The sequence below is a fragment of the Shewanella sp. Arc9-LZ genome (genome assembly GCF_010092445.1).
Taxonomy (GTDB): domain Bacteria; phylum Pseudomonadota; class Gammaproteobacteria; order Enterobacterales; family Shewanellaceae; genus Shewanella.
Genome location: NZ_CP048031.1, coordinates 3,344,939 through 3,402,609, shown reverse-complemented (window position 1 = coordinate 3,402,609; position 57,671 = coordinate 3,344,939). Strand labels below are relative to the sequence as shown.

General features: G+C 41.4%; 50 protein-coding genes and 14 tRNA genes (2 of these 64 running past the window's edge). 28 read left to right on the top strand and 36 right to left on the bottom strand.

Annotated elements, in window-relative coordinates; translation table 11 throughout:
• Positions 1–239: the 5' portion of a 1,4-dihydroxy-2-naphthoate polyprenyltransferase gene (locus tag GUY17_RS14590; protein ID WP_101086550.1), read on the bottom strand. The gene continues 655 nt to the left of window position 1, outside the view; 239 of the gene's 894 nt are visible here — the first part of the coding sequence; the start codon lies at positions 237–239; its stop codon lies off the left edge, out of view.
• Positions 240–446: 207 nt separating this feature from the next.
• Here GUY17_RS14590 and tesB point away from each other — a divergent pair, with 207 nt between their 5' ends.
• The 3 genes from tesB to GUY17_RS14575 all read left to right on the top strand — a co-directional run bounded on the left by tesB (position 447) and on the right by GUY17_RS14575 (position 3,056).
• A complete protein-coding gene (gene tesB, locus GUY17_RS14585) occupies positions 447–1,307 on the top strand; it encodes an acyl-CoA thioesterase II (protein ID WP_011638171.1) in 861 nt (286 codons plus the stop codon).
• A 9-nt stretch (positions 1,308–1,316) separates the two neighbouring features.
• The gene (locus tag GUY17_RS14580) at positions 1,317–1,718 is read left to right on the top strand and encodes a YbaY family lipoprotein (protein ID WP_162023559.1); all 402 of its coding nucleotides are present in this window, start codon (positions 1,317–1,319) and stop codon (positions 1,716–1,718) included.
• Positions 1,719–1,820: 102 nt separating this feature from the next.
• Positions 1,821–3,056, top strand: a complete 1,236-nt coding sequence (locus GUY17_RS14575) for an MFS transporter (RefSeq protein WP_162023558.1) — start codon at positions 1,821–1,823, stop codon at positions 3,054–3,056.
• Here the strand turns inward: GUY17_RS14575 and GUY17_RS14570 are convergent.
• The 14 genes from GUY17_RS14570 to gltX all read right to left on the bottom strand — a co-directional run bounded on the left by GUY17_RS14570 (position 3,053) and on the right by gltX (position 13,081).
• The gene (locus GUY17_RS14570; RefSeq protein ID WP_101086553.1) at positions 3,053–4,426 is read right to left on the bottom strand and encodes a sigma-54 dependent transcriptional regulator; all 1,374 of its coding nucleotides are present in this window, start codon (positions 4,424–4,426) and stop codon (positions 3,053–3,055) included. The genes GUY17_RS14575 and GUY17_RS14570 overlap by 4 nt on opposite strands.
• A 2-nt stretch (positions 4,427–4,428) precedes the next feature.
• Positions 4,429–6,225, bottom strand: a complete 1,797-nt coding sequence (locus GUY17_RS14565) for an ATP-binding protein (RefSeq protein ID WP_162023557.1) — start codon at positions 6,223–6,225, stop codon at positions 4,429–4,431.
• A 100-nt stretch (positions 6,226–6,325) separates the two neighbouring features.
• A complete protein-coding gene (locus tag GUY17_RS14560; RefSeq protein WP_101086555.1) occupies positions 6,326–7,723 on the bottom strand; it encodes a TRAP transporter large permease in 1,398 nt (465 codons plus the stop codon).
• Complete coding sequence (locus tag GUY17_RS14555; RefSeq protein WP_162023556.1) at positions 7,723–8,379, bottom strand: TRAP transporter small permease; 657 nt, start codon at positions 8,377–8,379, stop codon at positions 7,723–7,725. The genes GUY17_RS14560 and GUY17_RS14555 overlap by 1 nt, the downstream gene beginning before the upstream one ends.
• Before the next feature lie 66 nt (positions 8,380–8,445).
• On the bottom strand, positions 8,446–9,465 hold the full coding sequence (locus GUY17_RS14550) for a TRAP transporter substrate-binding protein (protein WP_162023555.1): 1,020 nt from the start codon (positions 9,463–9,465) through the stop codon (positions 8,446–8,448).
• Between the two features lie 401 nt (positions 9,466–9,866).
• Positions 9,867–9,942: transfer RNA gene (locus GUY17_RS14545), tRNA-Ala, on the bottom strand.
• A 36-nt stretch (positions 9,943–9,978) separates the two neighbouring features.
• Positions 9,979–10,054, bottom strand: a tRNA-Glu gene (locus GUY17_RS14540).
• Positions 10,055–10,172: 118 nt separating this feature from the next.
• Positions 10,173–10,248, bottom strand: a tRNA-Glu gene (locus GUY17_RS14535).
• A 297-nt stretch (positions 10,249–10,545) separates the two neighbouring features.
• Positions 10,546–10,621, bottom strand: a tRNA-Glu gene (locus GUY17_RS14530).
• A 118-nt stretch (positions 10,622–10,739) separates the two neighbouring features.
• A tRNA-Glu gene (locus tag GUY17_RS14525) sits at positions 10,740–10,815 on the bottom strand.
• 311 nt (positions 10,816–11,126) lie between these two features.
• Positions 11,127–11,202 (bottom strand) — tRNA-Glu (locus GUY17_RS14520).
• Positions 11,203–11,320: 118 nt separating this feature from the next.
• Positions 11,321–11,396: transfer RNA gene (locus GUY17_RS14515), tRNA-Glu, on the bottom strand.
• 97 nt (positions 11,397–11,493) lie between these two features.
• Positions 11,494–11,569 (bottom strand) — tRNA-Ala (locus GUY17_RS14510).
• A 102-nt stretch (positions 11,570–11,671) separates the two neighbouring features.
• Positions 11,672–13,081: a glutamate--tRNA ligase gene (gene gltX, locus GUY17_RS14505; RefSeq protein WP_162023554.1), complete on the bottom strand. Its 1,410-nt coding sequence runs from the start codon at positions 13,079–13,081 to the stop codon at positions 11,672–11,674.
• A 256-nt stretch (positions 13,082–13,337) separates the two neighbouring features.
• On the opposite strand from gltX, the gene GUY17_RS14500 reads away from it, so the two are divergent.
• The 6 genes from GUY17_RS14500 (at position 13,338) to GUY17_RS14475 (ending at position 13,966) form a co-directional block, all read left to right on the top strand.
• Positions 13,338–13,413 (top strand) — tRNA-Val (locus GUY17_RS14500).
• A gap of 39 nt (positions 13,414–13,452) precedes the next feature.
• Positions 13,453–13,528: transfer RNA gene (locus GUY17_RS14495), tRNA-Val, on the top strand.
• Between the two features lie 32 nt (positions 13,529–13,560).
• A tRNA-Val gene (locus GUY17_RS14490) sits at positions 13,561–13,636 on the top strand.
• A 41-nt stretch (positions 13,637–13,677) separates the two neighbouring features.
• Positions 13,678–13,753 (top strand) — tRNA-Val (locus tag GUY17_RS14485).
• Between the two features lie 27 nt (positions 13,754–13,780).
• A tRNA-Val gene (locus GUY17_RS14480) sits at positions 13,781–13,856 on the top strand.
• 34 nt (positions 13,857–13,890) lie between these two features.
• Positions 13,891–13,966, top strand: a tRNA-Val gene (locus GUY17_RS14475).
• 222 nt (positions 13,967–14,188) lie between these two features.
• Here the strand turns inward: GUY17_RS14475 and GUY17_RS14470 are convergent.
• Positions 14,189–16,018, bottom strand: a complete 1,830-nt coding sequence (locus GUY17_RS14470) for an ABC transporter ATP-binding protein (protein ID WP_162023553.1) — start codon at positions 16,016–16,018, stop codon at positions 14,189–14,191.
• 212 nt (positions 16,019–16,230) lie between these two features.
• On the opposite strand from GUY17_RS14470, the gene GUY17_RS14465 reads away from it, so the two are divergent.
• From GUY17_RS14465 to sstT, 6 genes are all read left to right on the top strand, one after another.
• Positions 16,231–17,766 carry an AlkA N-terminal domain-containing protein gene (locus tag GUY17_RS14465; protein ID WP_162023552.1) on the top strand — a complete coding sequence of 512 codons (1,536 nt, stop codon included), beginning with the start codon at positions 16,231–16,233 and terminating at the stop codon, positions 17,764–17,766.
• A gap of 4 nt (positions 17,767–17,770) precedes the next feature.
• Positions 17,771–18,322: a methylated-DNA--[protein]-cysteine S-methyltransferase gene (locus GUY17_RS14460; RefSeq protein WP_162023551.1), complete on the top strand. Its 552-nt coding sequence runs from the start codon at positions 17,771–17,773 to the stop codon at positions 18,320–18,322.
• 72 nt (positions 18,323–18,394) lie between these two features.
• A complete protein-coding gene (locus GUY17_RS14455) occupies positions 18,395–19,681 on the top strand; it encodes a DEAD/DEAH box helicase (RefSeq protein ID WP_162023550.1) in 1,287 nt (428 codons plus the stop codon).
• 11 nt (positions 19,682–19,692) lie between these two features.
• Positions 19,693–20,172 carry a dual specificity protein phosphatase family protein gene (locus GUY17_RS14450; protein WP_101086564.1) on the top strand — a complete coding sequence of 160 codons (480 nt, stop codon included), beginning with the start codon at positions 19,693–19,695 and terminating at the stop codon, positions 20,170–20,172.
• Positions 20,173–20,678: 506 nt separating this feature from the next.
• Positions 20,679–21,572: a chemotaxis protein CheV gene (locus GUY17_RS14445; protein ID WP_162023549.1), complete on the top strand. Its 894-nt coding sequence runs from the start codon at positions 20,679–20,681 to the stop codon at positions 21,570–21,572.
• Between the two features lie 500 nt (positions 21,573–22,072).
• The gene (sstT, locus tag GUY17_RS14440) at positions 22,073–23,305 is read left to right on the top strand and encodes a serine/threonine transporter SstT (protein WP_101086565.1); all 1,233 of its coding nucleotides are present in this window, start codon (positions 22,073–22,075) and stop codon (positions 23,303–23,305) included.
• Between the two features lie 287 nt (positions 23,306–23,592).
• Here the strand turns inward: sstT and GUY17_RS14435 are convergent, their stop codons facing one another.
• From GUY17_RS14435 to GUY17_RS14425, 3 genes are all read right to left on the bottom strand, one after another.
• Complete coding sequence (locus tag GUY17_RS14435; RefSeq protein ID WP_101086566.1) at positions 23,593–24,246, bottom strand: pseudouridine synthase; 654 nt, start codon at positions 24,244–24,246, stop codon at positions 23,593–23,595.
• A 151-nt stretch (positions 24,247–24,397) separates the two neighbouring features.
• A complete protein-coding gene (locus GUY17_RS14430) occupies positions 24,398–24,979 on the bottom strand; it encodes a protein disulfide oxidoreductase (RefSeq protein ID WP_162023548.1) in 582 nt (193 codons plus the stop codon).
• A gap of 29 nt (positions 24,980–25,008) precedes the next feature.
• Complete coding sequence (locus GUY17_RS14425; RefSeq protein WP_011638153.1) at positions 25,009–25,605, bottom strand: ACP phosphodiesterase; 597 nt, start codon at positions 25,603–25,605, stop codon at positions 25,009–25,011.
• Between the two features lie 194 nt (positions 25,606–25,799).
• Between GUY17_RS14425 and GUY17_RS14420 the strand changes: the two genes are divergently transcribed.
• From GUY17_RS14420 to secF, 6 genes are all read left to right on the top strand, one after another.
• A complete protein-coding gene (locus GUY17_RS14420; protein WP_162023547.1) occupies positions 25,800–25,988 on the top strand; it encodes a hypothetical protein in 189 nt (62 codons plus the stop codon).
• Positions 25,989–26,056: 68 nt separating this feature from the next.
• Positions 26,057–27,097 carry a tRNA preQ1(34) S-adenosylmethionine ribosyltransferase-isomerase QueA gene (queA, locus tag GUY17_RS14415; protein ID WP_162023546.1) on the top strand — a complete coding sequence of 347 codons (1,041 nt, stop codon included), beginning with the start codon at positions 26,057–26,059 and terminating at the stop codon, positions 27,095–27,097.
• Positions 27,098–27,239: 142 nt separating this feature from the next.
• The gene (gene tgt, locus GUY17_RS14410; RefSeq protein ID WP_011638151.1) at positions 27,240–28,364 is read left to right on the top strand and encodes a tRNA guanosine(34) transglycosylase Tgt; all 1,125 of its coding nucleotides are present in this window, start codon (positions 27,240–27,242) and stop codon (positions 28,362–28,364) included.
• 25 nt (positions 28,365–28,389) lie between these two features.
• A complete protein-coding gene (yajC, locus tag GUY17_RS14405) occupies positions 28,390–28,722 on the top strand; it encodes a preprotein translocase subunit YajC (protein WP_011638150.1) in 333 nt (110 codons plus the stop codon).
• A gap of 18 nt (positions 28,723–28,740) precedes the next feature.
• A complete protein-coding gene (gene secD, locus GUY17_RS14400) occupies positions 28,741–30,591 on the top strand; it encodes a protein translocase subunit SecD (RefSeq protein ID WP_162023545.1) in 1,851 nt (616 codons plus the stop codon).
• Positions 30,592–30,605: 14 nt separating this feature from the next.
• Entirely contained in the window at positions 30,606–31,553 is a 948-nt protein-coding gene (gene secF, locus GUY17_RS14395; RefSeq protein ID WP_101086571.1) for a protein translocase subunit SecF, read from the top strand.
• A gap of 56 nt (positions 31,554–31,609) precedes the next feature.
• On the opposite strand, the gene GUY17_RS14390 is transcribed toward secF, so the two are convergent.
• Positions 31,610–31,828, bottom strand: a complete 219-nt coding sequence (locus GUY17_RS14390; protein ID WP_162023544.1) for a hypothetical protein — start codon at positions 31,826–31,828, stop codon at positions 31,610–31,612.
• Complete coding sequence (locus GUY17_RS14385) at positions 31,821–32,222, bottom strand: DUF3224 domain-containing protein (RefSeq protein ID WP_101086573.1); 402 nt, start codon at positions 32,220–32,222, stop codon at positions 31,821–31,823. Before GUY17_RS14385 ends, GUY17_RS14390 begins: the two co-directional genes overlap by 8 nt.
• A gap of 165 nt (positions 32,223–32,387) precedes the next feature.
• Here GUY17_RS14385 and GUY17_RS14380 point away from each other — a divergent pair, with 165 nt between their 5' ends.
• From GUY17_RS14380 to GUY17_RS14360, 5 genes are all read left to right on the top strand, one after another.
• Positions 32,388–32,708, top strand: a complete 321-nt coding sequence (locus GUY17_RS14380; RefSeq protein WP_101086574.1) for a DUF2007 domain-containing protein — start codon at positions 32,388–32,390, stop codon at positions 32,706–32,708.
• A 385-nt stretch (positions 32,709–33,093) separates the two neighbouring features.
• Positions 33,094–33,453 (top strand): rhodanese-like domain-containing protein, encoded by a 360-nt coding sequence (locus GUY17_RS14375; RefSeq protein WP_162023543.1) that lies wholly within the window; start codon positions 33,094–33,096, stop codon positions 33,451–33,453.
• Between the two features lie 8 nt (positions 33,454–33,461).
• Positions 33,462–34,373, top strand: a complete 912-nt coding sequence (locus GUY17_RS14370) for a bifunctional precorrin-2 dehydrogenase/sirohydrochlorin ferrochelatase (protein WP_162023542.1) — start codon at positions 33,462–33,464, stop codon at positions 34,371–34,373.
• Between the two features lie 78 nt (positions 34,374–34,451).
• On the top strand, positions 34,452–34,988 hold the full coding sequence (locus GUY17_RS14365; RefSeq protein ID WP_101086577.1) for a YaeQ family protein: 537 nt from the start codon (positions 34,452–34,454) through the stop codon (positions 34,986–34,988).
• A 247-nt stretch (positions 34,989–35,235) separates the two neighbouring features.
• Positions 35,236–35,838 carry a CBS domain-containing protein gene (locus GUY17_RS14360; RefSeq protein WP_242445127.1) on the top strand — a complete coding sequence of 201 codons (603 nt, stop codon included), beginning with the start codon at positions 35,236–35,238 and terminating at the stop codon, positions 35,836–35,838.
• 97 nt (positions 35,839–35,935) lie between these two features.
• Here the strand turns inward: GUY17_RS14360 and GUY17_RS14355 are convergent, their stop codons facing one another.
• The 15 genes from GUY17_RS14355 to GUY17_RS14285 all read right to left on the bottom strand — a co-directional run bounded on the left by GUY17_RS14355 (position 35,936) and on the right by GUY17_RS14285 (position 55,910).
• Positions 35,936–38,380 (bottom strand): S8 family serine peptidase, encoded by a 2,445-nt coding sequence (locus tag GUY17_RS14355; protein WP_162023541.1) that lies wholly within the window; start codon positions 38,378–38,380, stop codon positions 35,936–35,938.
• A 474-nt stretch (positions 38,381–38,854) separates the two neighbouring features.
• Complete coding sequence (locus tag GUY17_RS14350) at positions 38,855–39,187, bottom strand: rhodanese-like domain-containing protein (RefSeq protein WP_254439933.1); 333 nt, start codon at positions 39,185–39,187, stop codon at positions 38,855–38,857.
• Between the two features lie 58 nt (positions 39,188–39,245).
• Positions 39,246–39,458 carry a DUF2892 domain-containing protein gene (locus GUY17_RS14345; RefSeq protein ID WP_101086581.1) on the bottom strand — a complete coding sequence of 71 codons (213 nt, stop codon included), beginning with the start codon at positions 39,456–39,458 and terminating at the stop codon, positions 39,246–39,248.
• 45 nt (positions 39,459–39,503) lie between these two features.
• A complete protein-coding gene (locus GUY17_RS14340; protein ID WP_162023540.1) occupies positions 39,504–42,764 on the bottom strand; it encodes an efflux RND transporter permease subunit in 3,261 nt (1,086 codons plus the stop codon).
• A 5-nt stretch (positions 42,765–42,769) separates the two neighbouring features.
• Entirely contained in the window at positions 42,770–43,831 is a 1,062-nt protein-coding gene (locus GUY17_RS14335; RefSeq protein WP_162023539.1) for an efflux RND transporter periplasmic adaptor subunit, read from the bottom strand.
• 200 nt (positions 43,832–44,031) lie between these two features.
• Complete coding sequence (locus GUY17_RS14330; RefSeq protein ID WP_101086584.1) at positions 44,032–45,315, bottom strand: OmpP1/FadL family transporter; 1,284 nt, start codon at positions 45,313–45,315, stop codon at positions 44,032–44,034.
• Positions 45,316–45,721: 406 nt separating this feature from the next.
• Entirely contained in the window at positions 45,722–47,182 is a 1,461-nt protein-coding gene (gene putP, locus GUY17_RS14325) for a sodium/proline symporter PutP (RefSeq protein WP_162023538.1), read from the bottom strand.
• 134 nt (positions 47,183–47,316) lie between these two features.
• A complete protein-coding gene (locus tag GUY17_RS14320) occupies positions 47,317–48,024 on the bottom strand; it encodes a DUF3379 domain-containing protein (protein WP_101086586.1) in 708 nt (235 codons plus the stop codon).
• Positions 48,017–48,580, bottom strand: coding sequence for a sigma-70 family RNA polymerase sigma factor (locus tag GUY17_RS14315; protein ID WP_011638133.1), 564 nt, complete (start codon positions 48,578–48,580; stop codon positions 48,017–48,019). Before GUY17_RS14315 ends, GUY17_RS14320 begins: the two co-directional genes overlap by 8 nt.
• A gap of 101 nt (positions 48,581–48,681) precedes the next feature.
• On the bottom strand, positions 48,682–50,316 hold the full coding sequence (locus GUY17_RS14310) for a BatD family protein (protein WP_162023537.1): 1,635 nt from the start codon (positions 50,314–50,316) through the stop codon (positions 48,682–48,684).
• Positions 50,310–52,415: a VWA domain-containing protein gene (locus tag GUY17_RS14305; RefSeq protein ID WP_162023536.1), complete on the bottom strand. Its 2,106-nt coding sequence runs from the start codon at positions 52,413–52,415 to the stop codon at positions 50,310–50,312. The genes GUY17_RS14310 and GUY17_RS14305 overlap by 7 nt, the downstream gene beginning before the upstream one ends.
• The gene (locus GUY17_RS14300) at positions 52,415–53,434 is read right to left on the bottom strand and encodes a VWA domain-containing protein (protein ID WP_101086589.1); all 1,020 of its coding nucleotides are present in this window, start codon (positions 53,432–53,434) and stop codon (positions 52,415–52,417) included. Before GUY17_RS14300 ends, GUY17_RS14305 begins: the two co-directional genes overlap by 1 nt.
• The gene (locus GUY17_RS14295; RefSeq protein WP_162023535.1) at positions 53,428–53,976 is read right to left on the bottom strand and encodes a DUF4381 domain-containing protein; all 549 of its coding nucleotides are present in this window, start codon (positions 53,974–53,976) and stop codon (positions 53,428–53,430) included. Before GUY17_RS14295 ends, GUY17_RS14300 begins: the two co-directional genes overlap by 7 nt.
• The gene (locus GUY17_RS14290; RefSeq protein ID WP_162023534.1) at positions 53,977–54,912 is read right to left on the bottom strand and encodes a DUF58 domain-containing protein; all 936 of its coding nucleotides are present in this window, start codon (positions 54,910–54,912) and stop codon (positions 53,977–53,979) included.
• Between the two features lie 41 nt (positions 54,913–54,953).
• A complete protein-coding gene (locus GUY17_RS14285; RefSeq protein ID WP_059744447.1) occupies positions 54,954–55,910 on the bottom strand; it encodes a MoxR family ATPase in 957 nt (318 codons plus the stop codon).
• Positions 55,911–56,158: 248 nt separating this feature from the next.
• Between GUY17_RS14285 and fadI the strand changes: the two genes are divergently transcribed.
• The gene (fadI, locus tag GUY17_RS14280; protein WP_059744448.1) at positions 56,159–57,469 is read left to right on the top strand and encodes an acetyl-CoA C-acyltransferase FadI; all 1,311 of its coding nucleotides are present in this window, start codon (positions 56,159–56,161) and stop codon (positions 57,467–57,469) included.
• A 5-nt stretch (positions 57,470–57,474) separates the two neighbouring features.
• On the top strand, positions 57,475–57,671 hold the beginning of the coding sequence (fadJ, locus tag GUY17_RS14275; protein WP_101087200.1) for a fatty acid oxidation complex subunit alpha FadJ. Its footprint extends 1,930 nt past the window's final position; the window shows 197 of its 2,127 coding nt (coding positions 1–197); it begins with the start codon at positions 57,475–57,477; the stop codon falls past the right edge of the window.

Genomic DNA, 57,671 nt, shown 5'->3' with positions numbered 1-57,671 from the left:
CTTATTGGACCGATCCGCTCTTCGGTGTCGATACCATTCTTAAAGTCAAAGTAGTCATTAGCGAGATTAACTGAAATTTGCAATAATACTGCACATAGCATTGAGGTAAAGGCGATGAGTAAGCTAAATTGTTCGAGCCCAATCGCGAGCATATTTCCGATTAATAATGGACCGATAGCCGCCGGTAACGTGCGAGGACGGATAGCCATAAACCATGATTGCATTGAGCTAGGTTGCATAATATTGTGAGACGCACTGTTGATTAGTCATGTCTAATAGCATACCAAATATTCAATTAAGCTGCAGATATGAATATTTGCGTTGCATCACTATTTCGTGATTTGTCACGAGATGACTTAAATTCAACAATTACCATAGAATAAGCTAGAAAACATCAGCTTAACTAAGGTAACCTTAACGTTAATCCAAGTTGTAGAGAAGGTGTTATGAGTCAGGTATTAAACGATTTATTGTCATTGTTGTCACTTGAGAAAATTGAGTTAGGTCTGTTTCGCGGCCAGAGTCAAGATTTAGGCTTCGGACACGTGTTTGGTGGCCAGGTGATGGGACAAGCGTTAAGTGCTGCAAAACAAACGGTTAGTGAAGACCGTCATGTACATTCTTTACATTCATACTTTTTACGTGCGGGTGATGAAAAATTACCGATTATTTACGATGTTGAAAATATGCGTGATGGAGGAAGTTTTAGTGCGCGTAGAGTGAAAGCGATTCAGAAAGGTCGACCTATTTTTTATATGACTTGTTCGTTCCAAACGGTTGAAGAAGGCTTTAATCATCAAGATGTCATGCCCGATGTGCCAGGACCTGAAGGTTTATTGAATCAGCAAGAACTTGCAGTGACTATGCGTGATAAAGTACCAGCGAAAATGCTCGAAAAATTTATGGCAGACTCTCCGATTGAAATGCGTTTAGTTAACCCGGTTCATCCTATCGCCCCTAACACAACAGAGGCAAAAGGGTATGTATGGCTACGTGCCAATGGGCAAGTACCATCGGACCACAGTATTCAAGAGTATTTACTCGCTTACGCATCGGATTTTAATTTTTTAGCCACAGCAACTCAGCCCCATGGTGTGTCTTTTTTAACTCCAGGTATGCGCATGGCCACTATTGATCATGCCATGTGGTTTCATCGCCCATTTAATATGGGAGAATGGCTCTTGTACTGTATTGATAGTCCCAATGCAGGCGGTGGACGTGGATTTGTGAAAGGGCAGTTTTTTGATCAGCAAGGACGTCTTGTGGCTTCTGCCACACAGGAAGGTTTAATCAGAATGACCAAGTAGGATGCTAACATGTTAATAATTAAGAAAGGGATACAATTCGCGGTTGTCACTTTGATTGCCATAATGCTCAATGGTTGTGTGACGATTGAGCCTGAAAAACCAGTCATTGTAAATGGCTATGCAGGTTATGCAGAGAAAATTGCCTTGCCACAAGGGTGTAAAATTAACATAGCATTAATTGATTTTAATACTCCGGGTGCGATTATCTCTCAAAAAAACTTTGATATAGCCAGAGCACCCGTTCCATTTAAATTCACCTTACCTGCTGAGTTAGTCAAAAGCGGTGTTGATTACGGTGTTGTGGCAATGATCACTTATCAAGGTAATGCTATTTTTCAAACGTATGATAAGTTCCGTGTGATCAGTAACGGTCAATTTACCACTCAAGTGTTAATGAAACGCGTTAAATAGCCACTTCGTAATCTAGTTCACAAACTCTTATGCCCGTCATTGATCTATTTATTTGGCGGGTAATAATCTGTTTTCTACCCTAATGTGCTGTTTAGGTTGTTTATGACAGAGTTATCTCAGACTTATCGCTCGCATGCGCAAACTCGTTTAATTTGGGCTTTGTGCATCGCTTCTATGGTGATTTACATTAATTTGTACACAGTACAAGGCATGCTGCCGTCTATTGCGGAACATTTTGATGTGTCTGGCGCACAAGCTACTTTGGTGTTATCTGTTACCAGTTTCACCTTAGCTTTTTCATTGCTTTTTTATGCAGTTTTATCTGACAGGATAGGACGGTTGGCTCCTATTGTGGTGAGTTTATGGCTGCTCGCAGGGTCGAATATTTTATTAGTGTTTGCCCAAACATTCGATGACTTATTATGGGTGCGCTTACTACAGGGCATTTTGTTGGCCGCTGTGCCCGCGATTTCGATGGCCTATTTTAAAGAACAATTAGCTCCCTCTTTTATGCTCAAAGCTGCTGCCGTATACATTATGGCCAACAGTATGGGCGGTATCGCAGGACGAATTTTTGGCGGGTTAATGGCACAAAATTTGTCGTGGCAGTCGTCAATGGGGTTGGTGTTTTTGGTCACGTTAATGGGGGTGGCATTGGTAACGTATTTATTGCCGCGTAAAGAAATTAAATCCCCAGTGGTTAAGCAAAAAGTCTCTTTGCGACATAAGGTAAAGCAAGATATAGATGGCTTTATGTTCCATTTGTCTGACTCGCAGATGCGCCTCGCTTATGCCATTGGTGGCTTAGCATTTATGATGATGGTCAATCAGTTTAGCTTTATTCAATTGCATATTATGGCTGAACCATATGGTTTGAGTCGCTTTAATGCGACCTTGATTTTTCTCTGTTATTCAAGTGGTACATTTGCTTCTTATTTGTCGGCAAAATGGATTATGCGCTATGGCTCGATGCCATTATTTAGAGTGGCTTTATGCTTAATGGTCGCTGGCACGTTGTTGACTTTGGTGGATACATTGACTGCCATTGTGGTGGGTTTTCTGATCAGTGCTTGCGGATTTTTCTTAACTCACAGCTGTTGTAATTCGTTTGTTGCTATCCGTGCCACCAGTCATCGCGCTAAGGCAACGTCGCTCTATTTATGTTGCTATTATCTTGGCGCATCCCTGGGCGGACCTTATTTAATGATGTTTTGGCACGAAGCTGAATGGAATGGAGTGGTTGCGGGGTCTATGAGCCTTTTGGCGCTGCTTTTCGTGGCTGTCTGGCGTTTAGGGATACATCAACAACAGGTTATTGATGTTCCCGTACCCGATTAACTCTCGATAAATTGTTTACGGTCTAGTTCAAACTTACGCATTTTGTCGTACAAGGTTTTACGGGGTAATTCGAGTTGTTCCATGGTTAATTTGATGCTGCCTTTGTTGTGGCTTAATGCTTCTTCAATTAACATTCTCTCAAAGAACTCCACTCTTTGCTGAAGCGACATGCTGGTGTGCATAGTGGTGTGGTTATCTAAATTACCAGCAAAAGCGGCTTCTGCACCAAGTAACACATAACGTTCTGCTAAATTACGTAACTCGCGTACATTACCAGGCCAGTCGTGAGAGGTTAGCACCATCGTTTGCTGGGGATTTAATGCTATGAGTGCTTTATGGTAACGAGCCGAAGCAATTCTGGCAAAATGTAAAAACAGCAATGGAATGTCTTCTCGGCGATCTCGTAGTGGAGGAATTACAATGGTCACTAGGTTAAGACGATACAATAAATCTTGTCTGAATTTCCCTTCTTCGCACAGTTGCTGCAAGTTTAATTTTGTTGCCGCAATAACCCTGATGTCCAAATTAATCGGCGTATTTGATCCTAATCGTTCGACTTTACGATCTTCCAATACACGCAATAATTTAACCTGTAAGGCCATAGGAGTGCTTTCTATTTCATCTAGAAGTAGCGTGCCACCATTAGCATATTCAAACTTACCGATGCGGCGTTTGTCTATGCCAGTGAAAGCGCCAGATTCTGCACCAAAGAGTTCACTTTCAATGAGATTTTCAGGGATTGCACCACAATTAATGGCGACAAAATTAGCTTTGTTACGATAACTATGGTCATGCAGATATCGGGCGACAAGCTCTTTACCTGCACCGGTTTCACCTTCAATCATGATATCTGCAGGTGTGTCGAGCACTTGGTCAATAAGATGGCGCATTTTCATCACACCAGGACTACTGCCTAAAATACGTGGACCAGGTGCTATATGCGATTCAAGTTCGCGTTTAAGTTTACGGTTTTCTAGTGTTAGCGCACGCTTATCTAACGCGCGTTTAGTCACATCGAGTATATGTTCGTTGTTAAATGGTTTTTCGATAAAGTCGTAAGCACCTTTCTTGAGTGCGTCTACCGCCATAGCAATGTCACCAAAACCCGTTAATAGTACTACAGGTAAGTCACTGTCTTGTTGTTTCAGTTGTTGCAATAAACTCAAACCATCGAGTTGCGGCATATTAACATCAGAAATTACTATGCCAGGCCAGTTAGCGGTAATATGGCTGGAGATAGCTTGCGGATTCGTAATCGCCAACGCGTTGATATTCTCTAGTTTGAATAACTGCTGTAACACGATACCGATATGAGGTTCATCATCAACAATAATAACTTGATAATTATTGATGTCTTGAATTTGAGTCACGTTTACACTTCCTCACGTAAATAAAGTGGCAAAATAATATGGAAAATAGCCCCACCGTGTATGGCATTCTCGACAGTAATAGAACCTTGCATAGATTCGATAATTCGCTGCGAGATGGACAATCCTAAGCCTAGTCCTTGGCGCTCACTGGTGGTGTAGTAAGGTTCAAAAATTTTATTCATTTGGCTTTCTCTCACGCCTGGGCCACTGTCTTGAATGCTTATATTGACCTTGCTGTCGCAATAGACTTCGATTTGTAATTGTCGCTCTGTAGATTGCTGCATTGCGACGATAGCATTACTAATAAGGTTAACCAGTACTTGTTGTAATCTGACGCTGTCGCCCCATATTTGGCATTTGCCCGTTAATAATTTCAGCGACAATTTAACACCTTGTTTGTCCATTTCAGGTTGAACAATGGTAAGTGCTTGCTCAATTGATTGATTAATTTCGGTGGCGTTGTCTTTTCCCTGAGATTTACGTGTAAAGCTTTTAAACTGACCAATAATATCTGCAAGCCTATCGGTTAGCTCTATCATGATTTTGATATTGCTGCTGGCATCTTCAATCATATTACGGCCAATGAAGGTTTGAGTGTTTTGTGCGTAACTGCGCAGTGCTGCCAGCGGTTGATTGAGCTCGTGGTTAATGCTGGCTGACAGGCTACCTATGACCGTAAGCTTTGCCGCTTGGATTAGTTCGTCTTGAGTGTCTTTTAATTGGGTGTTGGCTTGTTCAAGATCCAATGTACGCTCTTTTACTCGTTGTTCGAGTAGATTTTGAGCTTGGTGCATTCTGCGTAAATTTTTACGGCGCTCAATGCTGTAAAGTATAAAAAGTGTTAATAATAAATAGAGTGTGGCCGCCAATAGCATTATTGGCGGTAACGATTCATATAAGGGCTTCATTGGAGTAAGAATATGAACGTTCCAATTAGCATTGGGCATCAATTGGTGACGTTCAAGGTATTTTGCGTGGCCTTCAGATGATGATATTTTATATACCTGTTTAGTATCGGAATTGCCGAGCATAAAAAGAGGGCTTACACTAAGCTCACCAATGGGCCGGTTGGCATAGCGTTTTGATGAATTTAGAGCAAAACGTTTAGCCTGTGTCAGTGGTGTTAATGAATTAAATCGCCAACTATTAATGCTTGAAAGAAACACTATATTGTCTGGATCGCTGATCATAAACTCATATTGGCTTGCGATGGCAATACCACTACTTTGTTGTTCAATCAAACTTATATCAACTTTTACAACCACTACACCCAATACCACGCCTCTATGATATACCGGATTAGCAAAGTAGAATCCGCGCTTATTTGATGAGGTACCAACTGCATAATATCGTCCAGACTTCCCTGATATCGCATCGATAAAGTAAGGCCTAAATGAATAATCATGATTAATAAAAGAGTTTGGTACATCCCAATTACTGGCGGCAATAGCCACGCCAAGCGCATCGGTGAGGTAAATGTCTGACGACTCAGTGACTTGCTGTAATTCAGATAAATAAGCGTTGAGCTTTTCGATTGTTTGAGGATTGCGTTGATCAAGTAACCCTTGTTCTAAGATGGGGTTTTGTGCAAGTACTGCAGGAATATTTTCGTAGTGTGAAAGGGCGTTATCAATAAAAATTACCAGTTCATTAATTTGCTTTTCAGATTGCTCAGCAATGGACGTTGTGCCTTGTTCAAGTAAATACCAATATGTAACTCTAAGGGTCAGTAATAACCCGATAATGAGCATCATGCTCATTACAACATTTCGTTTTTTGGTAGTCGAGAATGAAAGCATGCATATTCCCAATCGATAATGATTATGATGATTATTGAGCATAAGTAAAAAAACGAGCCTTAATAAATTAAGGCTCGTCTATAATACGCGAATTATCAAGTTAATAGCCGTTTAATTTGTCTATGTATTCGGGTAAAAATAGAGAAATTTGTGGAATATAGGTAATCAACATCAAGAAACCGAGTAACAACACTAACCAAGGAAGGCACGATTGAATTACCCACCCCATACTTTTTCCTGTTATCCCTGCGGTGACAAACAGATTGAGCCCTACAGGCGGTGTGAGCATGCCTATCTCCATATTGACCACCATAATGATGCCTAAGTGAATTGGATCGATACCTAACTGGGTTGCGATAGGGAATAAGATTGGCGCCATAATCAACAGAATAGCTGAAGGCTCCATAAAGTTACCCGCAGCTAATAACAGTAAGTTGACGATAATCAAAAAGCCCCATGCGGGTAATCCAAATCCGACAATCGTTTCGGCGATAATGTGCGGAATACGTTCGGTGGTTAATACATGGGCAAACAGCATGGCATTAGCAATAATGAACAGCAGCATAATACTGACTTTAGCGCCATCACGTACTACATGACGGATTTCTTTGTCGGTAGGTGTTTTAATAACGGCAAGTAACATGTGCCCTATGTTACGTAATGAGGCTCCCACTAAAGACTCTTGTTTATTTCGCCAAGCGACATTTTTAAGAGGGCCAATATCACGATAACCAAATACAGCAATAAAGTAAGCATATACACAAGCTACTGCCGCAGCTTCAGTTGGGCTTGCTACACCACCGTAAATAGAACCTAGCACAATCAGAATGAGTGCTAAACCACCCATCGCTTTAGCACTTGATATCGCTAATGCTTTAACGCCAGGAAAAGGACGTGAAGGCAGCTTTTTAATCCGAGCAACGATATAGATGGCCAGCATTAAAATACAACCCATCATTAAGCCTGGTATTAAACCGGCCATAAACATTCTAGCTGCAGACACTTCTGTCGCGGCTGCATAAACCAGCATTACAATCGATGGTGGAATTAAAATGCCTAATGTACCCGACGTAGTGATAACGCCTGCTGCAAATTTTTCTGGATAACCCGCACGCACCATACCAACAATCACAATAGAGCCAATAGCCGCTACAGTAGCTGGTGATGAACCCGATACCGCTGCAAATAGCATACAAGCCATCACTGATGCCATGGCAAGACCACCGCGGATATGACCTACGCTGTCCATCGCAAAGTCAATAATACGTCTTGCTACGCCACCAGTAGACAAAAATGCCGATGATAGAATAAAGAATGGGATTGCCAATAAAGTGTAGTGTTCTGAAGTCGACTCATACAGTTTTAAAACAATCGAAGCGAGCGAATCATTTGAAAATAACAAAATAGTCAGCATGCTTGAAAAGCCTAAAGCGATAGCAATAGGCATACCAATCATCATGCAAATAAACAAAGCAATAAATAGTGTTGCTATAGTCATTATTTCGCGTCCTTATCATTTTGTTGTTGTTCTGATGATGTGGATAGCGCAGCTTCATCGATTAAATGCATGCTGTCTTTTGCTTCATCGGCCAGTTGGAAACCAACAGCTTTATTGCGCAAAATAGCGATAAACAATTCAATAAAACGCCAAGTGAGCATTGAAAATCCGATAATTAAAATGCTTTGAGATAACCAAATAGGAACTGCACCGTCTTCTACGTCGATGCGTAATGTTTCCCAGGCAAAATCTGGATCTAATTGATGAATAAACCATGCAGGAAAGTCGATATCTTCCATTGGAATACCAATTTGGTACATTTGGCTAAGGTAGTCCCAAGCCCCTTTTAAAAACATGCCACAGTAAACAATGCAACACAGGCACGCAAAGATAGCGACTGCTTTCTGTGGCTTACCAGATAGCTTAGATACAAAGGCATCGACACCAATATGTGCTCCTACTTTCACGCCATAAGACATACCAAATAATACAAACCAACCACAAAGAGTAAGGGTCAGTTCTTGGATCCATAAAAAACCGGTGTTAAAAAAGAAACGAGCAATAACTTCGCCAAAAACTAGCAACGTCATTAATGTAATTAATAAATTAAGGAACCCTTCTTCAAAATAACCAAATAGTCTTGAAATCACGGTCATACTCCTTGAATAAAAAAAGGTGGTACTGATGCAAGAATGCGTTCAGTACCACGTCAAGTACGGGGACTATTTAGTATTTGCAGCTTGAGCGGCATCAATCATGTCTTTACCAATTTGATCTTCAAACTTAGCCCAAACTGGTTTCATAGCGTTAACCCATTGCAGGCGTGCAGCAGGCGCTAACGTGACTAATTCAGAGCGCTTAGAATCAATAATGGCTTGTCTATCTTGATTATCTTTTTCAGCCGCAATTTTGTTACCAAGTGCAATAGCTTCGTCTAGTGATGATTTAAAAATAGCTCGTTTATCGGCGGGTAGACCTTTCCAGAAGGTATTTGAGGTCACTACCATGTAATCTAAAACGCCATGATTACTTTCTGTTATGTGACTTTGTACTTCATAGAATTTCATTGAGTAGGTATTTGACCAAGTGTTTTCTTGACCATCAATGGCGCGTGTTTGTAGCAGAGTAAAAACTTCTGAAAAGGGCTTTTTAACAGGAATCGCGCCAACTGCATCAAATTGAGCTGCAATCACATCAGATGCCATAATACGGAACTTTTTGCCGTTAGCATCTTTTGGTAATGCCAATGGATCGTTCGCTGAGAATTGCTTCATGCCGTTGTGAAGATAACCTAGACCAACAAGGCCTTTACGGTTCATTGCGTTTAATAATTTTTGGCCTGAATCTGACTGCTGAAAACGATCAACTGCTGCCATATTTTCAAATAAGAAAGGTAAATCGAAAATCTGTAGTTTTTTGGTAAAACGCTCAAACTTAGATAATGACGGTGCTACAAATTGCACATCGTTTAGGAGTAGTGCTGCTAGCTCGTTGTTATCCCCAAATAACTGTGAGTTAGGAAATACGTTAACAACGTATTCACCAGGTAAACGCTGCTCTATTAATTCTTTAAACTTAAGTGCCATTTGTCCTTTTGGTGTGTTTTCTGCAACAACATGCGAAAATTTAATTTCTACAGGTTCAGCAAAGACATTAAAACTCGCTGCCAGAATAGTAGCAATTGTTGCTAGTTTAGCAATTGATTTGAGTGGACATGTAAAGGTACTGGTGGATTTTTTCATAATAATTAACTTCCTTTTTTTAGTGTTATATTTTCCTCAAGGTGGTGACTTGTCCCAGAACAAGTACGCCATAAACGCTTTATGAGGATAGATAAAACATAGCAAGCATTAGGCCAGAATGTTAATTATTTGTAACTCAATGAAATATATTAACTTTAATTTAATAAGGAAACCGGAGAGCGATTTTATGTGTGGATTGTCACACAGTAGAAAAGGGGTAATGGGTGGAATGTCGCACATTGTCATAGATCGTGATGTGAAGAGAGTATTTATGACTAGCAGAGTAATAATAGTTTACATGGACTTAATTAAAACAAGAAAGAAATAAAAATTAGACATAAAAAAACCACCTTTCGGTGGTTAATTTGTGAATGCAATATATGCATTAAATACCAAATAATTGGTGGAGCTACACGGGATCGAACCGTGGACCTCTTCACTGCCAGCGAAGCGCTCTCCCAGCTGAGCTATAGCCCCAAATTCTAGCTGACTAAAACTAAAATTTGAAAAATATGGTATCCCATAGGGGATTCGAACCCCTGTTACCGCCGTGAAAGGGCGGTGTCCTAGGCCTCTAGACGAATGGGACACATTTGATACGTTATACTCTGTATCGAGTGAATACTCATTGGTGTCTGTAGGCTAAACACCAGTGCTATATAGATAATCAAAGAACTCTTTCGAATCATGTTCAACCATCTTAAATATGGTATCCCATAGGGGATTCGAACCCCTGTTACCGCCGTGAAAGGGCGGTGTCCTAGGCCTCTAGACGAATGGGACACATTTGATACGTTATACTCTGTATCGAGTGAATACTCATTGGTGTCTGTAGGCTAAACACCAGTGCTAGTTACCTATAATGAAGAACAAAACCCTAAGGATTCGAACCTCTGTTACCGCCGACTCTTTACAAACCAAAGTGGGCGATGTCCTAAGCGCTATTTCTAGACGAATGGGACACATTTGATACGTTATACTCTGCATCGAGTGAATACTCATTGGTGTCTGTAGGCTAAACACCAGTGCTATATAGATAATCAAAGAACTCTTTCGAATCATGTTCAACCATCTTAAATATGGTATCCCATAGGGGATTCGAACCCCTGTTACCGCCGTGAAAGGGCGGTGTCCTAGGCCTCTAGACGAATGGGACACATTTGATACGTTATACTCTGCATCGAGTGAATACTCATTGGTGTCTGTAGGCTAAACACCAGTGCTATATAGATAATCAAAGAACTCTTTCGAATCATGTTCAACCATCTTAAATATGGTATCCCATAGGGGATTCGAACCCCTGTTACCGCCGTGAAAGGGCGGTGTCCTAGGCCTCTAGACGAATGGGACACATTTGATACGTTATACTCTGTATCGAGTGAATACTCATTAGTGTCTGTAGGCTAAACACCAGTGCTAATTACCTATAATGAAGAACAAAACCATAAGGATTCGAACCCCTGTTACCGCCGACTCTTTATAAACCAAAGTGGGCGATGTCCTAAGCGCTATTTCTAGACGAATGGGACACATTTGATACGTTATACTCTGTATCGAGTGAATACTCATTGGTGTCTGTAGGCTAAACACCAGTGCTATATAGATCATCAAACATTTTTTCTAAAACAATAGTTTCGAATCATGTTCAACCATCTTAAATATGGTATCCCATAGGGGATTCGAACCCCTGTTACCGCCGTGAAAGGGCGGTGTCCTAGGCCTCTAGACGAATGGGACACATTTGATACGTTATACTCTGCATCGAGTGAATACTCATTGGTGTCTGTAGGCTAAACACCAGTGCTATATAGATAATCAAAGAACTCTTTCGAATCATGTTCAACCATCTTAAATATGGTATCCCATAGGGGATTCGAACCCCTGTTACCGCCGTGAAAGGGCGGTGTCCTAGGCCTCTAGACGAATGGGACACATTTGATACGTTATACTCTGTATCGAGTGAATACTCATTGGTGTCTGTAGGCTAAACATCAATGCTAATTATTTACTTAAAGACTGTTAAGTAAGTGGTGGAGCTACACGGGATCGAACCGTGGACCTCTTCACTGCCAGCGAAGCGCTCTCCCAGCTGAGCTATAACCCCTCTTACTTAATGCTTTTGGATATGTTACTAGAAAAAACTAACATCATGTCTCAACTGCGAGGCGCATTCTATGCAGCATACCCAAAAGTGTCAACTCGTTTTTTAGGAATTTATTCTATCTGCTACAAATTCAATCGCTTTGGATATTCTTTGTGCAGATCTTTCTTTTCCGATTAAGAACAAGGTTAAATCTAATGCAGGAGACTGTCCTGCGCCAGTAACCGCAACGCGTAAAGGCATACCTACTTTACCCATGCCGACATCAAGTTCTGTCGCTGTCGCTTCAATAACGTTGTGAATATTCTCTACGCTCCAATCATTTAGTTCAGATAACTTTTGATTGAACAATGTTAAAGGCTCTAGTGCCACGCCACGTAAATGCTTCTTAGCTTGGGCTTCATCAAAATCAGCAAAGTCTTCATAGAAGTAACGACTTGAAGCAGCTAATTCTTTTAATGTTTTCGCACGTTCAGATAATGCTGTAACAATTTCAGTTAACGCTGGACCATTACTAGTATCAATTTTCTGATCATCCATATGCCATTGTAAATGTGATGCGACATAAACAGGATCGAGAGACTTGATATAATGTTGGTTTAACCAAATGAGCTTATCAGTATTAAAAGCTGAAGCAGCCTTATTGATATCATCTAACTTAAACAGCGTTTTCAACTCGTCCATTGAAAATATTTCTTGATCGCCATGAGACCAACCTAAGCGAACAAGATAGTTTAATAGTGCTTCTGGTAGATACCCGTCATCACGGTATTGCATAACGCCCACAGCACCATGACGTTTAGATAGCTTAGCGCCATCGTCACCTAGAATCATCGACACATGTGCATATTCAGGGATCGGTGCGCCTAATGCTTTAAGGATGTTGATTTGGCGTGGCGTGTTATTGATATGATCTTCACCGCGTACAACGCAGGTAATACCCATGTCCCAGTCATCGACTACAACACAGAAATTATAGGTTGGTACGCCATCAGTACGCTTAATGATTAAATCATCAAGCATGTCGTTAGAAATTTCGATTCGACCACGAACGTGATCATCAAATATCACACTTCCTTCAATTGGGTTTTTAAAGCGAACAACAAAAGGCTCATCAGTATCACGAGGTGCAAGGTTACGACAACAACCGTCGTATTTCTGTTGCAAACCTTGCGCCGCTTGGTCTTCACGCATGCTCTCAATGCGTTCACGCGAGCAATAGCATTTGTATGCAGTGCCTTTGTCTAGCATTTGCGCAATAATTTCATTATAACGATCAAAACGTTTAGTTTGGTAATAAGGACCTTCATCCCAAGTCAAACCTAACCAGTTCATACCGTCAAGAATGGCATCACATGCTTCTTGAGTTGAACGTTCAATATCAGTGTCTTCAATACGAAGTACAAATTCACCATTGTTAGCACGTGCGTGCAACCATGAATAAAGTGCTGTACGAGCACCACCTACATGAAGAAAACCAGTTGGACTTGGAGCAAAACGCGTCTTAGTAGTCATAATCGGACACTAACCTATTTATAAACGTCTAAAGAAGACAAACAAAAAAATGTGCCGCTATTCTAACAGTCAAACCCAGCAGTTGAAATGGCGGACTTTCAAACCTAGGGAGGTTTTTGGATTTTCTTTATTTTTGATCACAACCCCTTGTTCAACAAAGCATCAAAGCGAACAATTTTAGTCCGACTGACATTATTTTAAATAAAAAGCGTTGACAGGTTTTGCTTGCCCCCTATAATACGGCCCCACACAGCGAGGTCGATTAGCTCAGCTGGGAGAGCACCTCCCTTACAAGGAGGGGGTCACTGGTTCGAGCCCAGTATCGACCACCATATTTTTATTTATGGATTATAACTGTTAATTATATCCCAGGTCGCTTAGCTCAGCTGGGAGAGCACCTCCCTTACAAGGAGGGGGTCACTGGTTCGAGCCCAGTAGCGACCACCATATAATTAACTAAACTGTTGTGTAGAGTCCCAGGTCGCTTAGCTCAGCTGGGAGAGCACCTCCCTTACAAGGAGGGGGTCACTGGTTCGAGCCCAGTAGCGACCACCATTTCTCAAATAGAGTGGTGGACTCAAAAGTAAAATATCCCAGGTCGCTTAGCTCAGCTGGGAGAGCACCTCCCTTACAAGGAGGGGGTCACTGGTTCGAGCCCAGTAGCGACCACCATATTTTACAAAAAGATTGATATTCCCAGGTCGCTTAGCTCAGCTGGGAGAGCACCTCCCTTACAAGGAGGGGGTCACTGGTTCGAGCCCAGTAGCGACCACCATATCAATTTAAGCTTACATTTACGTTTTATCCCAGGTCGCTTAGCTCAGCTGGGAGAGCACCTCCCTTACAAGGAGGGGGTCACTGGTTCGAGCCCAGTAGCGACCACCATATTTTATTTCTGTGCTATTTCTCTTACATCCTGCAAAGTTTTACCAAGCAATCCAAGCAATCCAAGCAATCCAAGCAATCCAAGCAATCCAAGCAATCCAAGCAATCCAAGCAATTCAAGCAATTAATATTCTACTTACACTTTTTGTGCCTATTTTTTATTGGTGTGCATAAAAAAGCCACTCAAATTTGAGTGGCTAATGCTAATTGCTCAACTTTCGATTAATCTAACCCTAAAAATCCGCCAGTTTGATGGGCCCACAGTTGTGCGTATATCCCTTTGGCATTAATCAGTTCTTGATGAGTACCTTGTTCAACAACACAGCCTTTATCTAATACAATGAGTCTATCCATCGCTGCAATCGTTGAAAGTCGATGCGCTATCGCAATCACTGTTTTACCTTCCATCAATTCATACAACGACTCTTGAATCGCTGCTTCGACTTCAGAATCTAATGCTGAAGTGGCTTCATCAAGCAATAGAATTGGCGCATTCTTAAGTAATACTCTTGCAATGGCGATCCGTTGACGTTGTCCACCAGACAGCTTAACGCCGCGCTCACCCACTTGGGCATCAAGCCCTTTGTTACCAAAGGGATCCGTTAAATTGTCAATAAACTCTGCAGCTTGTGCTTGAGTTATCGCCGCTATTAATTTTTCATCACTGGCATGTGGATCACCGTACAGAATGTTTTCACGGATCGAACGATGTAATAACGACGTATCCTGAGTCACCATACCAATATTTGCCCGTAATGAGTCTTGGGTTATATCCGTTATAGGTTGATCATCAATCAATATTTGGCCTTTTTCAACATCATGAAAACGCATCAATAAGTTGACTAAGGTCGATTTTCCTGCACCAGAACGTCCTACAAGACCGACTTTCTCGCCCGCTTTAATATTCAGATTTAGTTGCTCAATGACGCCGGTTTTTTCACCATAATGAAAGCAAACCTGATTGAAGTCTATTTTACCGTGGTCAACAACAATGTCTTTTGCATCGATTTTATCTTGGATAGCAATGGGTTTTGATAAGGTATTCATACCATCGGTAACGGTACCAATATTTTCAAATAGCGAACTGATTTCCCACATAATCCATTGTGACATGCCATTCAAGCGTAACGCTAAACTCACCGCAATCGCAATGGCACCAACCGTAATCGCATTGTCTGCCCATAACCAAATAGATACAGCCGCAATGGTGAACGCTAATATGTAATTAATGATTTGTACTAAAACATTAATGACCGTTACGAGACGCATTTGGCCATAAACGGTTTTTAAGAAACGCGTCATACTATCTTGGGCGTAGTCAGCTTCTTGAGTCGTATGCGAGAACAGCTTTACGGTTGAGATGTTGGTATAACTATCGACAATACGGCCGGTCATTGTTGAACGAGCATCGGCTTGTTCTGTCGATATTGCTTTCAGCTTTGGAACGAGTTTCCATTGGATCAACACATAAGCCGCTAACCAAACGAGCATGGGTAACATTAAACGAACGTCAGCAGTGGCAATCATGACCAACATCGAGGTGAAATACACCAAAATGTACATCAGTACATCCAGTAGTTTCATGACCGTTTCACGTACAGCAAGCGAAGTTTGCATTACCTTTGTGGCGATTCGTCCTGCAAAATCATCTTGATAAAATGAAATACTCTGCTTGAGTAAATAGCGATGTGCTTGCCAACGAATAGCCATGGGGTAGTTACCCAAAAGCGTTTGGTGCACGATAGAAGCATGTAACCAGACAACCAGCGGTATGACCACTAAGACAATCACTGACATGGTAATTAACGTAGTGCTTTCATCTTGCCACAATGTTTGCGGATTTTTGGAGACCAACCAATCTACCAGTTGCCCCATAAAACCAAACAATGACACTTCCAACATTGCCATTATGGCTGTCAGTACTGACATGATAATTAAAGGTAAACCAAACCCGCGGGTATAATGACGACAAAATGCGTACAAAGTATTGGGTGGCTTAGTCGGTTCTTCTTGTGGTAAAGCTTGGGTCAATGATTCAAAAAATTTAAACATCTAATGCTCTAACTTAATGGTGAAAATTCTGCTGACTAGGATAACGCAAAAAGACCAAATGTAATGGGTTAAATTGTTACCATATACGAAACGATTGAGTTCCGTTTTCCGCTAGTCGTGGTTGTTGTATTTCGGTAAAGTAATCTCTTAAATACGCTATAAGCAGAAAATAGTTCAGTTTTCCATTGAGTGATATAAGGCTAAATAGACTAATGGTCCAGATTAACAGTGATTGTAGTATTGCAGCACAGATCTGCCAGCAAGCAAGGCTTAGTCGTGATGCTCGCTTTGATGGCCAATTTTTTACCGGAGTTCTCACTACTGGTATTTTTTGCCGAACAATTTGTCCCGCTCCTGCGCCCTATGAAAAAAATGTCCGTTATTTTGATTCTGCGATAAAAGCGGCTAATGCTGGACTTAGGCCTTGTCTTCGGTGTCGCCCTGATAGTGCACCGAGTTCATTTGCGTGGTTAGGTTCTCAAACAACGTTAATGCGTGCTATCACGTTAATCGAACAAGGCTTTTTAAATGGTGAAGATGCAGGAACGATCGTCAAGTTGGCTGATAAGTTAGGCATTACCAGTCGGTATTTAAATAAACTCTTTAACCAAGGTTTGGGGACTTCACCTAAACGTTTTGCGTTATATCAGCAGTTGATGTTTGCTAAGCAGTTATTACACCAAACACAATTATCAATGACAGACATCGCCATGGCCGCTGGTTTTAATAGCATCAGGCGCTTTAATGAAATTTTTAAACAAGAACTACTATTAACACCGAGTGATTTACGCCGAAAGAGCCGACGTTCAACTGATGAAACTCATCCTTATAAAAAAAACCAAGTGAGTATTAACATTAAACCAATAACATTAGCACTATCTTATCGGCCACCCCTAAATTGGGCGAAGATGTTGGCTTTTTATGCCTTTCGTCAAGTTGATAATATGGAGGTCATTGATGATATTTCGGGACGTTATGGCCGAACCTTCTCATTTAATGGTGTAGAAGGCTTTTTTTACATTTCACTGAATGCCGATAAACCTCAACTTGATGTGAGTATTTACTTAGCCGATGCCAATGATATTAAATCCTTGCATTATATTACTCTGCAATTACGGCGTATGTTTGATTTAGATGCTGACATGGCGATAATCCAGCAGGCATTATCTCCTATTATAGAATTAGGCGCCAAAATTGATAGTGGTTTGCGTATTCCCGCGGCAGGTAGTGTATTTGAGGCCGCTTGCCGTGCCGTATTAGGGCAACAAGTGAGTGTCGTGCAAGCCACTAAACTATTAAATTTATTGGTTGAATCTTATGGTGAAACACTGTTCATCGATGGTAAGACTTGGCGGTTATTTCCGACGGCACAAGCTATTGCTAGCGCTTCATTAGATGAACTTAACATGCCAGGAGCTCGAAAATTAGCATTAAATGCCTTGGGGCAATTTGTTCATCAACATCCAGACTCAACGCCTGACGATTGGTTGTCCGTAAAAGGTATCGGTCCATGGACTGTTGCTTACGCGAAAATGCGAGGTTTGAGTGACCCTGATGTTTTTTTGAGTTCTGATTTAGTCATCAAAAATCGTCTTCATGCGTTACGTGACCAATCGGGTAAACCTATTGAAACCACTAAATCTTACTTAAGCATTGCTGCCGACATTGCAAAACAAGCATCACCTTGGGGCAGCTACTTAACCTTCCAGCTTTGGGATAACGACCCTGTCGCTGCAAAAAACGGATAATATTATGACCCATTTTACTTCGCCGAAGTGTCATGCTTTAGTCACAAGTCCTGTTGGTTTACTCTCGCTTAAAGCATCTGAGTATGGATTAACCCATCTACAGGTTGAAGATCTTGCCCAAACGAGCTTGCTCGTAGAGATTCAAACTCAGTTTATACTCCAACAAAGCAATACTGAGACTACTCAAGATTTATTGATACAAGCCCAACAACACATTGATACAACCGTAATTCAATTAACAGAGTACTTCGCTAATCAAAGGCAGCATTTCAGTGTTCCACTAGCGCCTAAAGGTACCGTGTTTCAACATGAGGTTTGGCATGCTCTGAGTCAATTAACATTCGGCCACCGCTGCAGTTACAGTGATATCGCTAATACTATTGGGCGACCTAAAGCTGTCAGAGCGGTCGGGGCTGCAAATGGTGCAAACCCAATAGCCATTATCGTTCCTTGTCATCGGGTGATAGGCAAAGGCGGTAAGTTAACCGGTTATGCTTATGGGCTCGATATGAAGCAGTGGCTACTAGACTTAGAAGGGATTGAAGAAATTAACTAATTTATCTGACTGCTGTGCCAAAGTACGTTAAAATGTGCGATTGATATCCATTATTTTGAGCGCATTTGATACATGACCCAAGCTTCTTTAGCTACGACTTTCGCTGAATTTGGCCTGCATACTCCATTGTTGGCCAGATTAGCTGAGCTTAAATACCTGCAGCCTACACCAATCCAAGCAGAAACCATTCCTAGCACACTAACCGGTAAAGACTTACTGGCAGGTGCCAATACCGGCTCAGGTAAAACAGCGGCTTTTGCATTGCCGATTTTACATCAATTGGTGAGTCGTCGGGCAACAACATCTGCCAAAGGTAATTTTGTCAGTGCGTTAGTCTTGGTTCCAACGCGAGAACTCGCTAAGCAAGTTGCCGACAGCTTTAAATCCTATGCGGTTCATTTAAATGGCGACATTAAAGTGGTTGCTGCATTTGGCGGTGTATCTGTTAATACTCAGATGTTAGCATTGCGTGGTGGTGCCGATGTGGTGGTCGCGACGCCAGGTCGTTTACTCGATTTAGTATCGTCAAATGCACTAAAGTTGTCCCAAGTGACAACGTTAGTACTTGATGAAGCTGACCGAATGTTAAGCCTTGGTTTTACTGAAGAATTGACTCAAGTACTCAATTTACTTCCTAAGCAAAAACAAACGTTATTGTTTTCAGCTACTTTTCCAGATGAAGTACGCCAACTAACGCAAGCGCTGCTCGTTAATCCGCTTGAGATACAATTACAAAGCGCTGAAGCGAGTACATTAGTACAACGGGTAATGACGGTTAATCGTGAAAAAAAGACCGCATTACTTGCGCACTTGCTACAACAACATCAATGGCGCCAAGTATTGATTTTTGTTAATGCCAAAAATAGTTGCAATCATTTAGCTCAAAAACTGGCTAAACGTGGTATCACTGCAGAGGTGTTTCACGGTGATAAAGCCCAAGGCGCGAGAAGTCGTGTATTGGAAGGTTTTAAGGCTGGAGATATTCAAGTGCTCATAGCGACTGACATTGCTGCTCGTGGCCTTGATATTGAAAAATTACCAGTGGTAATAAATTTTGACTTACCGCGCAGTCCAGCAGATTATATGCATCGAATTGGTCGCAGCGGACGTGCGGGAGAGGTCGGTTTAGCGTTGACCTTGTTGTCGCATGATGAGTATCATCACTTCTCTGTTATCGAGAAAAAGAATCAAATTCGCCTTGAACGTGAACAAGTTAACGGATTTGAGGCTGATGATGTAGCGCCTGAAAGCGTACTGGAACAACCTAAGCCAATGGCGAAGCCAGAAGGTAGCGGTAAGAAAAAACGTAAAAAGTTGTCCTCAGTTAATGTTGATATTTGGGCTAAAAAACCAGATTAGTAGTAGGTAATATGAAACATATTTTTTGGTTAGTTGATGGACAAGTTGCAGGCCGTAGCGGTCCAAACAAAGATGCGTGGGACTTAGCTGAGTTAAAGCAAGCCGGTTTCGGTGCAATTGCATCCTTAAATAATGGTGAAGGTTGCGATATCGACGCTATGGCTGAATTAGGTCTTCGTCATAAAGTATTTAATTTACCTGATAATATTCCACCTAAGCCGCATGATTTAGCTATTTGTGCTGAAATACTCCCCCAGGTATTAACATTTATTCGTGAATGTGAAACTGATCAGTTACCCGTGTTACTTCATTGTCGCTCTGGGATCAATCGTACAGAAATGGTGATGGCTTATTATATGATGGAGAACGGTGCAGCGCCTTTGCATGCGGTTAGTCAAGTTCGTAATGCCAGTGGCTTAGCGTTCGATGCTGAGGGGTGGGATCAATTTGTTTATGATGTGCTTTACGAGCTGCAATCTGCTTCGAACTGATTAATGTCAATTTAAAGCATCATAATAATGAGGGAAACAACGATAATTAAATCAGTGGCTGATTTAATTATCGTTGTTTCCCTTTGTTGTTTTTATTAGGCTATATTCGGTGCTAACTTGCACTCTGTTCTAGCTTATATGTGTATATTGCCGATTAAGTTTTTTCCCGGCTTTGATAAATTACATAAGAAAGGTTCACAACAATTCAATCGTTGATCTTTTTTGCACGACATATCGACAACTTGTTGCGGAAATAGTACTAATGTAGTTTGCTATTTCTGGTTATCAACCAAAGTCTCCGCCTCAAATACTCATTATTTATAGAACCGTAATTGTATCGTAATGATTTATCGAGTTGGCTATTATCGGATGAATAGCTAATTTTGTGATTTGTAATGATCTTTGCAGATAAAATAGGCCACTTAAGCTAGTCTAAAGACTGACGATAAATGCTATAGTGAAGTAGATTTCAGTCTTCAGATGAAGGGGTAATGATGAGTCCGAAAATGAGCAAAGCGAATCAATCGCAGGGTTTATTGCTTTTTAAATTAAATCAAACACAAGTGTTTGCTTTAGGTACTTTAAAAATTCGTGAACTCGTGCCGTTTACTCCTTTAACTAAAATCCCACACTCTCACTCGGCTATTCTTGGTGCAGCAACCATTCGGGGTATGACTATTCCGATTATCGATATGGCTGCAGGTATTGGCTATAGACCCGTTACCGAAGCAGAGCTTAAAGATAGCTATATCATCATTACTGATTGTCAGAGAATGGTGATAGGTTTTCTTGTGCGCTCAATCGATAAAATCATTGAATGTAATTGGCGTAATATCGAAGCACCTTCAGGTAACTTAGGCAAAAATGCCTTTTTAACAGGTGTAACCCGTTTTAATGATCAGCTGGTTCAGTTATTAGATGTCGAGTTATTACTGTCGAAAATATTTCCGGATGATCCGATTAATAATCGAGCGATATTAACCGATGTACAACGTGAGAAATTAACACCGTTACGTATTTTACTGGTGGATGACTCAAAAGTTGCCCGTAAACAATTATCTGATGCATTAGACTCTATTAACATTGCTTATCAGGTGACGGCAGATGGTCGCGACGCTCTGCAGATGATGCAACAAGCCGCGGAAGAACGAAAGCCTATTGATTTACTGGTGAGTGATATTGAAATGCCAGGACTTGATGGATACGAATTAGCCTTTGAGGTTAAAAATAATCCAGCAATTGAACATGCGTACATTATTTTACATACGTCATTATCCAGCGAAATCAGTGTCAGCCAAGCCAAACAAGTCGGAGCCAATGAGGCGTTAACTAAGTTTGATGCTAAAGAGTTGATTGAAGCGATGCTTAGAGGTGCTCAAGCATTGCAGCCTGCTGGATGATTGTCATTGTTTTATTTTTGGTATTTTCAGCCTGTAACATGGTTAACAATTTAACAGCAAGTAACCTGTAACCGTCAAATTAGTGCTCTCTTTATGACCGATGATTGAATTTTTTTACTCATTTGGTATCAACACTAGACTTATTACATGGCATCCTGATATATAGCTACAAGGCTTTTATAGTGTTCAGTATATTCGCTGGGCACAAGGTAATGCTTAACTTTAATGAGGGAGTGCTATCCCTGAAAACGGATTGATTGAAGTGTGCTAATTGAGTGTGGTGAGTTAATCTCCCTCAATGAGTAAGATAGTAGGGTGTTTTCAGTAATAGCATTGATATTATCGAGATGTCATGACTATCGTAACCTAAGTATTATATCGCTGTAAGTTGCAAGGTGATGAATACGTGGATACGACGAGTATTATGATGTTTCCTTTTCTAAAGATAAGCAAAACCTTGATCATAAAAAGTCATAAATATAATAATCATAGGTTAAGCAATGAATCAAAAAACATCACTGTTAGCTCGTATCGCTAACGGTAGCCTCGTGCTACAAATCATCAGCGGAATCATTTTGGGCGTGATTCTGGCAAGTATTTCAACCACAGGTGCCAATAATGTGGCTTTTTTGGGCTCACTTTTTGTGGGTGCTTTAAAAGCCATTGCGCCAATACTGGTTTTTGTTTTGGTTGCATCATCGATTGCCAATCAAAAGAAAAATAGTCAAACCAATATGCGTCCTATCATTGGGCTATATCTTTTCGGAACGTTTGCAGCGGCATTAACAGCAGTATTATTCAGTTTTGCTTTTCCAACGACGTTACTACTAACAGCCGGGATAGAGGGCTCAAATCCTCCTCAGGGGATTAGCGAAGTAATCAATACCTTATTGTTCAAAGTTGTTGATAATCCGGTGAACGCATTATTAACGGGCAATTACATCGGTATTTTGGTGTGGGGGGCAGGCCTTGGGATAACCATGCATCATGCCAGCGACAGTACTAAGCAAATGCTCTCTGATGTCAGTGATGCGGTGTCAAATATAGTCCGCTTTGTCATTCGTTTAGCACCAATTGGTATTTTTGGTTTAGTTGCGGCTACATTTGCTGAAACAGGTTTCGACGCTCTTGCGGGTTACGGCCAATTATTGATGGTACTTGTGGGATCCATGTTATTCATTGCTTTGGTGATTAACCCTATTATCGTTTATGTCAAAATTAAACGTAACCCATATCCATTAGTATTTAAATGTTTACGTGAAAGTGGTGTGACAGCCTTTTTCACCCGTTCAAGTGCGGCCAATATTCCGGTCAACATGGCATTGTGTGAAGAGCTAAAATTGCATAAAGACACCTATTCTGTGTCTATTCCATTAGGTGCCACCATTAATATGGGCGGTGCTGCGATTACCATTACGGTATTAACATTAGCAGCAGCTCATACTTTGGGTATTCAAGTGGACTTTATGACAGCTCTGTTATTGAGCGTGATAGCGTCCGTTTCTGCTTGTGGTGCTTCAGGTGTTGCCGGTGGTTCACTATTATTAATCCCATTAGCGTGTAGTTTGTTTGGCATTTCTAATGATGTTGCTATGCAAGTTGTGGCAGTTGGTTTTATTATTGGTGTGATTCAAGACTCAGCTGAAACTGCATTAAATAGCTCTACAGATGTGATCTTTACTGCTGCAGCATGTGAAGCTGCTGAAGCGAAAGAGACAGCTCAAGCGCGTTAATATCGTGAAAAAGTCCTTATTGATAAATGCCGACGCGATAGCGTCGGCATTTTTTTGTTTGAATGGCCAAGGTAACCTGATGTGAAGATAACAAACGCCTCTCAAACAGTTCCTTGTCTTGATACCTGCGTTATTCTTTACACAAGAAGACTTGCAATAGGCTAGATATTGACGCGTCGATTCGTCTTGTTACTAAGACAAATAATAATATTGAGAAGGATTAATCGCTAAGCTTTTAATCCTTCTGACTACATTCTCATCTCTTATCCCAAGCTCTGGTTAAGATATTAAAATGGATGCTGACTAAAAAACGTCATCTCGACTTGGCTATAAGGATGGGTAATTGTGAGCGATTGCGCATGCAGGTTTAACCGTTTACTGGCACTAATTGTTTCGGTATCGCCATAAAACTCATCGCCTAAAATGGCATGGCCAAGCGCCAACATATGAACCCTAAGCTGATGAGTGCGGCCAGTATGAGGTTTAAGTTCCATCAGCGTTGACTGCGTCCTATGTTCAAGTACCTGGAAGTAGGTTAACGCAGCTTTGCCTGAATCTGTAAGCATTTGGAATGGTGGTGAATCAGGATTAGGTCCTAGGGCAAAGTTCACTTTACCTTGTTGTTCACCCACGTGGCCAATCACTTCAGCAATGTACACTTTTTTGGCCTGGCGATTTTGAAACTGAATTTTTAAATGTGATTCCGCTTTTTTAGTACGAGCAAAAATCATGATCCCAGAAGTATCACAATCTAAACGATGGATCAAAATCGCTTCAGGATAGCATCGTTGCAAACGGGTTATGGCCGTATCGTGTGTGTCAGGTGAACGCCCTGGATTTGATAATAGGCCTGAAGGCTTATTGATGACGATAATGTCACGGTCTTTATAGCGTATGTCCAACCACGGAATTGAGGGTGGTTGATAAGTAAAGATGTGCATTATAAAGTGTCTCTCTAATTGTGTCTGATTCAGGTATTGATGTGGCGAAACGTTAATCTCGCGAGTACTCATGTTGCGGATACTAACAAAGTTTTACTGATAACCAAAAACCAATTATTCGACTGAATAATGCTGTTTGGTTATGGCGGCTTTACCAGGTCGCTAACCATAACCGTAATGACATTCCCCAACTGCTTGTTACGCCAGAGGTAACAAAGCGAATATTGTTTTCAGTATCAACGATATAAATAGCAGGCAATGCCATGGCGCCCCATTGTTGGCTTAATAACATTGTTTGATGCTGATTGATGACATCAAAATGATAATGATGATGTTGCATAAAGGTGCTGATGTCGTCGTCAGAACCTGAAGCTACTGCAATGGAAACAACCTGATAATCTGGATTAAGATTAACCGAATTCACCATAGGAGAGGTCACTTTACACACCGGACACCAAGTGCCCCAAAAATAGACCAAGGTGGGTTTATTTTGGGTACTGTTCTCTCTGATATGCTGCTGGGCGTCAATTGATGCTGAAGTAAATAATGATATTGGTTTATTGGCGATAGTATATGCGTTAATTGGCATCGCTATGCCTGTTCGCATATCTCGCTGTAGATAACTCGCGATAGCGAACAACACCACCGCAATAACGATTATATCGCGTAGACTCGTTAGCCAAAACCGTTTGGTTTTGAGTGTGTATTTTAGATTAAGTAACCATGACGGCATACGAGATTAATTCCTATAAATACCCTGTGCTAAGGTAAATATGCTGCCGGAGTCTTACGACTATAAAGCCTGCTATAGGCCATTAACTGTGGATAAAAGGTTCTAAATGCAATCTCGATATCAATATAAATCTTATCGATATCTTTAATGGCATGGTCAAAAAGTTCTGGTTTTGATAAACGACGACTGACGCCTTTAATCGCTTGATCTAATCCTTGCCTTGTTTGGTAACTACTAAGCCAATCTTGCTGGATAATTTGTGGCGCAATGGCCTGTAACGTCGGAGGTAGTTCAAGTGTAGTACTAAGCTGGTGGTATGCTTTTTGGCAAAATTCATCTAATGGCTGATGATGATACTCTTCCCAATAAAATGCTAAGTAATGATCAAATACTAAGTCTACTAATATCGGTGCAACACGACGTGAGGTTTTAGGAAACAGCTTGAGCAGGTCGATAATAATTTCATGACTATCAGTAATTTGGTCTATTTGTCGATGAAGCCATATCCCTTGTTGCAGATGTTTTGGATGTTGCTCTATGTTACCTTTCGCGAAATCACCCGACAAATTAGCTACTAGGTGAGTATCGCTGATGTCGGCTAAATGTAAGTGAGCTAAAAAGTTCATAAATTGTACTTCTAATTTTATTATTTTACAGTATGATACTAGCCGTTTGTAACAAAGCGTTACAAAGTGGCAAGTGAGTGGTGTTAATCATAACGTTTTATAGATAAATGTCATGGAGTATTGAGCTTCGTATCATTGTGATGCGTATATGTAACTGCTTTTTAAAGGTTATAGGATTAATTTAGGGATCAAGGATGATGAAAGACTGGATTAAAAAGTTATTGGGTAAGCCAGCTGCACCAAAAAGAAATAAAGTACACATCGACATGCGTTATGAAGAACATTCATATAAATCGGACCAAACCTTTGACTCTGCCAAGTCAGATACTATTGAACTGGACGATATCGACACCGAGTCGATAGAACAAAAGCCGACAAAATAATCACCAAACTTGATCTTAACCCGCAGTCGCCATAGACTAGCGGCCGTTTTTACTGTTGAGATCATACTATGCGTGTTGCAGATTTTTCATTCGACCTACCTGATGAGCTGATTGCTCGCTATCCGACAGCACTACGCAATGCTTCGCGTTTACTCACATTAAGTGGCGAAAACGGTGAGCTTGCCGACAAAAAGTTTACTGATTTATTCAATCTGATCAATCCTGGAGACTTGATGGTGTTTAATAACACCCGAGTTATACCTGCGCGTTTATTTGGTCAAAAGTCGACTGGCGGTAAGCTTGAGATTCTCGTTGAACGTATGCTCGACGATAAACGTATTCTAGCCCATGTTCGCAGTTCAAAATCGCCTAAAGTGGATACGATTATCGACTTAGACGGCGGCTACCAAATGAAAATGTTGGTTCGTCACGATGCTTTGTTTGAGCTTGAGTTACTGTCTGATAAAACCATATTAGAAGTCCTTGAAGACGTTGGCCATATGCCACTGCCTCCTTACATTGATCGTCCAGATGAAGATGCTGATAAAGAACGTTATCAAACAGTGTACAACCAAACGCCAGGCGCAGTAGCAGCACCTACAGCAGGCTTACACTTTGATGATGCAATGCTAGCCGATTTAAAAGCCAAAGGGGTTAATATTGCCTTTGTGACTTTGCATGTCGGTGCCGGTACATTCCAGCCTGTACGAGTAGATAATGTGCTTGAGCACAAGATGCATTCAGAATGGGCTAATGTGCCACAAGAGGTTGTTGACCTAATAGCGCTTACTAAAGCGGCTGGACATCGTGTTGTTGCCGTCGGCACAACATCAGTGCGTTCATTAGAAAGCGCTGCACGCGCGAGTGGAGAAGGTCCGCTTGAAGCCTTTAGTGGTGATACTGATATCTTTATTTACCCAGGTTTTCAATTTAAAGTTGTTGATGCCATGGTCACTAATTTTCATTTACCAGAATCAACATTAATCATGCTGTTGAGTGCTTTTGCAGGTTATGAAGCGGTCATGAAGGCTTATCAACATGCGATTACGCAAAAATATCGCTTTTTTAGCTATGGCGATGCGATGTTTGTGACGAAAAAAGCCCCGTAGGCAATGAATTTGATTTAAAATACTCGCCCACAATAGTGGGCGTTTTTTTGATTTAATGTGTCAGTAACCTTGAAGCATTAAAATTTGCCCTCATTACTATAGAAACTAAACGAGTCAGACTGTTTATCTGGCAAGGTGATTTATGAAATTTGAATTAGATACAACTGATGGTCGTGCACGTCGCGGACGTCTTATTTTTGATCGTGGCACTGTAGAAACACCAGCATTTATGCCTGTTGGAACTTACGGTACGGTAAAAGGTATGACGCCTGAAGAAGTGCGCGCTACTGGTGCCGACATTTTATTGGGCAACACCTTCCATTTATGGTTGCGTCCTGGCGAAGAGATCATGCGTAAACACGGTGATTTGCACGACTTTATGAATTGGCAGCGTCCTATTTTAACTGACTCGGGTGGATTCCAAGTTTTTAGTTTAGGTGACATTCGAAAAATCACTGAAGAAGGTGTGCATTTCCGTTCACCGATCAATGGTGAAAAGATTTTCTTAGACCCAGAAAAATCAATGCAAATTCAGGATTCTTTAGGATCTGACGTGGTGATGATTTTTGATGAATGTACACCGTATCCAGCGACACATGACGAAGCACGTAAGTCGATGCAAATGTCACTGCGTTGGGCTAAGCGCTCACGTGATGAGTTTGACCGTTTAGAAAACCCAAACTCTTTGTTTGGCATTATTCAAGGTGGCGTATTTGAAGATTTACGTGACGAGAGTGTAAAGGGTCTTTTAGACATAGGTTTTGATGGTTATGCCGTAGGTGGTTTAGCTGTTGGCGAGCCTAAAGCAGACATGCACCGTATTTTAGAGCATGTTTGTCCGCAAATTCCTGCTGACAAGCCGCGCTATTTAATGGGCGTAGGCAAACCTGAAGATTTAGTCGAAGGTGTTCGTCGTGGTGTGGATATGTTTGACTGTGTAATGCCAACACGTAATGCCCGTAATGGCCATTTATTTACCAGTGAAGGTGTCATTAAAATTCGTAATGCACGTCACCGTGATGACACAGCAACATTAGATCCTAAGTGTGATTGTTACACTTGTAAAAACTATTCACGTGCTTATTTATACCATTTAGATCGTTGTAATGAAATTCTAGGTGCGCGTTTAAACACCATCCATAATTTACGTTATTACCAAATGTTGATGGAAGGTTTGCGCGGCGCAATTGAGACAGGTACATTAGACGCCTTTGTTAAGGAGTTCTATACCAGTTTTGGTCGTGAAGTACCTGAGTTAATCGTTTAATTTTAGCTAATAAGAAGAGAGAACTATGTTTATTTCAAATGCATATGCAAGCCCAATCAGTGGTGTAGCCGGTGGCGAAACCATGCAGTTAATTTTTATGCTAGTCATGTTTGGATTAATCTTTTACTTCATGATTTTCCGTCCACAGTCAAAGCGTGTAAAAGAGCACAAAAACCTAATGGCGTCGATTTCAAAAGGTGATGAAGTGTTAACAAGTGGTGGCATTCTCGGTAAAGTGACCAAAATCGGTGAAGAAAGTGATTATGTGTTATTAGCGATTAATGATAACAACCAAATCACGATTAAAAAGGATTACATCGCAGCGGTATTGCCTAAAGGTTCTATCCAGTCGTTATAAAGCCAAGAGGGCTATGGTGTGTTAAATAAATACCCAATGTGGAAAAACATCATGGTGATGCTTGTCATCGCCATTGGTAGTTTTTATGCAATACCAAATTTGTTTGGTGAAGATCATGCAGTGCAGATTGTCGCAACTCGCGGCGCAGAAGTGACTGCATCGACACAAACGACTGTGGTTGATTTATTAGATAGTCAGGGTATTGCCGTAAAGCGTGCCGAGCTTGAAAATGGTCAGTTATTAGTCCGAGTGCAAAATCCTGAGCAGCAGTTGGTGGCTAAAGAAGCTATCGCTGAGCAGCTTGGTCAGAAATATACCGTTGCGTTAAACTTAGCTCCGGCAACCCCTGAATGGCTTGAAGCTGTTGGTGGGTCGCCGATGAAATTAGGTTTAGATTTACGTGGTGGTGTTCACTTCTTAATGGAAGTGGATATGGGCGAAGCTATTCGTAAAATGGAAGAAGCTAAGATAGCTGATTTCCGTAGCCAGCTTCGTGAAGAAAAAATTCGTTATGCTGGTATTCGTAAAACCCCTAAAGGAATTGCGATTAAGTTTCGAGATGCTGAAACTGTTGACCAAGCTGAGACTTATTTAAAAACTCGCAGCAATGACATGACCTATACCGACGCGAGTAGCGGTAATGAGTTTATGCTTCTTGCTACCATGAGTGATGCTTATCTTAAGCAAATTAAGGAAGAAGCATTACAGCAAAACATTACCACTATTCGTAACCGTGTTAACGAGTTGGGTGTTGCTGAGCCTGTAGTACAACGTCAAGGCGCTGAGCGCATTATTGTTGAACTGCCTGGTGTACAAGACACAGCTCGTGCAAAAGAAATTTTAGGTGCTACGGCATCGATTGAATTTCGTATGGTTGACGATAAAGCCGACGTAAGTGCAGCTGCAAATGGTCGTGTTCCAGCAGGTGCAGAAGTGTACCAACGCCGTGAAGGCGGGATTGCCGTATTGAAAAAAGAAGTGATGCTAACGGGTGATCATATCACTGGTGCACAACCTACTTTTGATGAATACAGCCGTCCACAGGTAGCGATTAATCTTGACGCGAAAGGCGGCTCGATTTTCTCTAACGTCACCAAAGACAATATCGGTAAACCAATGGCAACATTGTTTATCGAATATAAAGACAGTGGTACACGTAATCCTGATGGCACAGTGAAAATGACTCGTATTGAAGAGGTTATTTCAGTTGCGACGATTCAGGCTCGTTTAGGTCGTAATTTTGTCATTACCGGTCTTGAGCATACTGAAGCACAAAGCCTAGCGTTATTATTACGTGCAGGAGCGTTGATCGCGCCAGTGACCATTGTGGAAGAAAGAACTATTGGCCCAAGCTTAGGTGCTGAAAACATCCAAAACGGTGTTCAAGCGATGATTTGGGGCATGGTTGTTGTTCTTGTATTTATGATGGTTTACTACCGTGCATTTGGTTTTATTGCCAACCTTGCATTGATGGCAAACTTAATTATGGTTGTTGGTGTGATGTCTATGATCCCAGGTGCGGTATTAACCTTGCCAGGTATTGCGGGCATGGTATTAACGGTGGGCATGGCGGTTGACGGTAACGTACTTATTTTTGAACGTATCCGTGAAGAACTTCTTGGCGGTCGCAGCGTACAACAAGCTATCCATGAAGGTTATGGTAATGCTTTTTCAACCATTGCAGATGCTAACATCACCACTTTTATGACAGCGTTAATCTTGTTTGCTGTCGGTACCGGTGCGGTTAAAGGCTTTGCTGTTACCTTAATGATAGGTATCGCGACTTCGATGTTTACAGCCATAGTTGGCACACGCTCAATCGTGAATGCGGTTTGGGGTGGTAAGCGCGTTAAGTCATTGTCTATCTAAGGGAGAAGTTGAATATGTTGCAAATATTTTCAGTAAAGAAAACAGTCGACTTCCTTCGTCATGCACTTCCTATTAGTGTAATGTCGTTGATCTTAGTTATTGCTTCTTTTGTATCGCTAGGCGTACAAGGCATTAACTGGGGCTTAGACTTTACCGGCGGTACGGTTGTTGAAATGGAGTTTTCAGCACCTGTTGACTTGAATGCTTTACGTGCGACCATGACCACAGCGGAAGCTGAAGGTGCGGTAGTACAGAACTTTGGTTCAAGCCGCGATATATTGGTGCGTTTACCGGTAAGAAATGAGTTAAAAAGTGATGTCCAGGTTGCAGCAGTATTAACTGCTGCGCAGTCAATTGATTCAGGCGTGATTCAAAAGCGTGTTGAGTTTGTTGGGCCACAAGTAGGTAAGGAATTAGCGGAGCAGGGTGGCTTAGCCGTTATTGTTGCTTTAATCTGTATTCTTATCTATGTATCATTTCGTTTTGAATGGCGTTTAGCTGCAGGTTCTGTAGCGGCGCTAGCCCATGACGTTATTGTGACCTTAGGGGTATTTTCGGTATTACAGCTTGAGTTTGACTTGACCGTATTGGCAGGTTTATTAACAGTTGTAGGTTACTCACTTAACGATACCATCGTAGTGTATGACCGTATCCGTGAAAACTTCCTTAAAATGCGTAAAGGCACCCCTGTAGAGATTGTGAATACCTCAATCACTCAGACCATGAGTCGTACTGTTATTACTACAGGTACTACATTAATTACCGTTATTGCGCTGTTTTTAAAAGGCGGCACAATGATCCATGGTTTTGCGACTGCATTGCTACTCGGTATTTTTGTTGGTACATACTCATCGATTTACGTGGCAAGTTATTTAGCCATTAAATTGGGTATCAACCGTGAGCACATGTTACCGGTAGAGATTGAGAAAGAAGGTGCTGATCAGCCTTCAATGATGCCTTAATAAGTATTATTAATCTTAATCGCTAAAAAGAAACCCCAGCTTGCTGGGGTTTCTTTTTATGCCTTAGTTATGTTCTGTTGTTCTGCTAAATGCACTTCACAGGCAGCCATCAAAGTTTTGTGCCATTGGGTTTGTGGGTCGATCATCAGCGCTTCCCACCCATCACTGCCGAGTATATCAACACTGATAAACATCAGTGAAGTTACCATCATCTTCCCAGATACTCTAAATGTACCGATATTAGTCTCTAAACGAGAAATGGTTATTTTAGTCATGATGCAAAGTGATGAGGTAATCTGCTTGGCCGTTTTCGGTTGAGGTAAACTCACCGTGGCCGATAAATTGATGCAAGTTATCGGTACCCGAGTCAGCTATTACATTGAATTGGCTTTGTGCAACACCTTGCGAAAATACCCCATTATGTTGTAACACTATGGTGCCGGATATTTCTGGCGTGTTTATGGTTAAGTGCTCCATTCCGACAAATACCGCAGCCTCCCCATTTTGATATGACATTACATAGCGAATTTGAGCTGAACCATTGATATCACCAGAATACGTTTGGGTAATTTCGGCAATGGTTTGTTTGCTGTTATTGTCGTGTTCAGCATATGCCGATTCATTCCAAGCGGTGATTTGAAATACACCTTTTAAGACTATTTTTGTCATGTAGAGCCCTGCTTATGATGTTATTAAATACGAAGAGTTCATATAAAGTTAACATAATCATTGTCTATGACAAATGTCCAATTTATAAACAACACTCGACAGATTTTGGTAGAGGCAGTAGGATGAAACAAATTTGCCAGCAAGAGCAATGCAGTAGGATAACGCATGGAACAACGAAAAGTATTATTAGCCGGTGGTAATTTACTGCAGGCTCACACATGGAAAGGGCTACTGGAAACCAGTGGAATTGAAGTTGATCTTAAAGGTGAAGCACTCATTGGTGGTGTAGGCGGTTTACCGATTGAAATGCAAACGGTAGAATTATGGGTAGCAGACAATCAACTTGTCACTGCGCAAACCTTACTCGATTCACTCGATATTGAACAGCCTCAATGGCAATGTGTCCAATGCCATGAAATAAACGAAGGCAGTTTTGAATTGTGTTGGCAATGTAGTTCGCAAAGAAGTGAAATGCATAACGAATAAACCCGTATGATGGTTTTTTAACGTTGAAAGCCATCTTTCATGACCACATATTATTCAACATAAACGGGGTTTAATCGCGACGTAAATATTAGACGAAAAGTGTCTAAGTCAATTTACGTTTAGTAATAAAGAGCCTAGTTTATAAATATGCGCCCGTTTAGTTGAGCCACTAGGATTGCATATGTGGCTTATTTTGGCGCAATTAGCGCTTATTTATGTAAATGACACCATCATAAACTCCTCGTTATAGTAAATTGCCACTAACTGCAGCAAAATTGCTTTCAAAAATCCAATAGACTCTAATGATTAAACTACTTTTAGGTTTATGACGTATGTAGTGCTAATTTGTCACAAATGAGTGATTTAACTAACTTAAGGAAACGCTATGCAACCCTCTCCAGCATTCGCCAGTTTGGTCGATTCTGTTATGCCACATGTTAGCTTGTTAACCATTGAGCAATATCAACAACAAGATCAATGGCAATTAATTGATGTGCGAGAAGATAACGAATGGTTACAAGGGCATTTACCTAATGCAAAACACCTCAGTCGTGGCATTATTGAACGTGATATAGAGCATCGTTTTCCGGATAAAAATACTCCAATATTACTTTATTGTGGCGCAGGCCAGCGTGCAGCATTATCTGCCTATAATTTACAACTTATGGGTTATACGCAAGTCGCCTCAATGGTTGGTGGCTACCGTGCTTGGATACAACATCAATTCCCTATCGTTGAAGACTGAGTAGATTAATGCAATATTTCCCTTTGTTTGTCGATACTCAAGGTTTGAAAGTCTTATTGGTTGGTGCTGGTGAAGTTGCCACACGTAAACTCGATTTGTTGTCTCGTACGGATGCTCATATTCATGTCATAGCGCCGACGGTTGCCAATGATATTGAAAACTATTATACGCAGGGGCTGATCCAGCTGTCTCGTCGTGAAGTATGTGCTGATGATATTGCCAATGTGGATATCATTTACCTTGCTACAGCCGATGAGCAATTGAATATGGATTTTGCGCAGTTGGCCACAGAGCGGGGGATTTGGGTGAATGTGGTCGATAATCCTAAATTTTGTCGATTTATTACGCCTTCGATAGTGGATAGAGGCCGGTTAGTGGTTGCGATAAGTACAGCTGGTGCCGCACCTGTTTTCGCTCGAACCATCCGTTCACGCCTCGAAACTATGCTACCGTCATCATTAGCGCCTTTATTTGATTTTGTTGCCAGCAAGCGCGAGGAAGTACAACATAAATTATTAGCAGGCAAAGATAGACGTTTATTTTGGGAACGTTTTTTTACCACTAACCAAGATAAATTCGATGCATTAACAGAACAACGTTACCTTGAGTCTTTTGAAGACTTTAGTGTTAAAGGTGAGATTCTTTTGTTAACCGAGGATACGCCGGCACATTTACTCCCTATTGCAGCAATGCCGCTATTACAGGCATTAGACGTGGTTTACAGTGATAGTGCCCTTGATAGTGAGATTAATGAATTATTAAGGCGAGACGCAAGCAGAGAAGCTGTGCCATTGTTAAGTGATATCACTCATCAATATGAACATGGATCTCGTATGTTGATAGTGTCTTCTGTTGCAAAAGTCGCCCAGTTAAGTGCGCATTTTCCAATGGCTAAACATCTACGCCCTGGCGCTATTTAACCGGATAAGTACGATGTCCTATTATGCCGAGTCTACTTTGTAGTAGACTCGGTTTTTTTATACTTGTTGGAACCTTTTATGGCTGCTAAAGCTACCGTTTTTAAAGTCTCGCTGCAGATTGCAGATATGGACCGTCATTATTATGCCGATCATCAGTTTACCTTAGCCCAACATCCGTCCGAAACCGATACGCGCATGATGGTGCGTTTACTGGCATTTGCCATTAATGCATCCGAAACTTTAGTGTTTAGTAAAGGGTTATGTGTTGATGATGAAGCTGAACTTTGGGATAAAAATCTGAGTGGTGAAATCGATCTTTGGGTTGAGTTTGGTCAAGCTGATGAGAAATGGCTTAGAAAAGCCTGTGGTCGGTCAAAACACGTTATTCTTTATACTTATGGTGGCCGAAGTGTGCCTATTTGGTGGCAGCAGAACCAGCAAGCGTTTGCTCGCTACGATAATTTAACTGTGATTAATTTTCCAGAAGATGCGGTGAAACAAATGGATGTATTTGTTAATCGAAATATGGCGTTACAAGTTAGTCTTAGCGAAGGGCAAGTGTGGTTGTCGGATGCAAATAATAGCGTGTTAATAGAGCCTGAAACGTTAAAGTAGTGGTATTTACGTTATTTGGGTTGCTATCACATTTTGCTATCACATTTCGCTATCATAATTACGATCACAGTAAAGTGAATTTAACCTTAATTTATCAAAAATTAATTAAATTTAATCAAATGGGTCTTGTACTAATAAAATCACAGGCAGATAATCAAATCATGCAGTGAACATCACAATAAATTATAAATCATTAATAAATATGATGTTTCACGTTTCGCGATGGTTGTTGATTAAGGATGTTATTGTGAAGAAATTAGCCCTATACCCAGTAGAAAAAATTGATGAATTAACTTCACCAGAAGCCCATGAAGATATCTCAGTACTATCTTCAGCGTTAAATGTGTTTACTGATTTTAAGAAAGTGACGCCTATGGTGATAGAATCGAGCACGTCGGCGGTTAAGGTCGAGCACTTAATGCAGAAGTCGCATGTACGTCTTAAATTAGTCATAGATGATAAAGATAAGTTTATTGGCCTAATCAGCTTTGAGTCTTTACATAATCAAGAAATATTAAAACGTGTTGCAGCTGGTCATCAGCGTGAGCATTTAAGTGTTGCAGATTTTATGATCCCTAAAGAAGATCTGAAAGCGATTGATTTTGAAGATTTAAGTTATGCTCGTATTGGTGATGTTATTGAGACATTACAATCAGCAGGACAGCAACATTGTTTAGTGGTTGACCGATCTAATCATGCTATTCGTGGTGTGCTATCTGCTAATGATATTGCTCGTCGATTAAAGCTTGCTGTCGATGTGAGTACACCAAACTCATTTGCATCTATATTTGAAGTGATTGCCAATATTCAGCAGCCTGCCGTGTTGCAAACAACACAACCTCACTATTAGATTTTTAATTATTAGTCTGCTAACTGTTAAAAAGTTAATCCATCAGAAATAAAAATAGCCACATAATGTGGCTATTTTTGTAATCAACGAAATAATATTACTGGAAGCTTAAGCTCCAAGTATCAATATATCCAGTATCTTGTCTCGCATTATCAACTGCTTTTAATGTCCATACACCACTTGATTCTACACCTGCCATATTAGCCGTATAAGTTTGGGTTAGGTTATCGGTTCCACCACCAGTGTTGTTATGCAGTACAACAGTTTGACCTGTTGGGCTAACTAACTGGATTTTTAAATCACCAATATAAGTATGAATAATTCCAATAGACACTGATACCGTTCCTGAATTGCCAGTGCGGCTAACAGTAATAGGGCTAGTGATACCACTAGTGTTGTTGTCTGGAATCGTATAATTTCCGGTATTGTTGTAGCTCGCTGGGCCGCCTGTGTTGCTGCCACCAGTGCTACCAGCGGTGTAGTTAGCCACTAAATTTACACCACTAAATGCACTATAACCTTGTAGCATCACATAGTAAGTACCAGATTGAGGCGTCGCAATTGGGCAAGACTCTGCATTACCACCTTTCCATGGACGACAGTCGTAACTGCTGCTGGTAGGTGATGCGCCATACTGCACATATAAGTCAGCATCGCCAGTGCCACCACTCATAGTGAAGCTTAAGTCTGTCGCGCCTGCAGGAACGTCTAACGAGAAATATAATTCATCGTTTTTAGCGCCAGCTAGGCCCGTTTTTGCCACGCCTTTTTCAAGTACGCTGTCACCAGAGCCTGTACCTGGATCGGTTGGACCATTACATGATTCGTCTAGATAAGCCTTTGCTGCTGTTGCATTAACCATCCCGTAACCAGTTTGGTTATCACGACCGGCAACGCTTAAGTCATCTGCTGTGGCATTTAATGCCGCACGCACTTGGCTGGCGCTACACTCTGGGTGGTAACTCCACACTAATGTTGCTACGCCTGACACATGTGGTGTGGCCATTGAGGTGCCATTGTAATATTCATAATCTCGATTGCCTTGATTACTCACAGTGGCTGACTGACCCAACTTGGCTTTAAGTGCAAGCCCCGTAGCTCGATCAACAGACATCGACGGAATCAGAATTTCACTATTAGCGTCCACTAGGAAAGGATTTTGTAACCCTGGTAGTGCAGTGTTACTGTATACAATGACACCTTTGGCACCGGCTGTTTTACAGGCTTTAACCGAGTTTATTTCAGGGTAACTTGAGCCTTGGTTGCCTACACGCTCAACAAGACAGATTTTATTGGTCATGCTACCGCAATTAAAACTGGTTCCATTTACAGTACATTCCGCTAAGGTTCCTGTTGCACTTGCGTTAATTGGTGCCGAAGTGTAGCTAGTACCTGACGGGGTTAAACGGTTGTGCGGCACTACACCATTGTTAAAGTATGACTGACCGCCAATAGTTATATCGGCTAAACGACCTTCGCCAACGGTAACCGTTGATAGAATTGCCTCGCCAGGACCTGAAATTTCAACTTGGTCTGTATACTGTGAAAAAGCGGCATGATCAAGATTGCTGTCAACCGCAGCAACAGACATTACGCTATCATAAGATGCTGGGTAGCTATAACTACTGTCGCCAGCATTACCTGCCGCTGCAATTAATAGCACCCCATTGTTATAATGAGCATTTAATGCATTACGCTCAGTTGTGGTTGAACCACTGCCACCTAAACTCATTGTGACTACGTTTGCACCACCTGAAGTAACACAGGTATCAATAGCAGCGACTAAAGACGATGAGTAGCCCCATCCGGCTTCGTTAAATACTTTTACAACATGAATATTGGCATTCTGGTTAGGCATAACCCCGACCACACCTTCATTGTTCGCTATTGCGGCAATGGTACCTGCTACGTGAGTACCATGGGCATTATTATTACCTGGTTGATACCAGTTACCTGTACCTGAGTTATTGGTCCCGGTTGCATTGTTACCACTTAAATCATTGTGGCTACGGTCATAACCAGAATCAATAATACAGATAGTGCGATTACCTGCTTGGCTGTCGCTTAACACGGTCGCACCAACAAAGGTTTGTCCCCAAGGTGTTGTCTCCGCAAGCAGTCTACGGGGTAAATCCTCTTCCACGTATTCAACATCTTGACGCAAACGTAATGCTTTAAGAGAGGGAGAATCGAGTTTAACTGAGTAGCTATTACTACGACCTACACGCTTCATTTCTCGTGCCTTTACGCTGTTCAAAGCTCTAAACTGGGTAAATACTTCGTTAGAACGAGGCTCGTAATCCATGCTGTTGTCGGCTTCAACATTCACATTTTGCACAGCGGCATTGCCATTAAGAGTCTGAGCAGCATTATCATTTCTGAACTTAACGATATATCGTTTAGGTAAAGGTGATTGTTGTTCAATCTGTTGATTAGTTGCAGAGAGTTGTGACGGGGTTGGTGCTGCGTTGACTTGAGTTGAAATAGCCAAAGCGAGTGCTGTCATGCTAAGCACGACCGTTGGGTTTTTATGCTTTTTCATATTATCTTCCATGTTAATCAGGGTGGGACGTAATGTCTTTTATAATTATGTTTTACAGATAAGCTATTTTGCCTATCTGTCTAAAAGGTAACCACATTTTTGCCTGGTGTAAACAAGTTGTTAATGTTTGTTGTCAAGTAACTGGTGTTATAGAACGGATTTATTTGAGTTTTTATTCATCAACCATGACTTAACATTCACTTACAACTCGAGTTGGTAGAATGTTATCTTTCGAGCTTTAATGGAGTTAACTTTATGAAAGCGCTTAACTAGAAAGTGCATAAACGGATCCGTTTTATGCTAATAAATAATTATCTAATATTAAATGTAAAAATTTTTTTACAGGAAAAATGTAGGGAGCAAAAGCAGTAAGGTTTATCGTATTGATATGAAGAGGATGCCAATACGATAAACTATTGTATTTAATTAATAAAACCACAGTTGCAAATGTGTGGTTTTAGATTATTAGTGAGGTTATCGTGCTGATATTAAGCTATCAAAACCACCCGCATTATAGGTATTGGTGTAACCTTGTTTAACTAATGATTCCTGTGCAATACCACTACGGTTGCCGCTGCGGCAGTAAAGAACCACTTCGGCGTCTGTATCGATATTGAGCTTTGCCAACTCTGGGACGATAATCTCAAATGGAATATTAATCGCACCGTCAATATGTCCAGCAGCAAACTCTTCAGCAGTGCGCACATCAATTAACGTGACACCGCGGTCTATTTTTTTCCAAGCAACGCTAGGCTCTTGCTCTGCAGCCCAAGTAGGCATAAGCGATGCCGCTAATAAGACCAACATCGCTAAGATAGATTGAATAGACAGCAGCATAGATTTTTTAAACACGATAATTTCCTTGTTATTTATTTAAGGCTATTTCAGCTGCAGTTTTGACGCCGAACTTTTTCATTATCATCGCAGCAGGACAAAAGCCTGTAAAAGCACTCTGAAATAGATTAGCGCCGACAAATACAGTAAGCCAGACAAAATGTGGACTAACTGTTGCGGTTAACACAAGAGATAATAAAACCATAAAGCCGGCAAAGGCCATAATATTTCGTTCTAATGACATGTTTAGCTCCTTATTGGGCGATGCCCAGTGAATAATATAATTTTGTTACACATGCTTATGTTTCATTACTGAAAAATACAACACTGGAATCACCACCAAGGTTAAAATAGTTGAGATAAAAATCCCAAATATTAAACTAATGGCTAAACCGTTAAAAATAGGGTCATCAATAATAAATAATGCCCCAATTATTGCTGCTAATGCTGTCAACATAATGGGCTTTGCCCTTACCGCGCCAGAGTGGATAACCGCTTGTTCTAACGGAACGCCTGCGGCAGTTTGTTGATTAATGAAATCAACCAGCAAAATTGAGTTTCGGACAATAATGCCTGCTAGCGCTATCATGCCTATCATAGAAGGAGCCGTGAATTGAGCGCCTAATAAAGCGTGCCCAGGCATAACACCTATGATGGTCAATGGAATGGGCGCCATGATGATTAACGGCACGATATAAGATTTAAATTGACCCACAACAAGTAAGTAAATAGCAATCATACCAACGGCATAAGCAATGCCCATATCGCGGAAGGTTTCATATGTTATTTTCCATTCACCATCCCATAGAATCGACACGTCGGTTAACCCATCAGGTTGATTAACCAAATTTTGTTGAATTGGATAACTAGTGTCACCTTGTTCATTTTGCTGATTAATCTGGCTGACCATATCGAACATGCCATAAAGTGGGCTACCCGTTGGCCCTGCCATATCGGCAATAACCATGATCATAGGCACCATATTTTTATGGATAATGGGTGCATTAATCACTTGTTGTTGCACCTTAACTAATTCAGTTAGCGGTACTGTTTCACCTGATTGAGTCGGTAGGCGTAATAACAAAACTTGCTTTAGATCTACTTTAGCGGCTTCATCAAGCTGTAATCTAATCGGCGTGGGATGAGCTAACTGTGCTTGATGCAAGTAACTGACATCCTTACCATCAACAGCAGTGCTGATCGTATCCACAATACTGGCGTAAGAAACACCCATTAAGCTGGCTTTATTTCGATCAATGATCACTTGCCACTTTTGTTGTTGCGCTGGCAAATATATATCCATATCAACGACGTATTCGGTATCTCTGAAACGTTGCAATAAGTCATTGGCTGCTTGTTCACGTAATTCGGTGTTAGGCGCATAAACCTCAGCAACTATAGGCGACCAAACCGGTGGCCCTGGTGGTACCTCAACAATTTTGATATTGGCTTGATAACGTAGACCAATTTTTTGCAACGGCTCGCGTACAGATGATGCAATGGTATGACTGTCGCGGTCTCGATGTTTTTTATCCACTAGATTGACCTGAATTTCACCGAGTTCTTGGCTGCTGCGTAAAAAATAATGTCGTACTAAGCCATTAAAATTCATAGGTGCATGGGTGCCCGCATACAACTGTAAATGCTCAACTTCTTCCACACTGCTGAGATATTGACTGAGATCTTGTAATACTCTTTGAGTTTGTTCCACAGGGGTGCCTTCAGGCATATCAACCATTACCTGAAACTCAGACTTATTATCAAAAGGCAGCATTTTTAGTACTACAGCTTGCATTACAGGTAAGGCGATAGCGAAGGCAATCAATAATACGATCCCTAAAGCCAAGCCTTTTCGCGCTTTTGGCGCATGTTCGCCGAGTAAAAAAGGACTCATTATTCGCGTAAATAGACGGGTTAATCGATTGTCTTCTTCTACTGGGATACCTGTGTCAGGCGCTTTATTGTTTGAACTATGTATCTTTTTGTGAGGTTTTAACAATATGCGGCTTAACCATGGGGTCATAATAAACGCGATTAATAGCGAAATAATCATTCCCATACTGGCATTAATCGGAATTGGGCTCATGTATGGACCCATTAGTCCAGATACGAACGCCATTGGCAATAGGGCGGCGATAACGGTGAAGGTAGCTAATATCGTTGGCCCACCGACTTCATCAACGGCATGAGGGATGAGCTCGCTTATGGGTTTATCACTCATTGCCATATGCCGATGAATATTCTCTACCACCACGATGGCGTCATCGACCAAGATACCAATGGAGAATATAAGTGCGAACAATGAAATTCGGTTTAGAGTGAATCCCCATGCCCAAGATGCAAATAAGGTTATGGCGAGAGTAATGATAATGGCTACACCAACGACGGCAGACTCACGAAGTCCCATGGTGAAAAATACCAGTAGTACTACCGCAGATGTGGCAAAAATCAATTTGAAAATAAGTGTATTAGATTTATCTCCAGCGGTTTTACCGTAGTTGCGAGAGATAGCGACATTGACATTATTGGGAATTAATACGTTATCGACAGCATCGATTTTAGCTAATACGGCATCTGCAATGTCGACGGCATTTTGCCCCGCCTGTTTACCAATCGCGATGGTTATAGCCGGGTAAGTCCCCTTATCTGTTACGTGCCAAACATGTTGTTTAGGAATATCACTTTTAAGGCTCACATCGGCGACATCAGATAAATAAACTGCACGAGGAAATGGACTTTTCTCCGTTATAGATTCGGGTTGATTAACTTTAATCAGCAGATTATTAACATCATCAGGCGTGCGTAAAAACTGCCCCGCTTGCAGTTTTATTTCTTGATTAAACTGCGTCATCGAGCCGACTGTAGACAGTTGGTTATTATCTTGTAATGTGGCACTAATATCGTTGAACGTTACGCCGAAACTGTTCATCTTGACAGGATCAATACGCACATTTAACACCATCTCGTGGCCACCTTGGCTATAAATTTCTCGAGTACCCGGTATCCGTTTTAGCTCTGTTTCTAGGCCCGATGCGACCAAGGTAAGCTGCTCTGCAGTGATGTTTGGATCTTGAGACCAGAGCGTCAACCCTACTATAGGTACGTCGTCAATACCTCTAGGTTTGATTAACGGCTCACCAATGCCTGCTGCATGGTTAAACTTATCGCTGTTTGAATACAGTTGATTGTACAAATTAACCACAGCTTCATCTCGTGGAACGCCGACGTCAAAAATAGCGATAATGAGTGCGCCATCGGGCTGGGAAAATGAGTACAGGGTATCAATGCCTTTTATTTGAGAAATTATCCGTTCTGCAGGTAAGGTGACCTGATTTTCAACCTCCGTCGGTGTGGCTCCAGGGTAGGGGATAAACACATCAGCAAAAGTCACATCAATTTGAGGTTCTTCTTCTTTGGGGGTAATAATCACCGCAAAAAGGCCGAGTAATAAACCTAGAATAGCCAGTAATGGGGTAATGGCGCTGTGTTGAAATGCTTTTGCTATTGAGCCTGAAAGGCCAAGTTTTATCGATTCATTAGGTGTTGTCATCAGGTTTACTCCTGACCTTTTGCTGCTGAGGACATAATTAAATATCGTCCAGCATTGATAACAATTTCATCGCCTTCCATTAACCCTGATAATACTTCAGCAGTATTATTCTGATGGTCTACTCGGCCGATACGCACTTGGTTAAGCACAATCTTGTCTGAATGTTTACGATACACTGACGTTAAGTCACTGACTTGATGTATGGCCGATAATGGGATCATTAAACTCGTTCGACTAGGGAAGTTAACGACTACCTTAATCCACTGACCTACAATGACGTCTTCCATGTTACTGGCATCAATATTGACTCTGACTTGATGCTGATGAGTTAACGGATCGGCAAATTGATAGACGTTAACATCATTTGAAATGATTTCATCGCCGTTGAACAATTGAACACTCACTTGCTCCTGTTGTTGCACCTGAGCAACGTCTTGCTGGGGAATTTGAAATACAGCTCTAAGGTGTTGAGTATCGTAGCCAGAGAACAACGCTTGGCCGTAAGATATGGTTTCACCTTGTTCGATAAATCGATGGGTCATTCGGCCACTAAAAGGCGCACTCACGACAGTGTAATTTAAACTCTCTTTGGCCTTTATTAACTGTGCTTGAGCAGCACTGACTGCTTGTTTGCTGGATTTTGCTTTTGCAGTGGCTTCATCCATGGCACCTTTTGATATGGCGCCCTTGGGAAACAATGTTTTATAACGAAGATATTGTGCTTGGGCCTCACTGTTTAGCGCTTCTGCTTTAGCGAGATCCGCTTCTGCCCCCGCGTATCCTGCGCCTTGCTCTTTATTGGTGATTTCTAATAATGCAGCGCCTTGTGGGACGAGATCATTCACATCAAAATGAATATTAATAATCCGTCCTGAGGTTTGTGCAGAAATCGTTGCCGCTTTAATTGCTTCAATTTTTGCATCATAAATACGGGGTTGATATTGTTCTGAATACTCTAGCTTTAATGTAGCAACATCAGAGGCTTGCACTGTATAGGATACTATTGTGGCTAGTACCGTTGTTGCGAGAATTGTGCCGAGGAATAAATTATTAGATAAGCGAGACATAGTGATAGCCTAATGTGAAGTCTATAAGAAAATTCTAATGGACTTTGCACCGTTAAGCAACCGATATATTGTAAAATCGTATAGATTAGAACCCTATGATATAAATGGCATAAAAAAACCGCCAATTAACAATAAAAGGCGGCTTGGTTGGAAACTTTTAGCCCGTGGTGAGCGGGCTAAAAAAGGGTAAATACTGCTAATTAAAAACTGTAGTTATATTGTACTGAGTAGTAAACCGCATTTGAACGCGTTTGTGCTGAAATCTCACTGTTGTAGCCAGGCACTTGAGCAAGAAGGTTACTATTTTCTAGTACAGTAACATCTTCTCCGCGTACAAAAGCGATACCTAAATCAACGCTTGATTTTGCATTTAAATCGTAACTCACACCCGCGGTGTACCAAGTACGATCAGAATCAGGTATTGATAATGATGAATGCTGATTAACTACGCCCTGATCGGTTGCGACACCTGCGCGTAAAGTCCAGTCTTGAGTGAGGTTATAAGTCGCGCCTAGGCTTAAGAACCACGAATCTTTCCAGTGGTATTCTTTTAAATCTGCTTGGTCGACACCATTGGCACCATCTTTAACCACGATTTTGTCGAATGCACTCCAATTGGTCCACTGTGCAGTGTAATGCACGGCAAATTTATCCGTTAGCTGGTGGAAACCGGCAAACTGAGCAATGTCAGCGATAGGAATATCAATTTCATTGTATTCAGTGTAAAGATAATTTACATCACCTTTGGCGGTAAGTTTTGGGCTAATACGATAACTTAACCCAAAGCGATTATCTGGATTAACTTCATACACAACACCAACAATCCCACCTAATGCCCAACCATCTGCATCGACATCGACTAGGCTGCCAATCTGTGGGTTTTCGCTAGTACGAGTTAAGGTTCCGCTGCCGTAAACGGCATCAACACCAAAACCAAAACTGAACTCATCATTAATGCGATAAGACATACTGGTGTTGAAGTTAATAGTAACCACTTCTGTATTACCGAGTAAGTCTACTGGAGGTGGCAGTGGTACTGCATTGCCGCTAATGGTAGGGGTTCTGTTTGCCAAGTCACCTAAATCGGTGCCAGTGCCGTAGTTACTGAATACCGCAACGCCAAACGCCATTTTGTCATTAATTGGATTGATGTAATAAAAATTGGGGATAACTTTTGCTTCTGCAGCATTATGCTCACTACCAAAAGCAACGTCTTGTCCGGCAAAACTGCCTTGTGCATCAGATACTGATACATCAATGTCTGCATAAACAACACCTAAAGATAGCGCTGTTTCATCAAAAAGAGCCATGGCTGCAGGATTACGAGATAGAACCGATGCGTTGTCAGCAATAACGGCATCACCCGCCATTGCACGACCAATACCAGTAGCAGATTGGCTGTTTAACTGAAAACCAGCAGCGGATGCTTGTGCACTGAGTAGTCCTACCGCGGTAGCAATGAGGGTCTTGTGGAATTTATTCATTATTATGTCCCATTTATTATTACCGTTTTGCACAAAGTTTATTCACTTCAAGCATTTGACGGTCAAAATTTTAGGCATATTAGGTAAGTGTGACTAATGTAACAACTCCGACCAGATGTTAGTTGTTGTTAATATTAAGTTAATTCTGGTTTTTAATGGTGAAGTAGGTGTTTGATAGCATGGCAGTATATGTAAATTTATCAGCAGTTTTAGACAACCATTACTGTGCAGTTAGTTTAAGTTAAAGTTTATTCATAGTGGATTTTAGAGACTAATCAGATGAGATTCATCGAAGCTTGTTAGGTCATTCGTTGGTATTGACACTCGATTATAAGATTAGTAGCTCAACCTCTGCAATTACAGCGGTTGAGCTATTAAAATGACTAATACAGCCTTTTATTGGAGTTTATTGTGTTTTTAAAGATTCACGAAAATCGGCAAAGTCGGCGATAGTTTTCGGTGTTGGTGGTGACATTTTACTGACGATTACCCCCACTAACATTGCGAAAATAAATCCAGGGACGATTTCATACAACTCAAAAATACCGCCAGTCAGTTGTTTCCACACGACAACGGTTAAAGCACCCACTAGAATGGTTGATATCGCACCATTACGGCTATAACCTTGCCAAAATAGTGATAATAACACCACGGGACCAAATGCAGCTCCAAACCCAGCCCATGCATAACTGACGAGTCCTAATACGCTGCTTTCAGGATTAAGTGCAACAACGCCGGCTACTAATGCAATGGCAATAACGCCAATACGGCCTACTAACATTAACTCTTTACTGCTGGCTTGTGGACGTAACCATTTAAGGTAAAAGTCTTCTGTGATGACACTAGAGCAAACCAGTAATTGTGAGTCAATAGTACTCATAATGGCAGACAAAATAGCTGCAATCAGCAAGCCGCCAATCCATGGATTAAAAGCGGCATGGGCTAAATGAATAAATACTGTTTCTGAGTTATCAAGTGGCTCTGCAGCAAAATAAAGACTACCGGCAATACCCGTTGCTAAGGCACCAACTAACGACACTAACATCCAGCTCATGGCGATACGACGAGATAACACTAAATCTTTTGGACTGCCGATAGCCATAAAACGAGACAAAATATGCGGTTGGCCGAAATAACCTAATCCCCACGCCAATAGCGACACGAGTCCAATGACGGTGGTGTTTTCGTTAATAAACGACAACATAGCAGGATCGATTTGTTCAAAACTTGCTTGAGTATCGGGTTGGCTGAAAATTGCAATGGGTACAATTAATAATGCAATTAACATTAAGCAGCCTTGAAAGAAGTCAGTCCAGCTGACGGCAAAAAATCCACCTACGAAAGTATAAGACACAATGATGAATGAACCGATCAGTAAGGCGAGGTTATAATCGAGGCCGAATACTTTTTCAAATAATATCGCACCGCCCACCATGCCTGAAGAAGCATAGAAAGTGAAAAAGATCAGGATCGTTAATGCCGAAACCAATTTCAATAGTCCATGAGAGTCATTAAAACGGTTTTCAAAAAAATCGGGTAACGTCAAAGAATTATTGGCAACTTGGGTATAAATTCGCAGTCGTTTTGCAACAAATAACCAATTAAGCCACGCACCAAACACTAACCCGAATCCAATCCAGGCTTCACCTAAACCACTTAAATACACCGCGCCAGGTAAGCCTAATAACAACCAACCAGACATATCTGATGCGCCAACACTTAACGCTGTTACTGCGGGCCCCATTTTGCGACCACCGAGAATGTAATCATCAACAGTGTCTGTTTTACGATAAGCCCAGTAACCGATACCCATCATTAAGGCAAGATATCCGATAAAGGTAATGATGATTGGTGTTTGAATTTCCATATTGCTTCCAGGTGATTATTTTTATGGTCGACATGCTAGCAGAAGTTTGATCTAGTTCACACTTTGATTTTTTAAGATGAAAAAAAATCCGCTATTCCAATGAAGTAGCGGATTTTAAATCATTAATTTATAAATTATATAAAGGTGTTTTCAACTTCTTTTTTGACAAACTCAAGGTCAGAAGCGGGCTCGCCCACTAACACCATATAGGCGTCGGCTGTTTGAAAACTTTGGCCTTTGTATTGATTGTCTGCAAATGCTTCTTCTAACACAATACGACTTTCGACGGGCACAATAAACAAAGTGACTTTGTTTCCGTTCTCGTCAGCCATCACTAAATGCAATGATTTAACACCTTGGAAGTCGCAATAAGAGGTGTAAAAAACACGGCCTGGTTGTTGGATAAATTTCGAATCACTTAATCCTTCTAAACTGGCTAGTTTAAAGTTTACGTCATTAAAACCAATATCCTGTTCCATCACTAATGCTTTGGTTTCATGATGAACATGAGCCAACGAGTTTTCCCCTAAGTTTACTGGCGTGAAGCGTAATAAACTAAAGCTAACTCCCACAATAAAGGCAACTGAAGCAGCCATTGCCATTAAGTAACGGGTCTGTTTTTTGTTTTTTTGATGCTGACTCAATTGCTGTCGTAAAATTAACTTATCAGCAAGCCCATCAGGCACGCTAATATTGAGTGCTTGAGTGAGTCTATGATCAAATGCTTGTAGATCTTTGACAAATTTAGCATCGTCTTCATTTTCAGCTAAATGAGCTAAAAAATCGTCGGCTTGATTATTGGGGTCACCGTATGCATGGCGACGAAACTGTAGATCATCCATTTGATTGACCTCTTACCTCTGGTGCTTCGAGAGCGTCTTTTAACTGGTTTCTGGCTCTAAATAAACGGGTCATTACCGTATTTCGATTGAGTTCTAGCATGGTGGCAATCTCTTCACCACTAAACCCGCCAATCAGCTGCAATAACAACGGCTCTCGATATTCGATATCGAGTTTACCTATTTGACGACGTAACCAATACTGCTCGGTATCTTCTTCATGACTTGTCGATAGTACATCTTCAAGTAAATCTTGTTCTACGTCGCTGTAGTCAAATTGTTTACGCTCAAAACGTCTGGCATTTTCCCGTCTTAAAATGGTAATTAGCCAGGCTTTAGCCGCTTTTTCGTCATTTAATGAGTCCAAAGAACGCCACGCCCTTAAGAACGTTTCTTGAGTAATATCTTCAGCAACATGTTTATCACCACACAACCAAAAGGCGTAGCGAAATATGTCGGTGTGAAGAGCCCTGACAAGGCTATCGTATCGTCGTTGTTTTGTTAGCATCTCAGATAAGACCGCAGGTTCGGACTTTTTCTTTCGCAATGAATCAAACATTTTTTAACTTTTTTGAGTTAATAATATGTAACAGCTTAAAAAGGAGGAGGATTAATAGCAAGCTAAATAGCAGCATCTAGCTACTATTTAGCTTTTTAATGTTATGGATTTAGCTCTGCTATTATTGATTTTTTATTGGCGAGAGGGGGTTGTTGATAAGCCAAAATGGCATCCATTAACGATTTTTTATCAATCGCTTGTGGTTTATTGCTGTATTTGTCTGCTTGTAGCTTATTCATTGCTAACGCTAATTGTTCTGATAAACCGCTGATTTGAGTCAAAGTCATCAATTTACCTAAACGTTCGCTAAAGTAGGCTTGTACCGCAATAATCGCCGCACTGCTGTCGTTACGGTCGCATGCATGAATAATTGCATTGAGTCCAGTCGTTGCTGTTTTTCTAGGTATTTTGAGGTTTTTATTGTCTTGATTAAATTGTGGCAACGTGCGGTTTACCGATGCTGCTTTACGCCATAATACTAAAGTGATGAGCCATAATACCGCCAGAACAGCACTCAGTAACGGCCAATATCCGCTGGCTTGAACTGCGCTAAAACTATCCGCTGGTGGAATATCTGTCGTAGCCGTTGTGCTGCCTATCACGTTAATCGTGCGGGCTGGCAATGTGGCAAATTGTTGCTTTTTAAGATGTGGGTTCCACCAAGGAACATTTATCTCAGGTAGAGTATAAGTACCTGGTTTTGTTGGCACAATAGCAGTAGTGATACTGTATTGTGATACCACTTGATTGTCGCGAACAAAAGTTTGTCTTAACGGCTTTTCTGGATAAGCTTTTAAGCCGTCGGCCAGTGGAATATCGATGTCGGGTAAACTAGTGTCATCGGTATTAGATGCAATTAAACTAATTGTGCGGGTAATTGGGCTGCCCACTTCAAATTCGCTGATATCGTCCGGCCACGTCTCTTTTAATACCGCAATATCGCTGACTAACCATTTTCCTTGGTAACTTGGCGGTGTTGAATTGATTTGAATGACTTCTCTTTCCGCTTCTGTTTGCATTGGCCGACTTTCATTAAAGCCAAACATACCTCCGCGTCTAGGGGCTTCAACAAGTACATCGCCTGAGAAACTGGCGCCATTGATAACTAACTCCCCTGGCAGATCGGCAATAATACCGTAAGTGCGTTCAATTACTCTAAAGCGACGGCCATCAATGATCTCACTGCCATCTTTGTCTTCGCCTATTTGCTTGATTTGCGCGCCTTCAATAACGGGAGCACTTAATACTCCTCGTTGTAATTCTACTGCAAGGTATAGTTTTACTTTATAAGTGATTAATTGGCCGACATAAGCTTCTGAGGCACTAGTGTTGATGTTAATAAATACGTTTTGTACTTCGTCGGCAGTTGAACCTTGTGGAATAACTTTTAAGGTAATTGGGTTTGAGCTAATTCCTTTGATGTTAAACGCCGGTATGGTGACATTGCCCACTGACTTAGGTGACAATAATACCTGCCAGCGAGTTTCTTTGGTGGTGTCAAAGTTAACCATTTTAGTGCTGCGGCCAACGCTAGTTCTTCCAACAATAAAGTCATCGAGCAATACTGAGGTATCTAATGCCCCCGCATTTAGATCATCATCGGCAATAATATCGAGTACGAAATACTCGCCTGTAACAATTGGATTTCGGTCTATGGTTGCTTGTACTTGGCTAAGTGCAAATACCGGTGCAGCAATGATGAATAGCAATAGGCTAAAAAAAGTTCTGATTACCACTGTTCATTTTCCTTAGGCGGTTGACTATTTTGACGACGTTTTTGATATTCAAGCTGCATTTTATTGCGGATTAACACTTGTGGATCTTCGTTTATGGCGCGAAGGGCACGTTGCATATCTGCAGGCAAATCATCTTGATTAATTTGTGAAGCCGAGATCATTTCTGATGGTTTGCCATCTTTTATGTCTTCTGCACTTGGCTTTGTTGAAGACTGTGCAGTCCCCATTTTTTGGTTGCCATCATCTTGTTGGTCTCCATTTTTAGTCGCACTGGCCTGCATGCTAGATTCGTTACTAGCTGGAGAATCTTGCGTTGAATCATCTTGCTGTGAAGTGTTGTTATCTTCAGAGGTTGATGATTGTTGATCCGAACCATTTTGTTGCTGACCATTTTGCTGTTGTGCTTCGTTTTGTGACGATTCGGATTGTTTATCATCTTGTTGTTCATCACGGTCTGATGGCTGATCACTTTGTGATTGTGGTTTATTATTATCAGATGAACGATCATTTTTATTGTCAGATTGGTTTTCAGCGTTCTGTTGTTGGTTTTGTTGGCCAGATTGGTCTTGTTGACCTTGTTGGTTTTCCTGTTCACCAGACTGTGATTCGTCGGAATCTGCTTGTTGAGATTCATTGTTATCAGAAGATTGTTCTGATGTTGAGTTGTCATCATTTGAGTTAGATGGATCTTGCTCTGATTTATCAGATTGCTGATCTGATGACTCTTTTTGTTGTTCAAGCAATTGCTGGGCTAAGGTCAAATTCTGTTTTGCTTCAGTAAACGGTGATTGAGCCGCAATAGCTTGTTGATAACGCTTAATGGCCTCTTGATAATCTTTAAGCTGCATTAGGGCATTCCCTTGGTTATATAAACCTTGGGCGCTGCTGTCTTGTTCATAGCCTTCTAGCGCTTGTTGATAATTACCGGCTTTGTATTGCGCAGAGGCTTGCCATTGTTGGTTTTCGAATGTTTCCGCTGCTTGGGTAAATTCACCTTGTTCAAATGCAGACTGTGCTTGTTGGTCTTTAGTTTTCCATAAGTCCTGCCACACAGAGGCTTGTGCTGGTTGACTGTTGGCTAGACTAAATGTCATTGCCGTAGCGAATAGCAAGCTAGGGCTAAGCATGAGGGTTAAGAATCCTTGCCTAAAACTCATTAACATCGGGATGATTAATAACATAGCTAAATATGGACCCAGATCTTGCCAAGTTTCGCCTGCAAGATCCGTTTCGGTTGCCTTGCCATCAGTTGCCAGCCAGTGGGTGAGGGTGGAGATATCGCTACCATCTGTTTGAGCTGGCACAAGGATCCCTTGGTGTTGTTGGACAAGTTTCTGCAATAGACCGTAATCGGTTTTAGCGACAACGATTTCATTACTATTATCACGTAATAATTGACCATCAGCTAAACGAATGGGTGCACCTTGTTTACTGCCAAAAGCCATGATCGATAAACGATAACGGCTGTTAAGTGCGCTGCTTGCTTGATTAAATTGTTGTGCAGAAATGCCATCGGTCATGACAATAATATCGCCACTGACATGACCACCTTGAGCCAATAGTTTTTCTGCTAGAGATAACGCCGCTGTTAAGTTAGATCCTTTAGTGGGCATAATATCGGGTGATAATGTTGGCAGTAAGTTTAAAATAGTGTCACGGTCGCGGGTTAACGGGCTAATGGTATAAGCATCACCAGCATAGGCAATCAACCCTGTTTCGCCTTCTTTTAATTCATTTAATAAGTCGGTCGCTCTAAATTTAGCGTAGGACAAGCGATTTGGACTTAAGTCGGTGGCATACATGGACTGAGACATATCCATAATGAGCACTCGACCTTGTTCGGTTGCAAATACTGGCAGATTTTGTTTATTTAATGCCGGCCCTGAAAGCGCAATCACGGCGACTATCCAACTGGCAATTAATAGCCATTTGGGCTGATGACTTTTCTCAACCGTTTGGCTGATTAGTAACTGACTTAAATGTGGGGCGATATATTGTTTCCATGCTGATTGCTGGCTATGTTTACGCCAAAATAATGCACTTAATATTAATACCGGGATGAACCCTAATAGCCATTCAGGGCGAATGAAATGGATCATTATTGATTCGCCTCTTTGGTTTGGTTAGTTTTAGTCTGGTTGGTTTTAGCCAATAACTGGGCAGGCCATTGTTGCTGCAAACTGATTAAAAAACTAATCAGTAATGACATTAATAACGGCCAATAAAATAACTCACTTTTGGGACGATAACTCAATTGATCACGACTCACCGGTTCTAACTTGTCTATTTCTTGATAAATGCTGGCTAACTCTTCACTGTTTCGGGCTCTAAAATAACGCCCCTTAGTCATGGCAGCTAATTTTTTGAGTTGGCCTTCGTCTAAGTCCATTGATGGATTAATGCGCTCTTTTCCAAAAATAGTTCGGCGTTCTAATATTTCAGCGCCAACCCCGATAGTATAAATAGTGATGTTACGTTTCGCGGCAATTTGTGCGGCGACTTCTGGTTCAATATTACCTGCATTATTAGAGCCATCCGTTAACAGAATGAGCACTCGATTACTTTCGTCAACTTTATCAAAGCGCTTAACCGCAAGTGCAATGGCTTCACCGATAGCGGTTTGCTTGCCGACTAACCCTATCTGAGCATCATCTAAAAATGTAGCAACAGAGCGGCGGTCTAAGGTGAGTGGGGCTTGTAAATAAGCATGATCAGCAAATAAAATAAGTCCGAGTCTGTCACCTTTACGACGTTCGATAAAGTCACTAAGTACATGTTGTATTAGGGTAAACCTGTTAACAGTTTGTCCATTTATGACCATGTCTTCAATTTGCATACTGCCGGATAAATCCACCGCAATCATTAAATCACGGCCTTTTGCCGGTAATTCTATGGGATCGCCAAGCCACTGTGGTCGAGCGATTGCTAACAACAACAATATCCACATTAGCCAGTAACGTTTTCTGCTGCTTTTTCGGTTTACTGAGCTGGACACTGTAACCGTTGTAGCGATGCCGGGTAGCTGTAGATGTCCGCCGACATTATGTATGTTGATGCGTTTTATCAACAACGGAAGCGGCAGTAAGATTAATAACCATGGCCAATAAAATGCTAGCATTTGGCCTCCAGATATGAATTATTGGATGATAACGTTGTATCACTAAAAGGACGTTTATTGCTTAGCCAGGCTTTCGCTAAAGATTTTAATTGAGCTTTTTCGGTTTGATCTAAACCACTTGCTTGATGTCGCTTAATTAATAGTTGACCAATTTTATGTTGCTGGCCAGAGGCGAGGCGAGTATCTAACCAATCAAACCAAGGCTGACCGTTGAGTTTAGCGAGGTGTTCACGCGGTAAATAGGTAAGTGCGGTGCGTTTGAGTAAGCTGTTAACCTGTGCTGCAAAGGTATCATCTTCAATATCATAGCTATCTAGTAACGTCAGCGCTATTTTTCGTGGTGCATGATATTGATGTTGTTTATATAAACGCTTAACTAACCAGATTGCTAAGGTTATTAATATTGCTGCAATTATCCAATATCCAGGTGCGATAGGCACTGCACTGATTGGCTCTGGTAATACAATATCTTGCATTTGCGCTAAAGCGGAGGCTTTGGCATCAATCGGCAATGGCTGTGTTGGTAAGTTAGCAGTGGTCATTTAACGTAAAATATCCAATTGTGCACTGAGCGGTTTAGCGGCATCGATGAATTTAGGTTGTACTTTTATCATATTCATTAATGAGACGAATTGCTGTAACTGCTGTTGCTGAGTACTTAACCAGGCTTCATAACTTTGACGTGTTAGGGTCAGCTGTTGTTGGCCATCTCGTACGGGTAAAGAAAATTGTTTGGGTAACGCTAAGGTTCCCTGCCTTAATGGATCGGTTACCACAAAGGCACCAATATCACAGTGACGCGACAACTCTGTTAAAGGCGCTAAACATTGCTGGTTGATATGTTGGCCGTCAGTAATAATCCAAATAAGTGACCCAGGCTTAGCAATGCGCTGTAGCCGTTGGCAGGCTTTAAACATATGGCCGGGATCGGGTGTTAATTGATTTATTTGGTTTAATTGCTGTTGATGGACATCAATTAACCCTGAGGTTAACTGTAAAATACCTTGGCGGCGACTACGTGGCTTTAGCTCTAAGTGAGTACTTTCACTGGCAATTAATGCCCCGAGTCTATCGCCATGGTTAATGGCATTCCAACCTAACGTTGTGGCTAAATGAGCCACTTGTACCGATTGTAATAGTAGCTGGGAGCCAAAGTATAAGCTGTGGCTCAAGTCTATCAATAGCAGGATAGGGCGTTCGCGTTCTTCAACAAACAACTTAGTATGTGCAACACCTGTTCGTGCAGTGACTCGCCAGTCTATAGTACGAACGTCATCTCCATTTTGGTAATGACGTACTTCAGCAAACTCCATACCGCGGCCTTTTATTTGGCTGCTTCGGTGACCAGACAATGCTGCTTTCGCCCGCGATTTGCGATCGGGTATGGCGCGGGATAAGCTTTGACAAGCAATAAGCTCTTGCTCATTTAAGCTCACACCATCACTGTAAAGTGGTAATGAATTAGTTGGGTTCATCATAATCTAATCATGCTTAATAATAGGTGCTCGTGCTGCAACATTTACGGTACGGCAACTTGACTAAGAATGTGATCAATCACCTGATCTGCCGTAACGCCTTCCGCTTGCGCTTGATAACTGAGTAACAAACGGTGACGTAACACATTAGGCGCAACAGCTTGAATGTCTTCTGGTGAAACAAAGTCTCGTTCATGTAACCAAGCACGCGCTCTGGCGCAACGTTCCAGTGAAATTGTGGCGCGAGGACTGACACCATATTCAAGCCATTTAGCTAAATCAGCACTGTAGCGCGCAGGTTGTCGAGTCGCCATCACAATTTCAACGATGTATTTCTCTAACGGTTCAGCTAAGTAAATATCTAATGCCTGATCTCTTGCTGCAAACACATCGGCTTGTGCGACGGGGTCTATCGTAGGCAACTGATGTGTTTTGGCCTCTTTACGCGATTGGCGTAAGATTTCGACTTCGGTTTCTGCGCTAGGATAATCGAGATTTAAGTGCATTAAAAAACGATCTAATTGCGCTTCTGGCAGCGGATAAGTACCTTCGTTTTCTAGCGGATTCTGTGTAGCCATCACTAAGAATAGTGGTGGTAAAGGATAACTATTTTTACCAACGGTAACCTGGCCTTCAGCCATGGCTTCTAATAGCGCTGACTGAACTTTAGCTGGGGCACGATTAATTTCATCTGCTAGGATTAGATTATGGAAAATTGGCCCCGCTTCAAATTCGAATGTCCCTGTTTGCTGACGATAAATATCAGTGCCAGTTAAATCGGCAGGCAATAAATCGGGAGTGAACTGAATACGATGAAACTCGCCTTCTACTCCATCACATAATGCTTTTACTGCACGAGTTTTGGCTAAGCCAGGAGGACCTTCAACTAATAAATGTCCGTTTGCGATAAGTGCTATCAGCAAGTTCTCAGTTAATACGGGTTGACCTAAGACAACATTATCTAAATAGGTGCGTAGTGAGTGGAAACGACTTAACGGCATAGCTGTACTCAATTTATTTAGTTGGCATTGGGATTATTACACCCTATGTTATGAATTCTATTGGTTTTTGGCTAGTAGGATTAACACAATTTAACTCTTTATGAAGTAGATAGTTGTAAACGCCTGTTTAAAACTATTCAATAAAAAGTTAGAATCAGGTCACACTTTGATGGTCTGACCAGATTATCTGGCAAAATAAAAATTTACCGGCAGAGCCGAGATAAGCTAACAATAATAGAGGGTGACACATGAGTGATAGACAACAAGTAACAAATTCCCGGGGTGAGCGCATTGCGATTGTTGCCGGTTTAAGAACACCATTTGCAAAGCAAGCAACCGCCTTTCATGGCGTATCAGCGCTAGATATGGGCAAAATGGTGGTTAATGAGTTGCTGTCTCGCTCTGAAATCGACTCTCAGTTAATTGAGCAGCTTGTCTATGGTCAAGTTGTGCAAATGCCTGCAGCACCCAATATTGCTCGTGAAATTGTACTAGGTACTGGCATGAATGTGTCAACAGATGCTTACTCTGTCACCCGAGCTTGTGCAACCAGTTTTCAGTCGGCGGTTAACGTAGCTGAATCAATTATGACCGGCAATATTGAAATCGGCTTAGCTGGTGGGTCTGACTCGTCTTCAGTACTACCTATTGGAGTATCAAAAAAGCTTGCACATGCTTTAGTCGATTTAAATAAAGCGCGTACTTTTAAGCAAAAATTTGCGATTGCACGTCGTTTAGGCTTGAAAGACCTGATGCCGGTACCGCCAGCGGTTGCTGAGTATTCAACGGGTTTGTCTATGGGGCAAACCGCAGAACAAATGGCTAAGACTTACAACATTAGCCGTGCAGATCAAGATGCATTAGCGCATCGTTCACATACATTGGCTACTGAAACGTGGAATTCTGGCGTGCTTCAACAAGAAGTGATGACAGCTCATATTCCACCTTACAAACAGTTTATTGATCGTGATAATAATATTCGTGAAAACTCTGTATTAGAGTCTTACGCCAAATTGCGTCCCGCATTTGACCGTAAGCACGGTACCGTTACTGCCGCCAACAGCACGCCATTAACCGATGGTGCATCGGCCATTATTTTAATGAGTGAAGGTCGTGCTAAAGCCTTAGGGTATCAACCTATTGGTTACATCAAGAGTTATGCGTTTACGGCCATCGATGTATGGCAAGACATGTTAATGGGGCCTTCGTATGCGACGCCATTAGCATTAAAACGTGCTGGAATGGAATTAGAAGATTTAACGCTGATTGAAATGCACGAAGCATTTGCGGCACAAACATTGGCCAATATGCAGATGTTTGGTTCTAAAAAGTTTGCAGCAGAGAAGCTGGGTCGCAATCGCGCGATAGGCGAAATAGACATGAGTAAGTTTAACGTATTAGGCGGTTCATTAGCCTATGGTCATCCTTTTGCGGCAACCGGTACGCGTTTGATTACCCAAGTGTGTAATGAACTTAAGCGTCGTGGTGGTGGTACTGGTTTAGCAACTGCTTGTGCTGCTGGCGGTTTAGGTGTGGCAATGATTTTGGAGGTGGAGTAATGAGCATGGAAAAAACATTTAATTTAGCTCGTCGTGACGATGGTATTGCCATTTTAACAATGGACGTTCCTGGCGAAACCATGAACACCTTAAAAGAACAATTTGGTCCTGAAATTAGTGAAATATTAACTGAAATCAAAGCTGATAACAGCATTAAAGGCTTGGTTGTTATATCTGGTAAGGCTGATTCGTTTGTTGCCGG

Coding starts and splice junctions, on each gene's coding strand:
- tesB (WP_011638171.1), top strand. CDS start 447: ATGAGTCAGGTATTAAACGATTTATTGTCATTGTTGTCACTTGAGAAA.
- GUY17_RS14580 (WP_162023559.1), top strand. CDS start 1,317: ATGTTAATAATTAAGAAAGGGATACAATTCGCGGTTGTCACTTTGATT.
- GUY17_RS14575 (WP_162023558.1), top strand. CDS start 1,821: ATGACAGAGTTATCTCAGACTTATCGCTCGCATGCGCAAACTCGTTTA.
- GUY17_RS14565 (WP_162023557.1), bottom strand. CDS start 6,225: ATGCTTTCATTCTCGACTACCAAAAAACGAAATGTTGTAATGAGCATG.
- GUY17_RS14560 (WP_101086555.1), bottom strand. CDS start 7,723: ATGACTATAGCAACACTATTTATTGCTTTGTTTATTTGCATGATGATT.
- GUY17_RS14555 (WP_162023556.1), bottom strand. CDS start 8,379: ATGACCGTGATTTCAAGACTATTTGGTTATTTTGAAGAAGGGTTCCTT.
- GUY17_RS14550 (WP_162023555.1), bottom strand. CDS start 9,465: ATGAAAAAATCCACCAGTACCTTTACATGTCCACTCAAATCAATTGCT.
- gltX (WP_162023554.1), bottom strand. CDS start 13,081: ATGACTACTAAGACGCGTTTTGCTCCAAGTCCAACTGGTTTTCTTCAT.
- GUY17_RS14470 (WP_162023553.1), bottom strand. CDS start 16,018: ATGTTTAAATTTTTTGAATCATTGACCCAAGCTTTACCACAAGAAGAA.
- GUY17_RS14465 (WP_162023552.1), top strand. CDS start 16,231: ATGGTCCAGATTAACAGTGATTGTAGTATTGCAGCACAGATCTGCCAG.
- GUY17_RS14460 (WP_162023551.1), top strand. CDS start 17,771: ATGACCCATTTTACTTCGCCGAAGTGTCATGCTTTAGTCACAAGTCCT.
- GUY17_RS14455 (WP_162023550.1), top strand. CDS start 18,395: ATGACCCAAGCTTCTTTAGCTACGACTTTCGCTGAATTTGGCCTGCAT.
- GUY17_RS14450 (WP_101086564.1), top strand. CDS start 19,693: ATGAAACATATTTTTTGGTTAGTTGATGGACAAGTTGCAGGCCGTAGC.
- GUY17_RS14445 (WP_162023549.1), top strand. CDS start 20,679: ATGAGCAAAGCGAATCAATCGCAGGGTTTATTGCTTTTTAAATTAAAT.
- sstT (WP_101086565.1), top strand. CDS start 22,073: ATGAATCAAAAAACATCACTGTTAGCTCGTATCGCTAACGGTAGCCTC.
- GUY17_RS14435 (WP_101086566.1), bottom strand. CDS start 24,246: ATGCACATCTTTACTTATCAACCACCCTCAATTCCGTGGTTGGACATA.
- GUY17_RS14430 (WP_162023548.1), bottom strand. CDS start 24,979: ATGCCGTCATGGTTACTTAATCTAAAATACACACTCAAAACCAAACGG.
- GUY17_RS14425 (WP_011638153.1), bottom strand. CDS start 25,605: ATGAACTTTTTAGCTCACTTACATTTAGCCGACATCAGCGATACTCAC.
- GUY17_RS14420 (WP_162023547.1), top strand. CDS start 25,800: ATGATGAAAGACTGGATTAAAAAGTTATTGGGTAAGCCAGCTGCACCA.
- queA (WP_162023546.1), top strand. CDS start 26,057: ATGCGTGTTGCAGATTTTTCATTCGACCTACCTGATGAGCTGATTGCT.
- tgt (WP_011638151.1), top strand. CDS start 27,240: ATGAAATTTGAATTAGATACAACTGATGGTCGTGCACGTCGCGGACGT.
- yajC (WP_011638150.1), top strand. CDS start 28,390: ATGTTTATTTCAAATGCATATGCAAGCCCAATCAGTGGTGTAGCCGGT.
- secF (WP_101086571.1), top strand. CDS start 30,606: ATGTTGCAAATATTTTCAGTAAAGAAAACAGTCGACTTCCTTCGTCAT.
- GUY17_RS14390 (WP_162023544.1), bottom strand. CDS start 31,828: ATGACTAAAATAACCATTTCTCGTTTAGAGACTAATATCGGTACATTT.
- GUY17_RS14385 (WP_101086573.1), bottom strand. CDS start 32,222: ATGACAAAAATAGTCTTAAAAGGTGTATTTCAAATCACCGCTTGGAAT.
- GUY17_RS14380 (WP_101086574.1), top strand. CDS start 32,388: ATGGAACAACGAAAAGTATTATTAGCCGGTGGTAATTTACTGCAGGCT.
- GUY17_RS14375 (WP_162023543.1), top strand. CDS start 33,094: ATGCAACCCTCTCCAGCATTCGCCAGTTTGGTCGATTCTGTTATGCCA.
- GUY17_RS14370 (WP_162023542.1), top strand. CDS start 33,462: ATGCAATATTTCCCTTTGTTTGTCGATACTCAAGGTTTGAAAGTCTTA.
- GUY17_RS14365 (WP_101086577.1), top strand. CDS start 34,452: ATGGCTGCTAAAGCTACCGTTTTTAAAGTCTCGCTGCAGATTGCAGAT.
- GUY17_RS14355 (WP_162023541.1), bottom strand. CDS start 38,380: ATGAAAAAGCATAAAAACCCAACGGTCGTGCTTAGCATGACAGCACTC.
- GUY17_RS14350 (WP_254439933.1), bottom strand. CDS start 39,187: ATGTTGGTCTTATTAGCGGCATCGCTTATGCCTACTTGGGCTGCAGAG.
- GUY17_RS14345 (WP_101086581.1), bottom strand. CDS start 39,458: ATGTCATTAGAACGAAATATTATGGCCTTTGCCGGCTTTATGGTTTTA.
- GUY17_RS14340 (WP_162023540.1), bottom strand. CDS start 42,764: ATGACAACACCTAATGAATCGATAAAACTTGGCCTTTCAGGCTCAATA.
- GUY17_RS14335 (WP_162023539.1), bottom strand. CDS start 43,831: ATGTCTCGCTTATCTAATAATTTATTCCTCGGCACAATTCTCGCAACA.
- GUY17_RS14330 (WP_101086584.1), bottom strand. CDS start 45,315: ATGAATAAATTCCACAAGACCCTCATTGCTACCGCGGTAGGACTACTC.
- putP (WP_162023538.1), bottom strand. CDS start 47,182: ATGGAAATTCAAACACCAATCATCATTACCTTTATCGGATATCTTGCC.
- GUY17_RS14320 (WP_101086586.1), bottom strand. CDS start 48,024: ATGGATGATCTACAGTTTCGTCGCCATGCATACGGTGACCCCAATAAT.
- GUY17_RS14315 (WP_011638133.1), bottom strand. CDS start 48,580: ATGTTTGATTCATTGCGAAAGAAAAAGTCCGAACCTGCGGTCTTATCT.
- GUY17_RS14305 (WP_162023536.1), bottom strand. CDS start 52,415: ATGATCCATTTCATTCGCCCTGAATGGCTATTAGGGTTCATCCCGGTA.
- GUY17_RS14300 (WP_101086589.1), bottom strand. CDS start 53,434: ATGCTAGCATTTTATTGGCCATGGTTATTAATCTTACTGCCGCTTCCG.
- GUY17_RS14295 (WP_162023535.1), bottom strand. CDS start 53,976: ATGACCACTGCTAACTTACCAACACAGCCATTGCCGATTGATGCCAAA.
- GUY17_RS14290 (WP_162023534.1), bottom strand. CDS start 54,912: ATGATGAACCCAACTAATTCATTACCACTTTACAGTGATGGTGTGAGC.
- GUY17_RS14285 (WP_059744447.1), bottom strand. CDS start 55,910: ATGCCGTTAAGTCGTTTCCACTCACTACGCACCTATTTAGATAATGTT.
- fadI (WP_059744448.1), top strand. CDS start 56,159: ATGAGTGATAGACAACAAGTAACAAATTCCCGGGGTGAGCGCATTGCG.